Here is a 56,871-nt window from a genome sequence, read left to right as displayed (position 1 = left end):
GCAGAAATAACCACTTCAGGATCTCCTTCTATGCCTTCTTTAAAGGAAGCAGCACCGTCTTTTACTTCAATGGTATATTGTTCGTCTTTCAGATCAAAGTGAATAACTGTAGCGATATCTTTAATGTCGTCCGGGTTTATTTTTGAAGGTAGTGCCGATAAATAATCCTTTGCTGTCATGAGAAAAAATTTTAAGTTTGAAAAAAATATTATGCAAGCATACTATTTTTTTTTTATTTTTGCAAATTGATTTATATCAATTACAAACTTATTGTCATAGATTAACAAAAAACTTTTATTTTTGTACTGAAAATATCTGAAACGCATCTTTAAGTTACTTTTATCCTGTAAAACAATTAAAAATTGAGAAACTCTAAATTCAAACATTTTAAAGATGAGGAGCTGGTGTGTTTGTTTATTGAGACCCAGCGAAATATTTATTTTGAAGAGCTCTACGAAAGGTATGTCAACAAGGTGTATCGGAAGTGCTATTCGTTTGTCTACGATCAATCCCTTGCTGAAGACTTCACGCATGATATCTTCCTGAAACTGGTGCTCAAAATCAGTTCCTACAAAGAAAATTCCAGATTTTCCACGTGGCTTTTCTCCATTACATACAACTACTGTATGGATCAGGTAAGAATTGGTAAAAAACAGGGCGAAGTTGCTATTGAGGAAGGATTCGACAAAGAAGAAGAAGTCGAAGATCATGAATTAATCAACATGCAGGGTCAGGAGCTCAAGAAGAGCCTTGATCAGATTTCTCCCGACGAGAAAGCCCTCCTGTTGATGAAGTACCAGGATGACTTCAGCATTAAAGACATTGCCAACACTTTTAAAATTTCTGAGAGTGCCGTCAAAATGAGATTGATGAGGACCAAGGAAAAGATTAAAAGGTTGTATTTTGAGAATATTGCGGTGGTTGCCTTATTAATTTTAAAAATCATTCTCTTTTGGAAAAAGTAAATGCACCAACCGGATTTAGTGAAATTGAAGATGAAAGTATAATTATCCCGGAAGGATTAAAAGAAATCATCATGAATGAAATTGATTCCATCAGAAACGCACTAACGGTGGCAGGTCTTTATATTGGTGAGCCCATACCTGTCTTATTAAAACTCTTGCAAGAACTTGACTCTGACTGGCATAAATAATCTCAATGCTTTTATCCGGCATATATTTTAAATGTCAGACAGGCTGCGGGCTTGACTGTAGCATCATTCACATCTGTCCCCCTGATCAGCTAGAAACACCAAATATTGATTCAAAAATTGAACAACTCATACAATCAATCTCCGGCTAAGGAAGCCGCAAAACTCAGGGTTATCTCTGAGATCAACACCATCAGAGATTCTTTATCTGTCGCTAACCTGTTTTTAGGGGAGTCGGTATCTGCCGTGATGGGTTTCCTGAAAGAAATAGAAAATAAAAAGAAAGAAATATGAATAAACTACCTAACCTCAAAGAAATACTCCTTGAAACTTTTCAGAAGCTCATCGAGCAGTTCAGTACTTTTACTTCCAACCTGATTGGTTCCCTGGTTATCGTACTGATAGGTTTTCTGATGGCTAAGCTGGCCTCTCTTATCCTGAGAAACGTCATCTCGAAAATCGGCCTCGACAAAATCGGGGAAAGGCTTAACCGCATTGATGCCGTTAAAAAGTTTAATGTGGAAATCAAGCTGAGTGCTATTGCCGGAAATATCATTTACATATTCATAGTGCTTTTCTTCCTGGTGACGGCGGCCGACAAACTGGGTGTGCCGGCCATCTCCAATATGTTCCTGATGCTGGTCAACTTTATTCCAAAGCTCATTTCGGCATCGATCATGATCCTGGCGGGGGTGTTCCTGGCTGATTATATCAGGAGTTTTATTGTAAGTGTCTGCAAGTCGTTTAATGTAGCTTCAGGCAAACTTATCGGCACTGGCGTGTTCTTCTTTTTGTTGCTTATTACCGTCATCGCGGCTCTTGGACAGGCCGGCATTAACACGACACTGCTTGAATCGAGTTTCAATATTCTGGTCGCCGGGGTTGTTCTGGCGTTTTCAATAGGCTATGGTTTTGCGTCAAAAGAGATCCTGCTGAACATCCTTTCGTCGTTTTATTCGAAGAATAAATTCCATGAAGGTCAGATTATAGAAGTGGCAGGTGTTAAAGGAGAAATCATGAAAATCGACAATACCACCCTGATTATCAAAACTGAAAATGCCCAGACTATTTTTCCGCTTAAGATTCTTCAATCTGAAAAAGTTATTATATTTGATAAATAAACAGCTTTCACGATCATCTAAAAACAATTTGCTTCACATGAAAAAAACAGTACTTGCAATACTTGTCAACTTACTGATCTGTTCTTCTGCCTTTGCACAAAAACCTGAATTAAAGACTCTTGCCGATTCACTTGAATATGGATGGTGGGACAGAAATACGCAACTCGGAATCAATTTTGCCCAGGCTTCATTTAACGACAGCTGGCAAGGCGGTGGAGTGAACAATGTGGCCCTGGGGCTTTTGCTTAACCACAAGGCAGACTACCACAAACGCAAGGGCGTGTGGTCAAACGACCTTCAGTTTCAATACGGATTTATTAATAATAAAGGACAGGGTACCAGGAAAAGCGTTGACCGGATCTTTATGGATACCAAATACTCAAGAAAAGTAAATGATAAAGTGAGCTGGTTTACGGGTATTAACTTCCTGTCACAGTTTGCCGGCGGATTTGAATATGCCGATAACGAAAAGACTAAAATTATTTCAAAGTTCTTCTCACCAGCCTTTTTGTCTGAGGGGATAGGTATCGAGTATCAGCCTGTCAAGTATTTCGTTCTGTCTTTTGGAGGAGCTACCCTGAGGGAAACATTCGTCCTTGATCAGAAGGTATTTGACAACACGGCTATTCTGGTAGATGGTGTAAGACACTCCTACGGTGTGAGAGAGGGCAAGAAAATGTTACTTGAAATGGGTTTCCAGGGAGTGGCCTCTTTTGATAAGGATATTGCTAAAAATGTGAATCTTAAATTCAGGTACCAGGCCTTCTACGCCTATGCTCCGAAATCGAAGCCGGTTGATCATTTGATTAACCTTATTGCTACCGCCAAGGTTAACAAATACCTGAATGTAAACTTCAGCCTGATCGGGATATATGATAAAGACCAGGTCGACAAATTTCAGTTGAGCCAGGGTCTTGCTGCTGGATTTTCTGTCAAATTGTAAATTTTAACCCAAAACAGAGTAGCTATGTTAAAAGAATTCAAAACATTTATCGCCCAGGGCAATGTCCTTGATCTGGCTGTCGGTGTGATCATCGGAGGGGCATTCGGTAAAATCACCACTTCATTGGTGGACGATATCATCATGCCGTTTCTTGGTCTGGTATTGCCGGGCGGAGTCAAAGGTAAAATCTTGCTCAAACAAGCGGTTCTGGATACTGCCGGACAGGTCGCTGAACCGGAAATTGCCTTGAATTACGGTAATTTACTGAACAATATTATCAATTTCCTGATCATTGCTTTTGTTATTTTCCTGATCGTAAAAGCGGCCAATAAGTTACGTGGCCCGGCTGCAGAAGAAAAATAAACAGGCATCTTCTTAAAAATGGTGTTTTGGGAGAGATTCAACCTCTTTTGTTTCGGTTGGATTTCTTTTGACTGTTTTTACTTTTGAATATAGAAAAGTTCTTATAATTTTGTTAAGGTGATGTTGTGTACAAACGTCACCTTTTACGTGCTTTACAATTAATTGAATCTAAAATGCTACGCTTTAAGCTCAAAGACCATCTCCGGGGTGACCGGCAGATCTGGTTGATTTTATTGCTATTGTCTCTAATCAGCATTATTGTTGTTTATAGTTCTGTTAGTGCCCTGGCATACCGTAAGACAGACGGCAACACGGAATATTACCTCATCAAACATACTTTTCTTCTGTTGGTAGGGCTGGGTTTTACCTTTGTCGTACACAAGATCAATATACTTGAATATGCCGGTATAGCTAAGATTCTTCTTTGGATTACCCCGCTTTTATTGCTCTATACGCTCTTCAGGGGGATTAATGTCGGGGGAGCCAGCCGGTGGGTTTCTATCATGGGTCTTTCTTTTCAAACCTCTGACCTTGTCAGGCTGGTGCTGATCACCAACCTTGCAGCCATGCTGGCCAGAAGGCAGAACATTGAATATAAAATCAGCGACTTGTGGAGCATGATCATCTGGTGCGGTGTGATTTGCGGTTTACTTTCTGTTTCCAGTTTTTCCACTTCGGTCATCCTGGGCATCACCTGTTTTATGCTGATGTGGATCGGACGTGTACCTACCAATTACCTGGTTAAAATGGTGATTTCACTGGGTCTTGGGGTTTTCCTGGCCCTGTCTGCCGGGTTGGTACTGAAAAAGTTTGACATCAAATTTGGCCGTGTACAAACCGTTATAGACCGTTCTGAAAGTTTCCTTCACCTGGACCTGGACGGAGATGGTTTTATGGGAGGAGAAGGTAACGACGATACCCAGAAAGACATGGCCCTGGTGGCCATCGCCAAAGGCGGTCTTTTGGGCGTAGGCCCGGGAAACAGTTCACAGAAAAATGTGCTTCCGGACGTTTTCTCGGATTTTGTATATTCCATTATTATAGAAGAATACGGGATAGTGGGGGGCCTTGTGGTGATGGCTCTTTACTTGTGGCTGCTCTTCAGAGGGCACTGGAATATTGACAAAACGGAAAGGGCTTTCGGAGGGCTTTTGTCTATCGGACTGACCCTCAGTATTGTTTTCCAGGCATTCGCCCATATGTTTATCAATGTCGGGCTGGGTCCGGTTACCGGGCAGACGTTGCCGTTGATCAGTATGGGGGGAACCTCCATGATATTTACATCAGTAGCCATAGGTATTGTTTTAAGCGTTACCCAAACTAAAAAAGAAGCAGTTAAAGCATGAGTAAATCACTAAAAATCATCATTTCCGGAGGCGGTACCGGAGGCCACATTTATCCTGCCGTAGCTATAGCCAACCAGATAAAAGCACAGGAACCTGACGCTGAGATTCTGTTTGTAGGAGCGGAGGGCAAAATGGAAATGGAAAAAGTACCCAAAGCCGGATATAAGATCATCGGATTACCCATCGCCGGAATTAACCGGTCTAATCTTCTTTCCAATATCGGGTTTCCTTTTAAGCTGGTCAACAGCCTTTTGAAAGCCTATAAACTGATAAAGAACTTTAAACCGGACATTGCTATCGGAGTAGGGGGTTACGCAAGTGGTCCGACTTTGATGGTTTCCAATTTCCTCGGGATCAAGACACTTATCCAGGAGCAGAATTCCTATGCCGGTCTGACCAATAAAAACCTGGCGAAAAAAGCCCAGAAAATCTGTGTGGCCTATCCGGATATGGATGCGTTTTTCCCGGCAGAAAAGATAGTATTTACCGGTAACCCTGTGAGAGGGGACATCAGTGAAATTGCGGTTTCTAAAGAAGAAGCCAGACAGTTTTTCAACCTGGACCCTGACCGCAAAACCTTGCTGATCATAGGGGGAAGCCAGGGGGCATTGAGTGTGAACAAAGCCATCAGCAGCGGACTGAATGACCTCATCAGTGAAGATATTCAGATCATCTGGCAAACGGGTAAGACGTTTATCGAAAATGCCAGGACCAAGGTCTATTCACTGCAGACCAGCCGGGTGTATGTGGCTGACTTTATCTATGAAATGGACAAAGCCTATGCTGCTGCAGATCTTGTGATTTCGAGAGCCGGGGCCTTGTCTGTATCCGAACTTTGCCTGGTGGGCAAACCTTCCATCCTGGTGCCTTTTCCGGCTGCGGCAGAGGACCATCAGACCAAAAACGCTGAAAGTCTGTCTAAATCCGGGGCGGCGATGCTGATAAAGGACAATGAACTGCAGGAAAAACTTATTCCCGCGGCCATAGAATTAGCAAATGATGGGGCCCTGATGAAGAAGTTTTCGGAAAATATTCTCAAATTTGCGAAACCTTTTGCCGCAAGAGAAATTGTGAACGAGGTGCTCAAAATTGTCCATAGAAAATAATGAAGATATTCTACTCCGAAAACAACGTTGACTACAAAACCTACACTTTTAATTACGCAATATATGCCAAAAAAGAGTCGCAGGAAGAGTTAAGTCAGCTTTACAATACCGGCTTTTTGCCTTATACCGGAAACACGAAAATCGGGAGTGAGATTTTTTACCTGGCCAGGAGCCTCAGGGCCAATCTGGCGGTGTTTGACGACACGTCAGAAAACAGGAGGGTAAACCGTTTGGTGGAACCTTTGAATATCCGGGTTGACGTGATCCCAAAGAGTGAATTTGATATCAAAGACACGGCTTTTGTGGCGTTTTGTGAGTCATACATCAACGAGAGAATCGGTGAGGATAACATGAGCCTGGAACGCTGGGATTATATTCTGAGCCAGGAAACGGGAACGCATTTCTTTAAATTCAGTAATGAAGACCATATTTTCGGATATGTGCTGGCGGCTATTAATGACGAACTGGTACACTACTGGTTTGCTTTTTTTGATACGGAGTACATGAGGTCGCACTCGCTTGGAAAATGGATGATGTGGCGGGTGATTAAGTGGGGTAAAGATAATGGTAAAGAAGCGGTCTACCTGGGCACGGCCTACAAACCCGCGGCTCTGTATAAAATCAGGGACCACAAAGGACTGGAATTCTGGGATGGATTCAAATGGAATCCGGACGTTAAAATATTAAAAGACTGGTGTCAGAACGATCTTGAACCTAAAGATTCTGATCGCTTTAAAATGATGGAAGACCCTAACGGGTTTCTTGAAAATCTGTAAAATAAGGACATGGCAAAATTTGATTTTAAGAAATACGGAGGTTATATGTTACTGGCAACGGTAATTGTGACCGCTTTATTTATCATCATTTCTGCCACCCGCTCAGGCTCTTCTAGAAGATGTAAGGGACTGGTTGTTAAAATAAGCAATAATACCGACCAGTTTCTTGTTTCTAAAGAAGAAATTGAAAAAAGTGTCACGCAGTTCGGGAATGACCCCGTTGACGGTAAAATCCTGGAAAACATCGACCTGAAAAAACTGGAAAAAAGGGTTTTGAGAAATAAGCAGATCAAGTCTTGTGAGGCATTTACAGATCTTAACGGTCAGCTGATCATTGAGGCAGAACCTTATATTCCTGTTGCGAGGGTGTTGGGAGAGGGTGTGAGAGAGGATCGCTATATGGATGAAGAGGGTACTTTTTTCCCTGTGTCCAAAGTACATTCCTCCAAGGTGCCCCTGTTAAGCGGCGTTTTTTTTACTAATCTGAAAGGCTTGAAGGCAGAGAAAAACCAAGATGTAATGGCCCTTGTGAACCGCCTGATCAAAGACCCGTTCTGGAGTGCCCAGATCACCCAGATCAACGTTGAAAGGGATAAGGAAGTCTATCTGGTGCCTTTGCTCGGGGAGCATAAAATCGAATTTGGCAAGCCCGAAAAAATTGAATCGAAATTAAAAAAACTGATGGTATTCTATCAGCAGATATTGCCTAACAAGGAATGGGAGGGTTTTGAACATATAAGTTTAAAATATGAAAATCAAATTGTTTGTAATTGAGTGATTTTCAATATGTTTGTGTATTATTTGGTAACTGTGGCGTGAAAACCGGATTTTAGTATCCCGTATTTTAAATCTATTATGACAGAAGAAAATTTGGTTGTTGGTGTTGATATCGGTACTTCGAAAATTTGTGCCGCTGCAGGGGTCATGCAGAAAAATGACGTCTTTAAAATCAAAGGTTTTGTAGAGAGGAACATTACGCCTGAAGATGAGGCTTTGTTTGAAGGAGAAATTGTCAATGCATCTAAAACCATTGAAATTATCGATGAAGTACTGGATGAACTGGCGGAGAATCTTGAGCTTGACCTGGAATCTATCAATATCAATATTTCCAATCTTGATATACAGGGACATTATCATAAAGGAAAAGTAACAAAAATAGGAGACAATAAGCAGATTCATCAGCACGATGTGGAGAAGCTTATTGAAGATGTGCGGTTAACTTTCAAACCTCAGCCGGGGCGTGTTATGCTGCACTGTCTTCCGCAGGATTTTACGGTAAATGATATTAAAGTCAACGAGAAAATCGTTGGCCGTTTTGGTGTTCAGGTGGGTGGAGATTTTTACTTTATCAGTGCCAGAAACGAGAGCCTTGAGAATCTTTATTACACCATCAAGAATGTGAAGGCGAAAGTGGAGGGACAAAAGTCCAATCCGCCGCTGGGCATTGAAAGTGTGTTGCTTTCACCCATTGCTGATTCTTTCCTCCTTCTTGACCATACCATCGAAGATAAAAGGGCCGGTGTGGCTTTGGTGAATATCGGGGCGGATCTGACAGAAGTTATCATATTCCATAAAAACGGGATGAGGCATTTTGTGTCTTTCCCTATCGCCGGAAACGCCATTTCAAGAGATTTGATGGAAGCGTTCAACATTCAGTTTCATGAGGCCGAAAGGCTTAAAAAACTGTGTGGCAATATCCCTTCAAGCAGCATTAATCCGAACGAAGTGTTGGTCATAGACCGAAAAGAAGGGCTGGCTCCTGTGGAGATTTTATTGAAGAACGCCTCCCTGGTAACCGAGTGGAGACTGAAAGAAATTGCGGCCATTGTTAAAAGCGAGATTGTGAGATCAGGATACGACGGGGTGCTGACCAACGGCATCATCCTGACCGGAGGGACATCATCCATGGCCATCATCAAAGACATCTTCTCTGATGTCTGTAAAATCAAGAGCATACGCAAAGGCCGCATCAACCGGAATATTGACTTTACAGATTTTGAGAACCTGAAGAAACCCAAGTATTCGACCGTCCTGGGTCTGATGCTGTCTGCCTATGTTGATTTTGATAACCGGGTAGACAATACCATTTTTAAGCATGCTCCGATCGCTGAGCCTGTTCCTGACCATGACAAGCTCTCAGCCGTGAAAAAAACGGTAAGAGATGAGAGGAAGATCAGGGAACAGAAAAGCAAGAGTCTCTTTGACCGGGTCAAGGACTTTATGAAAGATGAGGACATGAACGATCGCTACGAAAAATAAAGCTTACTAATAATCTGACAAACTTATGATTTACGACCACGATTACGACCTTGAATTTAAATCCGATCTGCCTAATATCATCAAAGTGATCGGTGTGGGTGGCGGTGGCGGAAACGCCATTCTGAACATGCACAGCCGCGGGGTTTACAGTGTGGATTTTGTTGTTTGTAATACCGACGCACAGGCCCTGAAACAATTTCCGGAAGATGTGCTTAAGATACAGCTCGGAGCAGAGCTGACGAAAGGACTGGGAGCCGGTACCGACTGGAGGGTAGGAGAGCAGGCTGCCGTAGAAAGTGAAAAATCACTGAGAGACATGCTTTCTGATCCTACAGAAATGGTGTTTATCACCGCCGGTATGGGTGGGGGAACCGGGACGGGGGCGGCTCCGGTGATTGCCCGAATAGCGAAAGAAATGGGCAGACTGACGGTGGGTATTGTTACCGACCCGTTCAGACATGAAGGGATAGATAAATTTGAACAGGCGGCTAAGGGTATTGCCGAACTGAAGAAATATTGTGATACAGTACTGGTGATCAAAAACGACCGTCTGGCTGAAATGTACGGTGACCTGGACCTGGATGAGGCTTATCTGAATGCTGACGAAGTCCTGGCCAATGCCGTTAAAAGTATTGCCGAGCTGATCACCAGACCGGGTAAGGTCAACCTTGACTTTGCCGATGTCAAAACCGTGTTGGGAGACGCCGGACATGCGGTGATGGGCTCTGCTGAAGCTTCGGGCACCGACCGTGCTTCGCTGGCTATCGAGAAAGCCCTGAGTTCACCTTTGCTGGAAAACAACGAGATCAAAGGAGCGAAAAGGATCCTGGTTTCGATTGCTTATTCAGACGAGCTTCCTGAATACAAAATTAAGATGTCTGACCAGAGCAAAGTCACCGATTTTGTGGAAAGCCAGATCAAGTCAAGGGCCAAGATATTCAAACACGGGTTTGCTATTGACCGCTCACTGAAAGATAAAGTGAGGGTGACGATCGTAGCCGCACGTTTTGACGATATTGATACGATAAAAGAAGATGAGATCGTCATAGACACCGAATCGAAAGTGGGCCTGGGCATAGACAGTCTTTTGCCTCAGAAACCGGTGTTTAAAACCAAAACCCCGCTTCAGCCGATCAACAAGCAGCAGATGGGGCTTTTTGAACAGGAAGACAAGTTTCTTCAGGCGTATAAAGAGATGATCAAGAGCGGCTATAACGCCCAGGGGCTTACGGAGCAGCCGGCTTATAAGAGATACGGTGTAAACCTGACTTCACTGGACGACATGGACAGCAAAAACCTGGACAGGATCAACCTGCGGCAGTTTTACCACGAACTCGAAAAACAAAATCTGATAGAATGATCCGGGGAAACCCGGATTTTTTGTTTTATGATGGCCTTCATGGCATTAATAGGGTCAAAACGTAGTATGCTTAATATAAGCGTAAGCCGCGATGAACATGATAAAAACGGCCTATAATGTCCTGGTCAAACAAAGCTCCATAATTGATCTGAGGCCTTTCATCGTCATGCCATTTGAGTTAAACAAATAACGAAAAATGCTGGTGTGTGGTTTCTTGATTAAACTTACGTGAGGATAATCAAAACGCTCTTAATTTCTTTCAAAATGTTTGAATAAAAAACCCGCGATAATTATCCCCAGAATTACCATATGATCCGTTTGGCTTAACCTTTCTTTCACAGCCACCCAGACCACGGCCAGGGTGCCTATTATAATTTTCAACCATTTAATTACAATCAGTTTTGTGTTCATTGGACATACTTTTTTAGTTGTTCAATTAACAGATTCAGACTTTGGACATGTGCTTTATATTTTTTCTTTACCTCCTCCTTCGTATCTTCTTTCTCTGACAATTCTTTTGAAATGCCCTTGGCAAAGGTTATAAAGGGTATCAGAGTCTCTAAATCATAATTGCTTTTGATAAGAAGGTGTATGCTTTCATTTTCACGATTTCTTAAGGGCGAGTCATTTAAGGAATCTGTCATATTTTTTATTACCCGAAAATGATGAATACAGTGTTCCTGAAAACGGAATGTTTCTGTGAATGCTTTCTTTCGAAGAATAGCGTCTATTCCTGTATTTTGACTCTGTAATTCAAGTTGCAGTATGTGTTCTAGGTTCTGAAGTCTGAAGGCTTGTCTGTGGTTAAAAAGGAATTGTGTATAATAGAAATATCTCTCAGTTCTGTTGTGTCTTTCATCAAAAATACCTGAAATCAAATTGTAAACGAGGGCTATCAGTGAAACAATCAGGGCTAGATTTGAGATTTTCATCACTACTTTTTCGACATTACTTTGATCCGACGAAGAAGGATTGATGCTAAGAATAATAACGATAAAAAAAACAAAAGCGAAGCCCATCACATATTCTCTATTATGGTGGTCAATTTTGGATTTCTTTTGATTCATTTTATTGTTTGTAAAGTTCAACATACTGATTCTTCTTTTATATCATTTAAAACCTCCCCCTTCTGCAAAACATACGTTTTATCCGAATACTTCGAAAGCGTATCCCTGTGAGACACCATCAGTATGATCTTATCGGGTTTTATGGATTCCAGCAGGGTCATTACAAAAGCCTCTGTTTTTTTGTCCATCGCGGAGGTGGGTTCGTCAAGGAGCAATACTTCCGGATTATGATATAATGCCCTGGCCAATGCCAGCAATTGTTTTTGCCCTCCTGATAGTTTTACACCATCCTCTCCTAAGATCGTAAGATAGCCCTGGGGCAGGACCTCAAAGAAATATGAAAACCCATACTTCCGGCAATATTCTATCGCCTTTTCAGCTTCTGCCGCGACATCCCCCAGGATGATGTTATCAAGTAACGTTCCGTTGAATATCTTTGTGTCCTGATGCAGTACGCCTATGCTGTTACGCCATGTCTCTACCGGAATCGTATTAAAGCCGGTTTCTGAATTGATGACGATCAGGCCCGCATCGTGTTTTTGAAACTTTTGTAAAATCTGAAGAACCAGGCTTTTACCCGAGCCCACCTCTCCCGTAAGGGTGGTGAGTTGTCCTTTTCTTAATGTAAGCGAGACGTTTTTTAGCAACGGGCTTTTGCCCGGAAAACGGAAGCTGACATTTCTAAATTCTATCTGATCAATTTTGCCCGGAGCTTCGGACCTGATGGTTTTTATTTCCGGCTCTGTTTCCGCGAATTCGTACATGCGGTCGAAGGCCACCTTAGCTTCCTGTATCTGTATGTTAGTGGTGGCCAGTTTTGATAATGATGACAGCATCCCTACTGCGATAGACAGAACGGCCATCATTTCACCTGTTTTCAGGTCTTTTTGCAAAATCTGGTAAGATGCAAAAGCCAGAATCAACGAAATCATCAAAGCGTTTATGATTTCGTTGTATAATGCATACTGTGTTCCCAACCGGCCCAAGCGATAGATTTTTTCCTGAAAAAAGGAGTAGACTTTTTTCCCGATAGTCTGGAAAAAGGACTCTTTATTGCCGGATTTGATAACATTGATACCTCCAACCGTGTCTACAAAAAAACTCTCTGTTGCCGCATATTGACTCATTACCATTTTTTGAGCAGCGATTATTCTGTCATGATAGGCCCACACTAAACCACCAAACAGCGGAATACCCAGCAATGACAACAAGGCAATGGACCATGAGTAATAAAACAAGAACCCGGCAGACACCAGGGAAATCAGGATGTCTATGATCACATTTCCTGCTAGAAAGCTGATAACGGTTTGTATCCGGCGGGTATCACTCAGCCGGGCGATGATCTCCCCGGTTTTGCGGGTATCAAAGAAAGTTTTGGGTAACTGTAAAAGCTTTTCATAAAAATCATCCATTATGCGGTTGTTAAAATCTTTGGATTGGCGTATGAGGAAATAACTTCTCAGGTAATTGAATCCTGCACGGGCCATTAACAGAATAAACAAGAGGGCCAGCCCCATCCACAGTTTGGTGGTTTGCTGTTTAGGGAGTATTTCATCAATCAACTTCTGGGAAAATACAGCGGTAATCATTCCCAAAACGGCTATCAATATACCTAAGGCTACGGCAATCCCGAGGAGCGGCTGGTCATCTTTGATCAGGGCTTTTATCCAGAGGATTTTCTTTGACCGCGTTTGTTCTGTTTTTTCAAAACCTTCTCCGGGGTTTAAAATCAGCACTGCTCTTGATTGCCACCGCTGCAATAGCTCTGTTTCGCTCCATGTCTCTATGCCTTGAGCCGGGTCGATTATTTCAAAGCCATTGTTATTAATTCCGTTGCAAATGACATAGTGCTCAAGTTTCTGATCTATGACCACGTGCAGGATACAGGGAAACGTGGCTTCTTTTTTAAAAACCTCCGGTTCGTCCACTTCGAAGGCTTCAGCGTGAAGGTGATAGATGCTTGCGGCTTGCTGAAGGCCCAGTAAAGTAGTACCCTGCAGGCTTGTGCCGCTTTGTATCCTGAGGGTTTCCAGACTGGCATCACCGCCATGCATCCTGATGACCGACAGCAGGCAGGTTACCCCGCAATCTGTCTGGTCACGTTGAGGTATAAAGAGGGGTTTCAGGTTCATAAGTGCTTTTTAATAGTGTGAGAAAAAAAATCTAAATCATAAGTATTTCGTGATAGCTTCTATTTTTACCTCTCCGGTATATTTCTTTAATAATTTACCATCTTCAGAATAGATAAAAGCCATGGGAAAGGTGTTGACCCCGAATTTTTCAAAGACTTCCTTGCCATCAATCTGCCCTAAAGTAACATTAGAAGTAACTAGTAAATCATAGGTTTTTCCAAAAGCCCTAATCGTTTCAATGGATTCTGTGGAGATAAAGTAAATGTTGGTTTTTTTTAACTGACGGAGTTCTCTACGGATAAGCTTCGCTTCAGCCTGGCAGTGATCACACTCAGTATTAAAAAAGAAAAAAATCATTTTCCGACCAGAAGCAAAGTCTAGTAATTGCCTGTCGCCGTGTACATTAAGTATTTTAAAAGGCTGAAGTGTTTGTGTGAATTGCAGAGTCTCTTTTTTTTGTTGAAGCTGTTCTACGATCTGATAAATCAAGTAGCCGACGATAAAAATAAAGCAACTGAGAATTGATAACTTAATAATTCGCTTCATTGCAATTAAGAAAGATTAAGGGTAAGAAAAGCAACAAAAACAATCCATATCATAAAACAGCTTCCATAAGACAAAGCGACTGTTTGAAATGACCTTGTGAAGTCCTCTTTAAAAGATGGTTTCAATTCATAAGCGACCCAGAGCCAAAAGCCTAATTCGAAAACATTCAAGGCTTGCAATGGGTATAGTAGCCATTTTTCGACCAGGGTTGGCTCAAAGAAATTAAGCAAAGAGCCTGGCATAAAGTACTGAACGTCTTCAAGGGTATAGTTGGTCTGAAAAGTAAACCATCCGATTTTTAATACGGCAGGAGTTAGCAAAATCAGATCAGCCTTAGCTACAATTGAGAAGACTTCTGAAAAACGAGGTTTGCTGATTTGGCTAAAAAATAAACCGCTTAGCAAAGTCAGGGAAATGATACTGATTTTCAGCAAATAAATAACAGGAATAAAAACGTATCCCAGCCAGACCCACTTGTTTTGCTGATTTAGAAGACTTTCTATTTGTTCGTAGGATAGTTGTGTTGAATAGAAATTATAGATTTCATTTTCTGTTACAATGTAAGATTGGGTGTAGTACGCTAGCAATAAAGAAATAAAGATAGCGAATAGGGCGAATTTCATAATCTTGGGATGGATTTGTTTAAAGCGGATTAATTACTCCCATTTTTTGCGAGCATTTTATCTATTTATAAGACCGGAGTGTTATTTGTTTTTTTAAGTAAAACAACCACAAGTGCCAGGATTAAGCCAATGGTTATTTTTATTCTCTTAGTATTCTCTAAGTCGTTACTTAGCCAGACGAAAAAAAGTGCGAGTGTAATTAATACACCTACAATTATTCTATATATTTTCATGTGAAATCTCTTTGTCTATTAAAAATGTTCGAATGGCATATGTATAAAATACAAATAGCAGATTTGTGAATTATCACTATCATGCTATTTGTATTTTCAGTGGATTAAGCCATACAACTGGCAACTAATGATGCAGCACCTACAGCTAAACCTAGTGGCCCGGTACCTGCCAAAAATGCGATACCTAAAATTGCCAGACCACATCCAACGTCTGATTGATCAAAACCTCCGATAACGTTTTCCTGATTAGCCAATTCCATTTTTTTCATTGTAAAATAAATTTAATAACTCCTTGTAATATCACAAGGTGAGGCAAACTTAAATCAAGCCTCTGTAATTAAAATTCAGTTAAATTTTTTTATGTAGTTTCCGAAAAAGCTTTAGGGTTTAATCATAATTCAGCAAACTTCTAACAAATGCTGAATTTAAGGATGGTTAGATTGTTGTTTTATTCTTCTCTTTTTTTTGCCTTTTTTTCGATTATCAAATCCAAAGAGGATGAAATAAATTGAAGAGAACAAAAAAATATGAAGTTTGAAGCTGCAGATACTCTGTCAGAAATTTCTTTTATTCCAAGAAAATTAACAGGATAGAAGCTATAAATACAAAAGCGTCTTAACCCATTACTTGTGCATGACTTAATAGAATAGTCGGAAAATAAAGAGAGATAAATTAATTACTATGGTTTTCGGAGGGTGCTTTATTGCATAAATAACAGAGGCAGTTAAGAAGCTTATTGTGCTAATCCAATTTGACATTTTTAGAATATAACAAAAAAAAGCATTAATAATCGCGAGTATTAAAAAGGGATAATTTGAAAAAAAGTTTTCATATTTTTGTACTCATTTTAATGATTAGAGGACTCTAATTTTGAAAGGACTCTAATGGGAGAATTTACTTACCATTTACCAATTAAGCTGCTGCACCCGGCGAGAACCATAACTGCACCAACTGCCATAAATGGCGTGAATAAAGTTGCAAGTTCATAACCACAAGTGACACCGCCTACAAAGTCTTGACCTAAACCTCCACCTGATAGATTTTCATAAGAATTGTCCGTTATCAGTAGAAAGTTAAAAAAATGTCCGATGAGGCGGGTGAAAATGGATATCTTATCGATAAACTAATAGCTTCACCGAACATTAATAACTTTGGGCATTTATAGAATTACAAGGTTAGACAAACTTAAATCAGCTGACTGATAAAAAATTTCAGCGGATAAAATTTTATTAATTACTAAGGCGATCGTAAAACTTCCGTGGAACTACCGACTTTATTTTTTTTGAAATAATGAAATAAGAAAAGATACTGATTTGGCTGCAAAAGAAAAGAGAATGAAAACAGCTAAAAGCAGGGGAAGGGGTTTATTGTTTAAAAATTTATAATAAGCATAAACTATAATAGAAATGCTTGCAAGTATGTTGATTACGACCCTGAGTTTATTTGTCATTTTTTGTCAGCAGTTTGGAAATTAAATTCGTTGAAGCTATGCCAAACAAAACAAATCCCAGCTTAAAGTAAACCTGAGAATCCTGATAATGATAAGCTTTCGCAATCAGTCCGTAAACAAAGAAAAAAACAGAAAGTACTGTTCCAATATAATCGCCGAAGTTTAATTTTCGTATCATTTGATAATATTAAGTAATAGTATTTCAAAGGGTAATGCCCGATGAAGCGAAAAAAGAACGATCAATAAACTATTGTCTCATCAGGCATTAAAACAACCGGGAGTAGATCCCGAAGAAAAATGCAGGGCAAACTTAAAACAGGAGGCTGAAATAGTCATTCAGTTGCTGCTACGGAAGCATTAAAAACGGATCCTCTTCTTTCGTAATTTGCTGATCGATTTTTGTAAGAAACATCTCAAGATATACATTCAATCCGTCTTTACCTTTTCAGGAGCAATATTCTTTTTGAATCCAAATTCGAAACTTCCGGATTCTGTATAGTAATACGACCGCTGTTTCGGGCAGTAAGCAATGGGCAGCTGGAGATCATTGATCAGCTGGTCTCTGAATTTGTACCAGGCCCTTTCGGTTATCCTCAGCTTGGTAGCGAGTTCTCTTGGTGTACCAGTAGCTTTGTTTTTTAAAAGGTAGTTAAGGTACTCCATCCGTTGTTGTAGTTTTATCATTGTCGTAATTGTTGTTGGTTTTCAAGTCGGTGTAAAATAATTTTAAATTTTTTACAATTCCTAGAATCTTCAGATTTTTAAATTTTTCAGGAATCCAAGGAATTATAAACGTATAAAAGAAAAATGAATATTTAGTTCACTGAGAAGAAATGCTAAGCAATTTACCTGTGATCAAAGCAAAAAGCAGTCCTGTTTTACAAGACTGCTTCTGCCAAAAAAATCTGAAGCCGTATCAGGGCTTAAAGAAAGAAACAGAAAGTCTGGGTTGCATCTTAAACATCAGGGTTTCTGCTCCGGTGTTGACCGGGTCGGCGTTTTCGTCAAGACTGACCAGGTAATGCCCCTCCCAGATATCGACCAGGGTGAGCAGCGGTGAAGTAAAGGTGATCCCGATTTCATGGGATTGTTTATCATAGATATTCGAGTCAATAATATCAAACCTGTACTGCTCAAAGGGCAGGAAATTATTCCCCAGGTTATCTGCCAGAAAGTAGATCAGGCCCTTCCATTGCATAACATACGGGTGGGCGGCGGTGCTGACCAGGAAATGCAGCTGGCTGGCTTTCTCATTCTGACTCAGCAGCTGTTTGAAGCTCTGGGCGGGGTTTTCCCTGTCGCTGAAGAGCTGCGACTGCATCAGGAATTCCTTATAGGTGCTTTCCCAGATGAGTTTTTCCCATTTGGTGACCGAGTTTTTGCTGATCACTATCCTGAACGACAGTTTGATTTTTCCCTGTGGCATGCCTACTTACGCTTTTACGAAAATGGTATGAGTCAATACAAAACCGTTGGTGACGTCACCGGTAACCACCGACATTTCATTGGTGACGCCGTCGCCGAAAACATTGTCACGGGCATTGGTGGTGTCGGCCTGTCCGTGGCTTTTATATACGCCCTGGGCATAAACCAGCTTGCTGATGTCTTCCGGAAAGGCAATCTGGGTGACCAGCAAGGAAGTCCCTTTGGCATTGTAAATGTGCACGTGGATGTGAGGGGCCCTGCCCGAATACCAGCCCGGGTAGATGCTTGTCCAGGTGGCCAGGCCGGTGGAACCGGTGGTCTGTCTGCCTCTCAGGAAGTGGACGGAGGTATAATTGGTCGACTGCATGCCTGTTCCACCATATTCTGAGTAATTGCCGGCGGCGTCACAATGCCAGATGTCCACAATGGCATCAGGGAGCACTTCACAGCTGTTGTTGACATTCCTGATGATGACATTGACCGTCAGTTTATCTCCCTGCCTGTCCGAAACGATATTGTTGGTAACCAGCGATGAAGGCGTTTTGGTAGGAAAAGGGCCTTCTGTTTCTGAGTTGGTCACAGAGCAGGTCGACGGCGTGGTGGTCGTGGTAGTGCCTGTGGTTCCTGTGGTGGCCCCTGTGGTTTCCGGATCAATGACGTCGGTCTGTTTGCAGGCAGACAGCAGAGGTATCGCAGCAAAAAGGCCCAATGAACCAAATCCTCTCTTTAAAAAATCTTCCCTTTTCATATGTATAAGTTTTAGTAATGATGTTTTGCCCGGCTGAATCCGGGCTTCTGTTATGTATTACGCTTCGCGACCCGGATTCGTGTGTGCGGGATATTCATTAGAGGTAAACGCCGGAATTATTGAGGTAAACGGTCCTGGTTTCGGGGTACTTCGATCAGCAGAAGGATGGCGTCATTGGAGAGGGCTTCAAACTCAATGGCCGCTAGTCCCCATAAAGCAAGGCCGTCTTTGGGCTGAAGCAGCCTTTCCTGCACCTCGAAAGCACCCTGTATGACAAAAGCAAAAACACCATGCTCTTTGTTTTTCAGTTCATAAATGCCATCCTCGCGGCCGGTATATTTACCGATACTTGCCAAAGCGTCTTCCGTTTCATAAAAAACAGAAAGCTGGTTTTTGAGATCCGGATCAAAAGTAAACTGGCTGGTTTTCGGCTCTCCCGATCTGTTATGCCCTTTCCGAAGAATGATCTGCAGGAAATGGATGCTTTCAACGCCATAAGGATTCAGGAGCTGATACGGCCCCCGGTGGTCTGTTCTTAATACCTGAGCATGGCCGGGTGTCAGGTAATCTACAAAGCCTTCCGGGTTTTTAAATTCAATGCCTCCGGCTACGGGCAGGATGATGATTTCGGTATTTTCTTCCGGAGTCATTTCTATGCTTTTTCCGGCAGCCAGGGTGTCTTCGTTGAAAGCCAGCAGGGTGCCGAAAGCGGTTTTCTCTTCTTTGAAATAAGAGCCGTAATTAAATGTATGAAAGCTCCTGTACCAGGAAAGGTCCGTGCAGCCACGTTGTTCCTGAAGGTAGATCTGTCCTTCGGTTTGAGTGATCATGGGGCTATTTTCAGTTAAAGTATTATTATATCAGCGGAAAGTGGCCAGAAACGGTTTCTCATAGCTTAACCCTATCGGAATCTCTTCTCCGGCCAGGGTGATGACGCGGTTTCTGACACTTTCAATTCTTTTAAACGGGATGATGTACGATCTGTGTACCCGCATGAAGGCCTTGACCGGAAGTTTTTCTTCCATGGCTTTCATGGTCATTCTGGCCACAACCGGTTTGATGCCCTCCAGGTGTATTTTCAGGTAGTCGTCCAGGCCTTCGATATACAGAATATCCTGAAAGTTGATTTTATACAGGCGGTAATCGGCCCTGATAAACATATGTGACTCAGAACTTCCGTTCCGGTCTTCTTTTTCGAGCAGTTTCTGCATCTTGAAAAACTCGGCCGCCTTGCTCACACTTTGCTCAAACCTTTCATAGGTAAAAGGCTTCAGCAGATAATCGATGGCATTCAGGTTAAAGCCTTCCACGGCATATTCGCTGTAGGCGGTGGTGAAAATAACCATGATTTTCTGACTGAATGATTCTTTGGAGATCTCCCTGAACAGTTCCACACCGGTGATGGAAGGCATGTTGATATCCAGGAACAACAGGTCAACGGGGTAGTTGCGAAGGTACTTTATACCGTCAAGCGGCTTGTTGAAGATCTTTTCAAGTACGACGTGGTCGCTTTTACCGCAAAAGTTTTCGATGACTTTCAGGGCAGGTAACTCGTCGTCTATGGCAATGGCTCTGATCATGACAATTCTATTTTCAGGTTTACCAGGTAATCTTCCGGCTCATCCCTGATTTCGAGATGGTGCCGTCTGGGGTAGAGCAGCTGCAGCCTGTTTTTGGTGTTTTCCACACCTATGCCGCTGCGGTTTTCTTCTGATATGAAAACGATCACTTTTTTGTTAAAAACGGACAAATCCAGGATATGGTCTTTTACACTGATCTCTATTTTAATTTCAGATTCCTCTTCTGCATTGACGCCGTGCTTGAAAGCATTCTCAATAAAAGGGATCAGGATCAGCGGGGCGATTCTTTTATTGGCCAGTGAACCACTGACCGAAAAGCTGACCGGTAGGCTTTCACCAAAACGGATTTTCTGCAAGTCGATGTAATTCTGAATGTAATTGATTTCTTTGTCAAGGACTACGAAATCATTCGCAGATTCGCTCAGGACATACCGCATCATGCCCGAGAGCCTGACTACCGCCAAGGGAGTTTCATCCGACTTCTGAATGGCCAGGGAATAAATGCTGTTGAGGGTATTGAACAGAAAATGAGGGTTGATCTGGGCTTTGAGGTAAGACAATTCAGAGTTGACCTTTTCTTTCTCTGTCTGTTGCCAGCGATTGCTGATCCGCAGCATCAGTGAAAAAAAGACGACCACCAGGAAAGGGAATGCCCGGGCGTTGATCTCTATAAAAAAATCATATTCGGATTTTTGAGGACCTTCTCCTTTGGGTGGGGGTGGCGGCTCAGGCCTTGCTTCAGACATGGGTGGCGGCTTTCTGAAAGGACGTGGGCCTTTGGGCTGGAACAGGTTGGTGGTGGTCCTGAAAACCATAAAAAGTACCGCAACCGAAAGAAAGTAGAACAGGTATCTTTTGGTAAAATAAAGCTTTGGAACGATCAGAAAATAGTTGAGATAAAAAATGCCGATCAGAAGGGCATAGCTCACAAAATCACGCAGCGACATCGGGTTAAACAAACTGTCAGATTTTCCCTGGAAACTCGGGATAAAAGCAAGAGCCAGGAAGCTCACACATCCGAGCAGGTGAATCAGTATTTGTCTTCTTTTGTCTTTCATCATGGCAAATTTCGACTTAAATTATAAAATTGCTTCAGCATTTTTATAAAAAGAGGTAAAAAAGACAAATGTGCAGGTGATTGTAAAAACAAAAGGCCCCGGAGTCCGGAGCCTTTAAAATTATGTATTCGAAAAGATCATCAGATCGTGTCAAAACCACAGAAAGGAACAAGTACTGAAGGTACTTTGATGCCCTCGGGTGTCTGGTTGTTTTCCAGAATAGCTGCGAGGATACGGGGCAAAGCCAGGGCTGAACCATTAAGGGTATGCAATAACTGGGTCTTGCCATCTACTTTATATCTCAGTTTCAGACGGTTGGCCTGATAAGCTTCAAAGTTAGAGACAGAACTGCACTCGAGCCAACGCTCCTGGGCGGCAGAGTAGACTTCAAAGTCAAACGTCAGGGCAGACGTAAAGCCCATATCACCACCACACAGGCGTAGTATCCTGAAAGGCAGGCCTAGCTTGGTCAGGAGTCCTTTCACATGCTCTACCATCTCTTCCAGGGCCTGGTAAGATTCCTCCGGCTTACGGATCTGCACGATCTCGATTTTATCAAACTGGTGCAGTCTGTTCAGCCCTCTGACGTGTGCTCCCCAGCTTCCGGCTTCTCTTCTGAAACACGGTGTGTACCCGGCGTGTTTTACAGGGAGGTCGTTTTCAGAAAGGATCACATCCCTGTAAATGTTGGTAATAGGTACCTCTGCCGTCGGGATCAGGTAGAGATCGTCCGCTGTAGCATGGTACATCTGACCTTCTTTGTCGGGCAGCTGGCCTGTGCCGTATCCTGAAGCGGCATTGACCAGTATCGGCACCTGCACTTCTTTGTATCCGGCTGCTTCGGCTTCGTTCAGGAAGAAGTTGATCAGGGCCCGCTGGATTTTCGCCCCTTTGCCTTTATAGACCGGGAATCCTGCTCCTGAAATCTTATTGCCTAAGTCGAAGTCGATGATGTCATATTGTTTGATCAGCTCCCAGTGGGGCTTGGCAGCTTCATGAAGCACAGGAAACTCTCCCTGTTCAAAAATGTTGATGTTTTCTTCAGGTGTTCTGCCTTCAGGCACACTCTCATGCGGCAGGTTGGGGATGGTCAGCAGGAGGTCATGAAGAGACGATTCAAAGGTCTTGAGTGATTCTTCCAGGTCTTTGGACAAAGCTTTCAGGTCTGCAGTCTGGCCTTTGATGGCTTCTGCTTCTGCCTTTTTGCCTTCTTTCATCAATCCGCCGATCTCTTTGGCCAGCAGATTGGATTTGGCAAGTGTAGCATCGAGTTCAGCCTGGGTATCCCTTCTTTTCCGGTCAATTTCCAGAACTTCGTTGACGGTTTCTTCGGCGGTTTTGAAATACTTTCTCTTCAGACCTTCAATGGTGGCCTGTTTGTTATCCCTGATGTATGCTAACTGTAACATGAAATTTATATTTTATCTGTTTGACGAAGTCCGTCTTATTTATTGCCAAAATCGAACAAGCCCTCGTTTAATGCTTCAAGAGCTTCATTTTTGTGCCTGGAATCTACCAGGATGGAAATGTTATGCTCCGAGGCACCATAAGAAATCATCCTGATCGGAATATTTCTCAAGGCTTCGAGGATCCTGATGGCAATGCCTGATTTGTCTGCCAGGAAATTACCCACAATACAGATGATGGTCTGGTTGCGGTCGTGCTCTTCCAGGTCGGCAAACTGGCTCAGCATTTTGGTGATGCTTTCCAGGTGTTCGGAATTATCGATCGTTACCGCTACAGAAACTTCTGAAGTGGTGATCATATCGACCGGTGTCTTGAATTTTTCAAAAACATCAAACACCTTACGCAGGAAGCCATAGGCATTCAGCATACGGGTCGAATGGATATAAATGGCCGTGATGTTATCTTTGGCCGCAATGGCTTTTATTTCAGCGTTGGTTGACTGGCTGGCAGTGATAACCGTGCCGGGAGCCGACGGCTCCATCGTGTTTTTAAGTCTTACAGGTACGCCTCTCATTTTGGCAGGGGTGATAGTACTTGGATGAAGAATTTTTGCTCCGAAATAAGCCAGCTCCGCGGCTTCTTCAAAGGTCATTTCACGAACCGGGAACGTACGTTTTACGATCCTCGGGTCATTGTTATGCATCCCGTCTATGTCTGTCCAGATCTGAATTTCTTCGGCTGAGATCGCTCCGCCGATCAGGGAGGCGGTATAATCAGATCCTCCGCGTTTAAGGTTATCAACCTCACCACGCGGGTTTCTGCAGATAAACCCTTGTGTCACCACGATCAGTTTGTCTTCCTGTGGAATGAGCTGCTGTTTCAGTTTTTCTTCAATGGCCGCAAATTCAGGCTCATTGTCCGCATCAATGCTCATAAAATCAAGGGCAGGAATCAGCACGACGCTGTCACCTTCTTCTTCAAGATAGGCTGAAAACATCTGTGTCGACAAGATCTCACCTTCTGCCACGAGCTCTTTTTCCTGTTTCAGGGTGAAAGGACTGATCCCAGACAGTGAACGGATGAATCCGAACTCTTTGTCGATGATCTCCTGGCCTTGTGCAAGCCCTGCGGAGGTTTTATAAAGGGCCTTGATAAATACCTGGTAATGATCATACAAGGTATCGATCTGCTGGCTGGCTCCATCGATGTCATTGGCTTTTAGAGACTCCCCTATGGCTAATAAGCTATTGGTGGTGCCTGATAGAGCCGAAAGAACTACGATTTTCCTGCTTTTATCAGCAGTAACCAGGTTTCTTATTGATTGCATACGATCGGGCTTCCCGACAGAAGTCCCTCCAAATTTCCAAACTTGCATCTTAAAGGTTTACTTTTGAATCTGAAATATATTTCCTTTTTTAAACATTATATACTGATCTGAATATCAGACCGCCAGCATTTTGATGGCTGTGATGGCGGCTTCATCCCCTTTATTTCCGTGGATTCCGCCCGCCCGGTCTACCGCCTGCTGATGGTCGTTCGGGGTCAAGACCCCGAAAATTACCGGTTTATTATACTTAAGAGCTACCTGTGTCAGCCCCGCCGCTACGGCATGATTGATATAGTCATTGTGTTTGGTTTCTCCCTGGATCACGCATCCCAGGGCAATCACCGCATCGATATCATGTTTCTGGGCATAGACCTGCGAGCCGTAGCTCAGCTCAAAGCTGCCCGGAACATTGGCACGGATGATGTTTTCTTCCTTTACGCCGTTGTCTATCAGGGTAGTATAAGCCCCTTCAAACAAGGCTTCTGTGATTTCAGAATTCCACTCAGCTACCACGATGGCGAATCTTTTGAAACTTACATCAGGTAAATTTTCAGTTGAAAAACTACTCAGGTTTTTATTAGCAGATGACATATGTTGATTTGTAAATTGATTAAAAAAAAGGGATAAACCATTGATGGCTTATCCCTTTGATTATGTTTTAAAATATAATCTCAGTTACCCGCCAATTTCGGCCTCGAGTTTCGATTTTATTTTCTTAGCCAGGATGGACTCGCTAGACGTCGGATATTTTTCAATCAGGTCAGCGTAGGCATCGATAGCCGATTTATTATCTTTATTAGCCTGATAAGCAGCACCCAGCTTGATGATGTACGCCGGAGTAGCAAACTTGTTCGGGTTATAATCAACAGCTTTTTTATAGTAGGTGATGGCTTCAGCATAGTTTTTCTTTTCAGAAAACGCGTCTCCGATCAATAAATAAGCTTTACCCTGTACTACGTAATCATCAGAACTGAAATTCTGAAGTCTTTCGATAGCCTCATCATATTTAGCCTGTTTCATCAAAGCGATACCTGCATAAAGGTTCGCCAGTTTACCCGCTTTGGTAGAACCGTACTCATCTGCCACAGCAAGTAAGCCTTCGTTACCACCTGTACCTTTCAGTGCCTGGTTAAGAGAATCTGCTTCAAAAGAGAATACCGAGTCGAACATGGCTATCTGAGCCTCTTCGCTTTTGGTATTATTCCAGTAATTATACCCGATTACGCCCAATACAACCAATAAAATGGCTCCACCTGCATAAGAAAGTAAATTCTGGTTTTTCTTGAAAAAACCTTCCGCTTTAACAATCTCTTTCTGAAGTGCTTCTGCACTTTCTATAAACTCTAATCCTGATTGATTCTTTTTCGCCATTTGAACTATTCAAAAAATTTGGAGTGCAAAGTTATGAAATTGATTCATAAGATTTATACACAATTGATTAAAAATTGCATTTAATTATGCCCGAAAATAAAAAAAGGCCCCTTTTGAGGGCCTGATCTCTATATCTCTTTAAAAATTACTCCATTACAAACGGATAATCAGCCTGTACGTAGATGTCTTCGAAGGCCTCTTCCGGTTTTGGCCACGGCGATTCTTCGGCAAATTGTACCGATTCATCCACCGCCACTTTGATTTTGGCATCAATCGCAGCAAGCTCTTCTTCCGTCACGACATTGTTTGTAAGCATCCTGTCTTTGATCAGTTCGATCGGGTCTCTCTGCTTCCATTCAGCTACTTCTTCTTTCGTACGGTATTTCTGAGGGTCAGACATCGAGTGTCCTCTGTAACGGTAAGTTTTGAATTCAAGGAAGGTCGGTCCGTCGCCTTTTCTTGCTCTTTCGGCAGCACGGCTCACAGCTTCGTGAACAGACTCCACATCCATCGCATCAACAGGCTCAGACGGCATGTCGTAAGCTTCAGCAAGGGTGTATAGTTCTCTTACGTTGGAAGTTCTGCTTACAGAAGTACCCATGGCGTATCCGTTGTTTTCAACCACAAAAATCACAGGGATTTTCCAGGTCATGGCCATGTTGAAGGCTTCGTGCAAAGCACCTTGTCTTACAGCTCCGTCACCCATGTAACAGATACAAAGGTTATCGGTTCCTTTATATTTCTCGGCAAAACCGATGCCGGCTCCCATAGGGATCTGGGCACCCACGATACCGTGGCCACCAACAAAACCTACTTCCTTATCGAAAATGTGCATAGAGCCACCTTTTCCTTTGGTGGTTCCGGTTACTTTTCCGTACAATTCCGCCATAATTCTCTTAGGATCCGTTCCCAATGCCAGAGGATGGCCGTGGTCACGATAGGCCGTGATGTACTTATCACCTTTTTTCAAAGCAGAAACTGCTCCTGATGAACAAGCCTCCTGACCAATATAAAGATGGCAGAATCCACGGATTTTTTGCTGACCGTATAACTGACCCGCTTTTTCTTCAAACTTACGCTGAAGCTGCATGGAGTCATACCAATATAAGTATTGCTCTTTTGAATATTTGACCTTAGATGCTTCTTTCTTTTTTGTCGTTGCCATATTGCTTTGACTTTATTTAGATTGGCTTAGAATTTTTTGGAACGCAAAAATAATCATAAAAGCTTTAATGTCTAATACTTTTATCAATTTCGTGATTTGAAGGGATTTTATGGGTTGTTTGTAGATTATTATCGGCAGTATTTAGTTTTATACGTTAAACACCGCTCCCATTTCAAACTGAAAGAGCTGTTTGGAATAATAGTCCATCCGCCCGTTTTCATAGCTCACTTTTTCTTTGGTGCTGGTTTTGTCCGCAAAAGTGCTGTTGATTTCGGTTAGTCTGCCCTGTATGTTATAAGTATATTTAACCAGTTCAGTACCTGCTGCATTCTTCATTTCCAGTATTTTGCCACTGGTGTCCTGGCTGATCACATACGCCTTGCTGGTTTTGGCCGCACTGTCTGATATGGTATAGCCCTTCCATTTTTTCTTTTCGAGGTCATAGTCCAGCGTGTAAGTCAGGGTCTGCTCCAGACTTTTGACCTTGATCTGTTTCAACAGCCCGGTCAGACTGGGTGTTTCTTTGACACCGAGGTCGAGTTGTTCCTTGCAGGATTAGGATGCTTAAAATTATGCAAATAATTAATGTTGTACTTTTTATTTTCATTCTTTAAAATATCCGGATAAATTTTAATGATTCGAGAAAATATTAATAGTTTTTATCATGGTTTTGAGTAAAAAACGTACCGAGAACAGTTCTCTTCGATTTCTTCTGTTTAATTACTCTACTTAATGAATATGGTTATCCATTTTCATGTACTAAGTCTTTGGGGTAATATTGACAATTAATAAAACTGCTGTCGTCCAGTTGCATAATTTTTACGACTGCCGCTGTTTCAAAGCTCCAGTAACCAGAGTATAATTGAAATGATAATTTATGGCTATTATACCACCCACAATCCTTGTGCCCTTTGTACCAGTCCTTTGTTATGAATTCTTTCATCAAGTTTATCGCCGTTGCTTCTTCCGTTTCTTTTATGGCTAACCGTAATTTTTCAAATGCTTTTGGTATTGCAAGGTATTTTTGCCAGCTCTCTTCTTTTATTGGTTCTCTATCTTTAATCTTGGCATGGATAATAAACTCAATTAAAGAATCTTTTACTTTGTCTTCGTCTAAAATTTCAACTAATTTTCGGAAATGAGCATCGTCTATATTTAATAAGTAGCCCCATGATAACAGCCTTAACATAAGGACATATCCATCTATACTGTATTGATTTAAGAATCGAGAACCTAATGGTTTTCCAATTGGAATCTTCCAAAAGCCGGGCCAGCTCTCATATGCAAGATTTATTGCTCTTAGAAGATCTTCTAAGTTGTCATTTGGGTTATCTCCCGCAGAATATCTACATGAAATCTTAATTAGATAAAATTCAATTAGACCAATTTTTACTCTGTTTACATTCTCGAGAGGTACCTGGCCCATGGAAATACGCTTTAATCCTTTCTGAATAGCTTCATCGATATCTCTAATGAAGTTATTGAAATAATCTTTGTTTTTTACTTTATCTCTCATTTTTAAGGATTTAGGGGGTTAAAAGCTCCTGTATCAACGCCCAAATTATTTAGTTTCCGATAGACTACAGATCCATCAGGTGAAACTTTGGCTAGCAACCTTACATAATCTACTTCTATTTCTGCAGCCAATTGTGTCTTTCCCCCAACGGCTTTTAAAAGTCTTTCACCTCTTATCCAAAGATCACTCATTTGCAAAATACCACTTTCTAGAGTATTTAGCGGCGTATTTTTCCACTTTGCTTCGACAATATAATATTTGTTAACCCTGACGTGTTGATTTGTTTATGTCTTGTATTCTACTATGCAAAGGTTGAAATCCAAGGTCCTGTAAGTAGGCGTCACTAGCAATTTCGCCAAAATTGCCCTTTTGTATTGAAGTGGATTTTGTATCATCAATTTTGCCTTTCCATTCCCGTAGCAGATCTTTTTGCTTATGATAAAATCTATCTCCAATCCCCAATTTTTTTAATAATAGGTCAATTGTATCATCATCTAATCCTGCGTTCTTAAGCAATTTACGAACGGATGCCATTCCGTTTGTATTGGCCTTTGTCTGCAGGGTCTTAAAAAATGACTGTACTTTCGGGCTTTCTGAAACCCTTCTTGTAACAACCATCGTTATAACCTGAATCATGCCTTCTACTGCTGCGGGCTGAAGTGCAGGTCTAAATTGAATATTTTTAATGATTTGATCAATTGGATATTGATTCTTAAGTGTGTTGTATTGTGCAATCACGTTGTTCGTAAAGCCTAAGGCAGCACCTTCAGCAGCTCCGACGCCCACCAGTACGGCCGCTGCCTTGTTATTAGGTATGGGAATTAATGAAAACGCACACGACATTGTCGCTGATGCCAGCGTCTCGTCCCATTTCATTGCCGCAGATATTCCATTAAAATCAGTGAAATTTTTTGGTTTTCCATCGACAACTAGTTCGATCCATTTACATGTGTATTGTAAAAAAACATCGATCGCAGCAGAACCCAAACACTTAGCTAAAGCAGTCCAAGGATTGAATGTACAAATCCCTGGAAAGGCAGCTCTTCTTAAATTAAGACCTTGGTTATCATCTCCGGCACATTCAATATAGTCGTCAAGACCATCAACTTCTCCCTGGAAACCGGATTTGGTTTGAGCATCCAGATCACCGTTGTTTTGTATCAGACTATTTAGATCGTGAAATTTAGCTTTGTACTCATTGAGCTTAGCTACATCTTCAGGGCTTCCTGAAAAAATTTGTAAAAAATCATTCAACTCCGCCTGAAGGTCTACGTAATTATCCAGTATACTGAATACATCATCTACATCTAAAATATTACCCCAGGTCGGATCGTAATCTGTTACTACAGAGCCTGATGCAAGCTCATAACACTCATTGACTACTGCATTTTCAAAGTTGACAGATACCTGCTTTAAAACAATACCCGCCACCAATTTCATTTTGATATACCCCTTGCCTTTCCATCCAGCCGGGCTGCCGGAAATGATTTCGGTTACCACTACGGTATAATCACCGGCAGTAAATTCATCACCCGCAGCTAGTTGCACACCCGCGGCTACCGCATTGGGCAGGGTGATGTTATTCGGCACCTGGCAACTGAGATCCAGTTCGTAAATTTTACATGGAGCTCCTGCTAAATTGACGACGGCCTCATAAATGGTGGCAGCGTTGGATTTCAGGGTCAGCACGGCCCGGTATTCTCCCGGTTTGCTGGCGGATAGCGTTTTACTGGTTGCCCCTGCCATCGCATTGCTCTGGTTGACAGGCATAAGCCGGGCCGGTCGGTATCGGTACAATATCCGTAATCGGGCCGATCATGACCGTCACCCAGTCGTGGGTCACGGTTGGGTCGCCTACACAAATGGCCTGGTGGTTGTTGCTCAGGTGGTAGTTTCCCGGTGTTACCACGGCTACCACGGCCATCATCCCGCCACCGTTTTGCTCGTATTTCGCAACGAAGATTGTAAGGTTCTTGCGGGCCTTTGCTTTCAATTGAAGCTTTTTCTGGTAGCAGCTTTTTTCGAAAAATCGACTTTCTCCTGACGCTGCCACCTCTTCCTTACTCCTTTTTCCTCCCTCACGATTAAAATCCCTTTGCTTTTAGTTATTTCTTCGGCAATTTTGCATTCATTTATTTATTATATGAAGCGATTTGCGTCATTTCGCTTTAATCTCATTTCCCGTGCATTTAGAAAAGCTGCATTTGTCTAATTTCAGAAATTACGAGAACGTCACCTTCGAGTTTTCGGAGGAGGTCAATTGTATTGTGGGGGACAACGGCAGCGGGAAAACCAATTTGCTGGACGCTATTTATTTCCTGGCCCTGACTAAAAGTTCGATCCAGTCGCAGGATGTGCTGAGCATCAGGCATGAGGAAGACTTCATGATGATCGAAGGGCTTTTTGTCCATCTTAAAAGGGAACTGATCACCTGCTCGATGCAGAGAGGACAGCGAAAAAGTATCCTGCATGACAAGAAAGTGTATGAGCGGGTCAATGACCATATCGGGAAGTACCCGGTGGTGCTGATTGCCCCGGACGACACCGACCTGATCCGTGACAGCGGCGAAACCCGTCGCCGTCTTTTTGACGGGATGATCGCCCAGATCAATGCGGAATATCTGACAGATTACCAGTTATATAACCGTATCCTTGACCAGCGGAACGGCCTGCTGAAACAGTTTGCTGAACAGAATTATTTTGATGGTCCGTTGCTGGATGTCTATTCCGGGCAATTGCTCGAAAAGGCCGTTAAAATCAACCGATCCAGGAGTGAATTCCTGGAAGGATTCCTGCCGCTGTTTAAAAAACATTACGCTTATCTCAGCGAAGACCGTGAAGAAGTGGAAATCTCTTATGAATCGGAAGTTTCCGGTGAGAATTTCCCGGTTGTTTTCAGGAATACGCAAGCCACCGACATCGCCGCCCAAAGGACCACCAAGGGGGTTCACAAGGACGATTATGGCTTTCAGCTGAGCGGGTATCCTGTTAAGAAATTCGGCTCACAGGGGCAGAAAAAGTCATTTATCATGGCCATCAGGCTTGCCCAGTTTGAGATACTGGAACAGATCAAAGGAGTTAAGCCCTTGCTTTTGCTCGATGATATTTTTGATAAACTGGACGAAAACCGCATTGCCAAACTGCTGCAAAACATCGACGACAGCTCATTCGGACAGGTGTTTATCACCGACGCCCGACCTGAAAGGACCCGGAAACTGCTGGAAAACATCAAAAGGGAAGTGGTCTACTTCGTTCCACAGGGAAAATAAGCACTGTATTAATTAGGATTTAACAAAGAAATAACCCTGATCACTAGGTTATTATAAGATTTTTTGACGATATTTATATTGAGTTTTAAATTTTCAATTTAAATCATCGGGTGAATGAAAATCAGGATAAGTTTTGTCCTGGTTGCCAAAATGCAGGTTCAGAGTCTTGTTAAAAACCACCAGGTTTCCCCGGAGCTGGGTGGTGAAATCACAAGGATCTTAGAACATTGCGAAAACATGGCAACCGGAGACGATTACGCCAAGGCGACTTTGCGTAACGAGTACAATGAACTGGCCGGACACATCAATTACAACAAAGTCTTGTTCGAATCTTTGAGCGACACGCTCCAGGAATTCAGGGAAGAGCTTTATATGTAGTGTCTCTTTTAATCTTTGTCTGGGACGACCAAAAGTCGCCGTTGGAATAATTCCCCCTAAACTTTGCCGATCTTCGCCTTCGCTATGGAAAATTCCCCATTAAATCTTTCAGAAATACAATTCGGGGCGACCATCCTCTATTTCAGAAAAGAAAGGAAGATGAGTCTTGGGCAACTGGCAGATGCTGCAGGGTTGGCACAGGAAACTTTGAAGCAACTTGAATCAGACGAATTACATCCGGCAGAAGAACTACTATTACTCTTAAGCCAGGCTCTTGATATTCCTTACCAGGTTTTTATACTGGAAGCAACCCTCCGTACTGATTCAGAGAATAAAGAAGAAAACAAAACCAGGTCGGCCCTGCAGCCGGTGTTTAATTTTCTGACAAGAAAGTTAATTCTGGAGTGATTTTCAAGCCACTTCTTTCGACTGGAACACCCCCGACAAGACTTCCAGGGTTCTGTCGATTTCAGCCTCTGTGGTGTATTTGCTGAAAGAGAATCTCACATTGGCTTTTTCAGGATCGGTGCCGATGGCTCCCAAAACGTGTGAGCCGATATCTGTGCCGCTTGAGCAGGCACTTCCTCCTGAACATGAAATACCGTCAATGTCAAGATTAAACAATAACATTTCGTTGTTCGGGTGAGCCGGGAAGCTCACATTAAGAACGGTATAAAGACTGTTCTGAACATCTGAAGACAGACCGTTAAATGCCACTCCCGGTATTCTTTCCTGAAGACCCAGGATCATTCTCTGCTTAAGGGCCTTGATATGGTTTTCGTGCGATTCCATGCCTTCGTAAGCCAGCTGAAGGGCTTTTGCCAGGCCGACGATCCCGTAAATATTCTCGGTTCCGCCACGCATATTACGCTCCTGGGCACCACCGTGGATGAAAGGACTGATTTTGGATGCAGCGTTGATATACAGGAATCCTACGCCTTTCGGGCCATGGAATTTATGGGCAGAGCCTACAATAAAATCGACCGGAAGGCTTTGCAGATCATGCACATAGTGGCCCATGGTCTGAACGGTATCGGAATGGAAAATGGCGTCGTATTTTTTACAGATTTCACCTGCTTCTTTAAGGTTCAGCAGGTTGGCGATTTCATTGTTGCCGTGCATCAGCGAAACCAGCGACCTTGGCTTGGATTCAAGAATAGCTATCAGGGAATCGAGGCTGATTTTACCGTCGGTATCAATATCGACAAATGAAAGTTCAATTTTACCTGTTTTTTGTAAGTGTTCAAGGGTATGCAGCACCGCGTGGTGTTCCAGCTTGCTGGTTACGGCATGCTTCAGTCCGAAAGTGTCGATGCTCGAACAAATGGCGGTGTTATCCGCTTCTGTTCCTCCCGAGGTAAAGAAGATCTCGGCCGGAGAGGTATTCAACAGTCCCGCAATGGTTTTCCTGGCAGTTTCAAGGGCAGACTTCACCTTTCTTCCATGGGCATGAATAGAGGATGGATTACCGTAAAATTCGGTAAAATAAGGAAGCATAGCCTCCATTACCAAAGGGTCAATGGGAGTGGTTGCTGCGTTGTCAAGAAATATTCTGCTGGCCATTTTATTGATGAAATGTTGAAATAAAGTACAAATTTACCCTTTTTCTGCGACCTGCAAAAATTATTCTATCGGAACGTTCCTTTTGAAGGCAGTTCCGAAATCAATCAGTGACTCTGTTTTAAGGACGCCGGAAATGTGGTCGATTTCATCGTACAGGATGCTCCGCATGTGTTCGCTGTTTTTAGCGACGATCCTGATGTACAAGGTGTATTGTCCAGTGATATAATAACACTCTACCACTTCAGGTATTTTTTTCAGTTCTTCTATGATCAGCTCTGAGTTGGAGTCTTCTTTGAGGATGATCCCTGTGAAGGCACTCCACTCATATCCCATCTTCCGTTCATCGAGCACCAAGGCCATTTTTTTGATGAGCCCGCCTTCCCGCATGCGGTTGATCCGCTGGTGAACCATGGTATTTGAAATGTCCATTTTGCGGGCAATTTCCGAATAAGGTTTCCGGCCGTCCTTTTCTAACTCCGTCAGAATCAGCTTGTCAAACTCGTCCAGTTCCATATTTTTCAATCAGGTTTATAAGTCATATTTTCTAAATATCATTCAAAAATAAGAAAATTTGTAATTACAGAAACAATATTAAAAAATATGACTCATAAATAGCCATAAATAAGTCAAGTTTATATTTTTGATACATAAACCAAAGAAATCATGACAGATACACAGACACTATCCCAGCAATTAATGGACCTGGAGAACCAATACGGTGCCCATAATTACCATCCTCTGCCCGTGGTACTGGACTCAGGCAAAGGCGTGTTTGTGTGGGACGTGGAGGGTAATCGCTACTATGACTTTTTATCTGCCTATTCCGCTGTCAACCAGGGACATTGCCATCCCAGAATCATTGACGCCCTGACCAGCCAGGCACAAAAGCTGACGCTGACTTCGAGGGCATTTTACAATTCTACCCTCGGGCCGTTTGAAGAATTTATCACCAGACTGTTCGGCTATGATAAAGTACTGATGATGAACACCGGTGTGGAGGCGGTTGAAACGGCTCTCAAATTGTGTCGTAAATGGGCTTATGAGAAAAAAGGAATTCCTGCAGAAAAAGCCAGGATCATTTTTGCCGGGCACAATTTTCACGGTCGCACGCTGGCTGTTATTTCGGCTTCTACCGACAACTCCAGCAGAAAAGGATTCGGGCCGTACATGCCTGGTTTTGACGTAATTGAATATAACAATATTGAAGCTCTTGAGAACTCACTCATCAGCGATCCTTATATAGCAGGATTTATCGTGGAACCTATCCAGGGCGAAGCCGGGGTGGTGGTTCCGGACAACGATTACCTGAAAAAAGCCGCCAAACTCTGCAAGGCCGCCAATGTGCTGTTTATTGCCGATGAAATTCAGACGGGAATTGCCCGAACCGGCAAAATGCTGTGTGTAGACCATGCGGAGGTTCGTCCTGATATCGTAATTTTAGGGAAGGCCCTCTCCGGAGGCGTATTGCCGGTGTCTGCAGTTCTGGCCGATGACGAAATCATGCTTTGTATCAAACCAGGAGAGCATGGTTCCACTTATGGTGGAAACCCGCTGGCCTGTGCCGTGGCATTGGAGGCTCTGAAAGTAGTACTGGATGAAGACCTGGCCGAAAGGGCAGAATACCTGGGCGGCCTGTTCAGACGTGAAATACAGTCGCTGATCTATAAAGGTTCTGTCATCAGGCTGGTAAGAGGCAAAGGCCTTTTGAATGCCATCGAAGTAAACACTGACGAATCATCTGACCTGGCCTGGAACATCTGTCTGCGTCTGCGGGATAACGGCCTGCTGGCCAAACCTACGCATGGCAATAAAATCAGGTTTGCTCCTCCTTTGGTCATCACCGAAGACCAGCTGATGGATTGTATAGAAATTATTAAGAATACGATACAGGAATTTGAGGTTTAAGCATTGCTCAAACCTCATTCCCTGATTTGTAACAGCCTTTTCATAAGTGCAGTAAGTGTTCCGGAAGCGGAATATCCTGACTCCACTGGTCCGGTATAGGGCTCAGTCTTCTGGAGGGTATCGGGATCAGACCCGACCAGATCGGTAAGCCCTGATCCGCCTCCTCATCGTTCGGCATACCTGTCCGGGTCTTGGCCGATGCTTCATTGATTTCGAAGGATAACAGCATCGTTTTATTGACTTCATTAGTCTTCATCGGACGCAGGTAATCCCATGAGCCGGGCACAATTTTCTCTGTCAGTTCTTTAAAGAACAGGGCTTTTGAGTCAAAGTCATCTATTTTCTCGGCATTGGAAAAAATGATGACCGAGCGGAAGTTGACCGAGTGACTGAAAGCAGATTTAGCCACCACCAGGTCGTCAGTCAGCATCACCGATATACATACAGGGATACCCGACTCAATGCCCCTCAGAAAATGAGAGCCTACTGAGCCGTGGATATACAGCTTGTTTTCCTTCCGGACAAAAGCCGTCGGGATTGAATAAGGCTGGTTGTCCAGGCTGTAAGAAATGGTGCAGAACAAGGCTTCATCCAGGATCGGATAAACGGTTTCTTCGTCGTAAAACATCCTTTTGTTGCCATATCTGCTTGGCGTTGTACGTTCTGTTTTCTGTATCATAATGCTATTCTGAAATGGTGATAAACGATATTCATTTTTTTATTGAGGTATAGCCTGTGGGCATCATGGCGGGCATGGCCTGAGTCGAGGTGCACTGCGGTGATGCTTTCCTTTCGGGCTTTCTCAAACACAAAATCAAGCAGGCTTCCTGCATAACCTTTTCCCCTGGCCTCAGGGTGGGTAGACAGGTCGTCGATGTAAATGATCTCCCCGTCATACAAAGTGGTCAGGTGCCGGAACCCGCAGGCGGAAAGGGCCCTGCCTTCTTTTTCGGCATAGATCAGCGAATAGCTTCCCGCCCTCATTTTTTCAATAAGACCCAGGTAAGACTCAATAGTCAGCTGAGGCCTCAGAAATTGGACTACCTCAAAACACTTCAGAAAATCCTCCCTGGTTTCGGCTACTTTAATTGTCATTGGTTTTTTTATTTAATGGAAAAAGGATGACGGGACAGGAAAATGGAGGGGACAGGTTTTGTTGACCACATTGAACGACATTTCCCCAAACGTTATACACCACTGGTTCAAAAGCCTGTACAGAATCCTTTCCTCCATTTTCCGTTTTCCTTTATGAAACAAAATTATATCTTTACCGGATGAATTAAATGGTCCGGTTTTAACAAAACAGATAGTCCGGTTATGTTGCCCTATAAGTCTTTACTTGAAATTGATAAAAATGAGAAAACGCCTGTTTATCAGCAGCTGACCAATCAACTGACAGACCTGATCAGGAAAGGTGTTCTGAAGCCGGGGCAGAAAATTCCCGGCACCCGCCAGATCAGCGAACTCCTGGACCTGCACCGTAAAACGGTGACCAGGGTTTATTTTGAACTGATGGTCCAGGGTTGGATAGAAACCATTCCGGGGAGCGGCACTTTTGTAGCCAAAAACCTGCCGGAAGTAAAACCCGCCAGGCTTAAGGAAGGCGGAATAATCTCTTCTACCCGAGCGGGGTTTCCTTTCGAAAACAAGCCGTTTTTGAAACGTGAACTGGTAAGGTCTTCCGACCAGCTGCACCTGGACGACGGATTTCCCGATCCCCGTCTGGCTCCATTGGCTGAGCTGGCGAGGGCTTACCGAAGCAACCTGATCAGGGGTAATTCTTATCAGAAACTGGGCTATGGTGAAACAAAGGGCACTTTATGGCTCAGACAGCAGCTGGCATTGTATCTTTCCGAAACCAGGGGCTTAAAAATAAATGCTGATAATGTGATGATTGTCAGGGGGACGGTGATGGGGCTTTATCTTACAAACCTGGCCTTTCTGAGGCCCGGAGATACGGTCGTAACAGGAACTTCCTGCTGGTCGTCGGCCATTGCCGGTTTTCAGCAGGCAGAGGCAGAAGTACTGACGATACCTGTGGATGAAAACGGGCTGGTGGTGGAGGCCCTGGAAGAGATTTGCCGGCGTCGGCCTGTGCGGATGGTTTATGTCACACCACATCATCATTATCCTACGACGGTCACCCTCAAAGCCGACCGGAGAATCCAGCTGCTGAACCTTGCGAGGCAGTACCAGTTTATTGTGTTTGAAGATGATTACGACTATGACTTTCATTACCTGAGCAGGCCCCTGCTGCCATTGGCCAGTGCCGACGATGCCGGGGTGGTTTTGTATTCGGGCTCATTTACCAAGAGCATTTCCCCGGCCTTCCGCGTTGGCTACCTGGTGGCCCCTGAAGAGGTCGTTGAACACCTTTCCCATTACCGGAGGATCATCGACAGGCAAGGGGATAATATGCTGGAGAATGCCATAGCGGAATTGCTCCAGGAAGGAGTTATTCAGAAGCACCTGAGAAAAGCTTTGAAAGAATACCGTCAGCGACGGGATGTGTTCTGTGAATTGCTGAGCCGGAGACTCGGGGATGAAATAGAATTCCAGGTGCCCGAAGGCGGAATGTCGGTCTGGGCAAAATTTGATAAAAGCATAGACCCGGGGAAAACCGCTGCGGCGGCCCTTAGAAACGGGCTGTATTTTTCCCATGGCCTGCAGCACAACCAGCAGGGTATTGAGCTGAATTCAACGAGGCTGGGATTTGCTTCCTCAACCCCGGAAGAGCTTGAAAGATGTATTGACGTGCTGGAGAAAAATCTTTGTCTGAAAGGGTTTATTTCTTAAAAAGGGAATCTACAAAGGCCGTTTTGTTAAATACCTGCAAGTCTTCCATTTTTTCACCGACTCCAATGTATTTGACAGGGATCTTGAATTCATCTGAAATACCGATCACCACACCGCCTTTGGCTGTACCGTCCAGTTTGGTAATGGCCAGTGAGTTAACGTCCGTCACTTTGGTAAATTCCCTGGCCTGGATCACGGCGTTCTGCCCGGTGCTTCCGTCCAGTACCAGCATCACCTCATTGGGAGCTTCCGGAAGGATTTTCTGCATGACCCTTTTGATTTTGCCCAGCTCATTCATCAGGTTTACTTTGGTATGAAGACGGCCCGCTGTATCAATGATGATCACATCGGCATCCTGTTCTATACCTGCTTTGATGGCATCATAAGCCACTGAAGACGGGTCTGTGTTCATGCCGTGGTCAATGACCGTAACACCGACACGCTCTCCCCAGAGCTTCAGCTGATCTACAGCAGCTGCCCTGAAAGTATCTGCAGCACCTAAAACCACTTTTTTGCCGTTTTTCTGGAAATTGTAGGCCAGTTTGCCGATAGTGGTCGTTTTACCGACACCATTGACACCCACTACCATCAGGACATAGGGTTTGGGCAGGTTTTTGGTTTCGAAGCTGTTATGTACATCCTGGGAATTGTTTTCTGCCAGCAAGGCCGCAATTTCTTCCCTGAGGATCAGGTCAAGTTCTTCAACAGAGGCATATTTATCAGAAGCCACCCTGTTTTCAATTCTCTTGATGATTTTTATGGTGGTATCAACGCCTACATCCGAGCTGATAAGGATTTCTTCCAGTTCGTCGAGAACGTCCTCGTCTACTTTTGATTTACCCGAAATAGCCCTGGTGATCTTATCAAAAATACTCGATTTTGATTTTTCTAATCCCTTATCAAGCGTCTCTTTCTTTTCTTTACTAAAAAAATCAAATAAGCCCATGTCTGAATATTGTTAATTGTATGCTCTTAATGAGTGGTTTGTTCAGACTTATAACCAAATCCTTTAAAATATAGTTTTAAGCCCTTGGGTGCAAAGTTAGAATATTATACGACTCTGCGGGGTAATTATCTCTAAATCAGCTTTAATTATTCAAAAAATGGTACAGAAACCTCTTCCGGCAACCTTTTCGGCCTCATGGTAACTGCATCAAGGGCCACCCAGACTGTACGGGCAGTGACGATCAGGTCAGTTCCCCGGCGGATTTCATAGAAGCGGTTGCTGGTAACACCCGTAAAATCATTGACCCAGGTGGTGATGATCAGTTCATCATGTTCAAAAGCAGCCTTATGATATTCAATTTCGTGTCTTTTGACCACCCACCGGATGGCTTCAGCCAGTTGAGGATCGGCTGTGGAATACCAGTGGGCAATGGCTGCCTCCTGCAGATAGGTGAAGTAAACCACGTTGTTAACATGGTTAAGCTCGTCGAGGTCAGAAGACTTGACCAGAACCGGGTGATGGTATTTTACAGGTGTTTTCATATTGACTGAGTCAGGCCCAAAACAAAAAGCCCTACCATCGTTATGGTAAGGCCACAATAATTTTATCCCGGAAGGCTTATTTTAAAGCTTCCTGAATCTGATCAACAGCTACCATTTCCTCTTTGAAGGTGTAAGCACCTGTAACAGGAGATTTAACAGCTTTGATTACTTTCGCAAAACTCTTAAGTGCTGATTTATCACGAAGCGTTGCAACTACTTTCTTTGCCATGATGATTAATGTTTATATACAAACAGGATGTCCTGTCTGACAATTACTGAATTATTTTATCTCTTTGTGAACCGTAGCCTTTTTCAGGATAGGGTTATACTTTTTCAACTCCAGACGGGTTGTTGTATTTTTACGGTTTTTAGTCGTAATGTATCTCGACATTCCCGGTAGACCCGAACTTTTGTGTTCTGTACATTCTAATATCACTTGAACACGATTACCTTTCTTAGCCATTGCAAATATTTATTATAAGATCGTATAATTTCTTAAACAGGGCTGCAAAGGTAGCCAATAAAAATTTATTAACAAACACCTTTTGAAAAATTTTTGCAGATATTATCAACTTGTGTATGAAATTGTTACCCTTCCCGCCGGCAAAGATAATTCATCTATCTTATGGCGTAATCTTTATATCTTGTTAAATTGCAGAAAACCTTAAAATCAATGCAAAATAAAAAAATAAAACTCAGGTCCAGGCCCTTCGGAGAGCCTACCCCCGATAACTGGGAATTGCTGACTGAAGAAGTAGCAGAACTCAATGACGGAGAAGTATTAATCAAAGTGGATTACCTGTCGATCGACCCGGCCATGAGGGGCTGGATGAATGAAGGCAAAAGCTATATCAAGCCCGTGGAATTGGGCGAAATCATGAGGGCCCTGGGCGTAGGTGAGGTCATAGATTCTAAAAATGAGAAGTTTGCCAAAGGCGACTTTGTGAGCGGAGGCACGGGGGTGCAGGAATATTGTATTTCCAATGCGAAAGACCTGGTGAAAATAGATCCCAAATTTGTGCCGTTGCCGGTCTATCTCGGCACCCTGGGGATGTCGGGAATGACGGCTTATTTCGGTCTGCTGGATACGGGCCAGCCGAAAGAAGGGGAGACCATTGTGGTATCCGGAGCGGCTGGAGCGGTAGGCAGCGTGGTGGGTCAGATCGGGAAGATCAAAGGCTGCCGTGTGGTCGGAATAGCCGGTGGTGAGGAAAAATGCAGATATGCGGTGGAAGAGCTCGGTTTTGATGCCTGTGTGGATTATCAGAAAGACGGGCTCAGAAAACAACTGAGAGAAGCTTGTCCTGACGGCGTGGATGTGTTTTTTGACAATGTGGGCGGAGAAATCCTGGATACGGTGCTGACGCTGATCAACAGGAAAGCCCGGATCGTGATTTGCGGGGCGATCTCACAATATAATAATACGCGGCCGGCCGGACCTAAAAACTACATGTCGCTGCTGGTCAACAGGGCCAGGATGGAAGGTATCGTTGTTTTTGACAACGCGGCTAATTACGGATCTGCTGCCAAAGAAATGGCCGGATGGATTGCCCAGGGAAAACTGAACGCCAATTATCACGTGGAAACGGGGGGAATTGAGGCTTTCCATGATACACTGATGAAACTGTTTAAAGGAGCTAATACGGGGAAGATGGTGTTGAAGATTGCCTGAAGAGGGAGAATGGAAGAACGGAAAAAGCAGAACGGATGAGGGGAGAATGGAAAAAAGGAGGTTTAATGCTTTTGAATATTGAAAATCAGAACCTCAGGACGGAAGGCCTCTGAAGAGGTGTTCCGTCCTGGCGGTAAAAATATCTTATTAAAACGGCAGGTCGTCTTCTCCTTCCAATGAGGCCGGAATTGCCGAAGGGGCTGCGGGAGAGCTGCTTTGAGCATATGAAGGCGAACTGTCACCACCAGCCGACTGTCCGTCGATTCTCCAGGCTCTCAGGTCTGTATACCATCTGCCATTATATTCACGGCTCTCCACGTCAAATGATACATTGATCATGTTGCCTACTTTCAGGAGGCTTGTATCGATTTTATCTCCCCAGACAGAGATGCATACTTTTTTCGGATAGGTGCCATCTGTTTCGATTACGAAATCCTGTTTTTTCCACTGTCCGTTTTTACCCTCTCCGGTCTGAAGAGCTAAAAGTTGTATTACTTTTCCGTTGATATCCATTGTTAATTTTGAATTACATTTGTATTAATTAGCTCACAAAGATAAAAAATCATTTTATTTAAGTCAAAGTGATCCCCCAGGTTATTTCCAAAATAGTATCCATGCAAACCGGCCCGGCCTCAGGCCAGGGGGAAGGGCTGTTTTTGTCGGTAAGGGAAAACAAAAACTGGTTTTACAAAAGAGCGGATGATAGTGTTTTCGGGACGGCTTCCGTCGTTTTTTTATTGAATGAGATCCGGGAACTTTTGCCTGTAAATCAGCAGAATATAATCTCTTCCGTTGCTGAAAAAGCAAAGCAGGTTTATGTCAGATACAGGAATAAAGACGGACTGGAGACCTATAATTTCTGGAAAACAAAGCCCTCGGGACATTTCCCTTACGGTTATATTTTCAGACACATGGATCATTTCCGGCTTCCGGATGATATTGACGATACGGCCCTGATTTACATGAACCTGGGGCACTCGGAGGAGCAAAACCTGTGGCTGAAAGAAAAGCTGGAAAAGCATACCGGACCGGACCGGATTTATTCTACCTGGTTTGGCAAAAACATGCCACATGAGCAGGACATCTGTGCTTTGTGTCACCTGATGTACTGGATTTTCAGAAACGGCATTCCCTTGAACCAGACAGATGAAAACACCCTGCAGTGGATGAAAAATAGGATCGTCAGCAATGAGATCATTACTCATCCGTTTAAAACCGCCCGGCATTATGCTACCCCGCCACTGATCATTTATCACCTGGCCAGGCTGATGTTCAAATTTCATATCCCAGTTTTGGCAGAAACCAGGACTTATTTGATTGCCGCGGCAAAGGAATTGTTTGAAAAGGAAAAGCTGCTGATGAATAAAGTGCTGATATCAACCGCATTATGGAAGTTCGGTGTCAGGGATAAAAAATACGATATAAGTTATGAATATCTGATTGACGCGGAATGGAACCTCAAGGGCCAGTCGAAGTTTTATTCGTTTATCGGGGCTCTGCTGGGTCCTTATGATCACCTGCTGTTGAAGAGCATGGCCGGGTCGCCGCTGACGAGGATCAACTGGAAGTGTGAAGCCCACGAACTGGCCCTGTGCCTGGAGAACATGGTTTTGACAAAGTCGTGATTTAAGCTAAATTTCGTAGCAATATTGGAAAATACCGGGCTTAAAGCCTAATTTTCAAATAATAGGCTTATGGCTTCTCTAAAAATTGTTAATTTTGAATCTGGAAAAAATAAATTCTGATATATAATTCTTGTGGCAGAAAATAAGCTTAACGATATAGAACTCACCGGGCATGAACAAATTGAGGTTTACGGTGCCAGAGAACACAATTTAAAAGACATAGATGTAACGATTCCCAGGAACAAACTGGTCGTGGTTACCGGCATCAGCGGCAGCGGGAAATCTTCCCTGGCCTTTGACACCATTTATGCTGAAGGGCAGAGGCGTTATATGGAGAGTTTTTCGGCCTATGCCAGAAGTTTCATAGGCGACATGGAGCGTCCGGATGTTGACAAGATCAACGGGCTTTCTCCGGTCATCAGCATTGAACAGAAAACGACGTCAAAAAACCCGCGGTCTACCGTAGGGACTACCACCGAAATATATGACTTCCTGAGGCTTTTGTATGCCCGTGCGGGAATTGCCTACAGCTACATGACAGGCAAGCCGATGATCAAGCAAACGCACGATCAGATCATCGACATGATATTTGAGCAGTATGAGGGGCAGAAAATAACCTTGCTGGCACCATTGGTTAAAGGCCGTAAAGGGCATTACCGTGAGCTTTTTGTTCAGATCGCCAAAATGGGCTACGCCAAAGTGAGGGTAGACGGCGAAATACTGGATGTTACGTCCAAAATGCAGGTTGACAGGTATAAGATACATGACATTGAAATTGTTGTTGACCGGATCGTCGCTAAAAAAGACGACAGGTACAGGGTCAGCCAGTCTGTAGGAACGGCTCTGAAACTGGGTAAAGGTTCCATGCTTTTGCTGGATGAAAAGAACAATGTCCAGTACCTGTCACAAAACCTCACCGATCCTGAATCAGGAATCAGTTATGAAGAGCCTTCACCTAACTCGTTTTCTTTTAACTCACCTTACGGGGCCTGCCCTACCTGCAATGGCCTGGGTGTGATCGAAGAAGTGACCGAAGAATCGATCATTCCTGATAAATCACTGAGTATCAGTCGCGGCGGAATCGCTCCGCTGGGAGAATACCGGGACCTGTGGATTTTCAAACAGATTGAGGTGATTCTTAAGGCAGAGAAAATGTCGATCAGCACGCCTATTGAAAAACTGCCGGAAGAAGCTTTGAAGACTATTCTGTATGGCAGTGAAGAACCGATTGCCGTACCCTCCAAAAAATATCCCGGAACGGACTGGAACACCAGTTTTGAAGGGGTGATTACCTTTTTAAAGAGACAGCAGGATTCTGACAACGAGAAGATCCAGGACTGGCTGAAAGACTTTATGACCATCAGGACCTGCCCGGATTGTAACGGGGCAAGACTGAGAAAAGAATCACTTCATTTTAAAATAGCAGAAAGAAACATCTCCGATCTGGCTGAAATGGATGTGAGCGAACTGGCCGACTGGTTTGATAACATTGAAGAACGCATTACAGACAGGCAAAATCTCATTGCCAAAGAAATATTAAAGGAAATCAGGAAAAGAATCGGATTCCTGGTGGGCATAGGACTGAATTACCTGACCCTGAACAGGGCTTTGAAAACACTTTCGGGCGGAGAAGCACAGAGGATTCGTCTGGCCACACAGATCGGTACCCAACTGGTAGGGGTCTTGTACATCATGGATGAGCCGAGTATCGGGTTGCACCAGAGAGACAACGTGAAACTGATCAAAGCCCTCAAGGACCTTCGTGATCTCGGAAACACTGTCCTGGTAGTGGAACACGACAAAGACATGATGCTGGAGTCGGACTATATCCTGGATATAGGCCCCGGGGCAGGCCGTCATGGTGGCCGGGTCGTGAGCCAGGGAACCCCCGCAGAATTTATTGAAAAAGGAGGCACAACCGCCAACTATCTGAGCGGCAGGATTAATATTGACGTTCCGAAAGAACGAAGAAAAGGCAGCGGAAACGTGTTGCAGATCAAGGGAGCTAACGGACACAACCTCAAAAATGTGACGTTGAAACTTCCGCTGGGCAAGATGATTTCGGTGACGGGTGTGAGCGGAAGCGGCAAGTCATCGCTGATTCATGAAACCTTGTTCCCGATCCTGAACCATCATTTTTTCAGGTCTAAGAAAGAGCCGCTGGAATACAAGAAAGTAGAAGGATTGGAATTTATCGATAAAGTCATAGAAGTAGACCAGTCACCTATCGGCCGTACGCCGAGAAGTAACCCTGCCACCTACACCGGTATGTTTACCGACATCAGGGCTTTGTTTGCAGAACTTCCTGAGGCCAAGATCAGGGGCTATAAGCCGGGCAGGTTTTCGTTCAATGTAAAAGGCGGAAGGTGCGAAACCTGTGAAGGAGCCGGGATGAAGAAAATCGAAATGGACTTCCTGCCGGATGTGCACGTGCTGTGTGAAACCTGTAAAGGCAAGCGATTCAACAGGGAAACACTGGAGGTGAGGTTCAAAGGCAAATCTATTTCGGACATACTGGACATGACGGTAGAAGAAGCCATCCCGTTCTTTGAACATCAGCCCCGGATCAATCGTAAAGTTCAGACTTTATTCGATGTGGGACTGGGTTATATTACACTGGGACAACATGCCACGACGCTCTCAGGAGGAGAAGCCCAGAGGGTAAAACTCTCTGAGGAATTGTCGAAGAAAGATACAGGGAAAACGCTCTATATTCTTGATGAACCTACCACCGGACTACACTTCCAGGACATCAGGAAACTGCTGGATGTGCTGCAGAAACTCGCAGATAAAGGCAACACCATCCTGATCATTGAACATAACCTGGACGTCATCAAAGTGTCGGACCACGTGATAGACCTGGGCCCTGAAGGGGGAAATAAAGGAGGAACGATCATCGGAGAGGGTACGCCTGAAGACGTCGCGAAGGTCAAAGGTAGCTATACAGGGTATTTCCTGAAAGCCGAACTGGCAGCAGCAAAAGCTTAAGAAATAGCCCTGAAACTATCCATCACCAGTGTCCTGGCCAGCAATGTAAATTTTACGCTGTCAGACACCCGGATCCTGGTACTTTGTATTTTATTGGCAGAGGTGTTTTGTATCTTTTTGAAAAGCTTCAGATAGTACAGATAGGCGAGGTGCACCCCCCTTTTGGCTCCGGCAGGCAAGCCGGTAATGCCCCTGTAAGCCAGGTTAAAGTCTTTCTGTATGTCTTCTTCAATGGCTTTTTTAGCATCTATGCTGAAGTCGTTAAAATTGATCCCCGGAAAATAAACCCTGCCCCTTTCCACAAAATCACTTTGTATGTCCCTCAGGAAATTGACTTTCTGAAATGCCGCCCCAAGGCTGCGGGCATCGGCCTGCAGTTGATCATATAGCTTTTCATCCCCTTCACAAAATACTTTAAGACACATCAGACCGACTACCTCGGCAGATCCGAAAATGTACTCGTTATATTCTTTAGGGTCATAAGCGGTGTTGTTCAGGTCCATTTCCATGCTGTAAAGGAAAGATTCAATCAGGGAAAGATCAATGCCATATTGTCTGACCACCTTCTGAAATGAATGCAACACCGGGTTAAGGCTGATACCCTCTTCTATGGCCTGGTAGGTATCGTGCTTAAATCTTTCAAGCAGTTTCTTCTTGTCGAAATCGTGGAAAGTATCTACTATTTCATCAGCAAATCTGACAAAACCATAAATGGCAAAAACCGGATCGTGAAACTTCCTGTCCAGGGTTTTGATGCCCAGGGTAAAAGAAGTGCTGTATTGCTCAGTGATGAGTTTACTGCATCCGAAAGTTGTTTTTTCATATAGTGAGAACATAGTTTTTAGTCAGTTTTGATTGAAAAATCCTTAGTTTGTGACTTGAAGTACCTCTTTTTGATCCGGAATAAGTGAGCCCCCGCCCCATTCTCTCACGATTACCTCTGCCACCACAAGACCCGAGATCAGGGAAGGCGGTACGCCCGGGCCGGGTACTGTGAGCTGTCCCGTATAAAACAAATTGGAGACCTTATTGTTTTTAAGCGACGGTTTCAGGATGGCCGTCTGGCGGAGTGTATTGGCCAGTCCGTAAGCATTTCCTTTAAATGAATTGTATTCTTTTTTGAAGTCGCTCACCGCAAAACTCCGTTTGAACACCATATGAGAGCGGATTTCATGCCCCACAAACTTCTCCAGCCTGTTCATGACAATTTCGAAATACTTTTCCCTTGTTGCTTCCTCATCGTCCAGATCAGGAGCCACCGGGATCAGGATGAATAAATTTTCAGAACCTTCCGGAGCCACAGAGGCATCCGTCACCGAAGGAGCAGACACATAAAAGAGCGGTTTCGTCGGCCATTTCGGATGCGTATAAATTTCATCCGCATGCAGGTCAAAATCTTCATCAAAGAAAAGATTGTGATGGGTCAGCTTATCTATTTTCCTGCCGACACCCACATAAAACAGCAGAGATGAAGGGGCCATGACCCGCTTATCCCAGTATTTGTCTGAATAATTCCTGTATTCCTCTGTGAGAAGGTGTTTTTCAATATGGTGGTAATCGGCCCCGCCCACCACAATGTCAGCGTCATAAGTAGCCGTCACGGTGTGTACTTTACGGGCTTTGCCTTTGTCTACCTCGATGCCGGTGACGGCCTGGTTGCAAATGATTTTCACCCCTTTTTCATGGGCCAGTGCCACCATGCCTTCTATGATTTTGTGCATGCCGCCCATAGGATACCAGGTGCCCAGGGCTATTTCTGCATAGTTCATCAGGCTGTATAAGGCGGGCGTATTCTGAGGAGTGGCCCCCAGGAAAAGAATCGGAAACTCCATGATTTTCAGGATGTCTTCATGGCTGAAAAACTTCCGGATGTGTTTTCCGAATGAAGCGAACAAGTCAAGACTCAGGGCTTTGGAAAGCAGTCTGAAATCAAAGAACTCATGGATGGAAAGCGAGGGTTTCCAGACAAACTCACCGATACCCACTTTGTATTTATACTCCGATTCGGTCAGAAACCGGTCAAATTTTTCACTGCAACCCGGCTCCATTTCTTCAAACAGTGCCCTTAATGAAGCGATGCCGGCAGGAAGGTCGATTTCTTTATGTTCTGCCAGGATGACCTTATAAGAAGGGTCGAGTCTGACCAACTGGTAATAATCAGAAGGTTTTTTGCCGAATTCTGCAAAATAACGCTCAAAAACGTCGGGCATCCAGTACCAGCTCGGCCCCATATCAAACCTGAAGCCTTCAGCCTCAAAAATCCGGGCTCTGCCCCCGGGACTTTCATTTTTTTCAAGAATGGTAACGGCATAGCCCTGATCTGCAAGTTTTGTGGCGGCGGCCAGACCTGCAAATCCTGATCCTATAACGATTACTTTCTTTTTCATAAAAATTGATTATTTGATATTGACAAGATAAAAAAAGTTGTCTGATTAAACAGGCAACCTTTTCGATTTGTCACTCTTTACACCTCAAAACTACTTAACAAATAGATTTTCATGGTTATAATTTCTGTTCAGCCCAATGCATTTTCGTAAATCTTCAGTTGGTCTTTCAGCTCTTTCCTCGCTATATGAATCCTGTTTTTAACGGTTCCGATCGGGATCTCCAGCTTATCCGAAATTTCGTGGTATTTGTAGCCGTTGAAATACATCATAAAAGGGTCACTGTAAACCGTATCGAGTGAGTTTAAGGCCTTGTGAATATCCTCCAAGGCAAATTTTGAATAGGCTCCGTTCTCAATCATCGCTGCAGAGCTGTTGAGGTAATGAAGGTTTTCAGAATTATCAATGAAGGTATTTTTACGGATCATCCGCTGATAATTAGTAATGAAGGTATTCTTCATGATGGTATATAGCCATGCTTTGAGATTGGTACCGTCAAGGTACTTTTCCCTGTTCAGAAAAGCTTTTACCAGCGTATCCTGCAATAAGTCGTTGGCATCATCAACATCTTTCGTAAGTCTTATGGCAAAAGACCTGAGGGTTCTTGATGTATTACAAATGGCATAATTAAATTCTATTGCTGTCATAGATTTTTATTTTGTTGAATCAAAAGTATAAAAGATTAAACAAAATAAAAAGAGTTTTCTTTTATTTTTGTTTACATGATGGCAATTAGGTAGTTAAATTTAATGATTTATGGTTAAATCAATTGATTTGGTGGTCTTAAAGAGGGTTCTTTTGTTCATTATTTGTTTAATTAACTGTAAATATATTTAAACAAAATACCTCATTTCTTTTACAATTCCGGTACGTTTAATACGCTGACCGGAGAACAGGGATTTATAAATCGATGAATATCGTTCTATTATTTACGATCAGATCTCTGTTTTGGATTTTCAAGGCTGTTGATCATTATATTTGCCGTGGTTTAAACTTATCAAACAGATGGATTCGGAGCAGGTACTTTTTGAAGAGGAAATAACGTGTTTTGTAGATGCGGTTTTACCTGTGCCTATTCCACAGCTGTTTACTTACAGGGTTCCGCGGGAATTGTCTGATCTGGTGAGGGTTGGGTCGAGGATCGTCGTGGAATTCGGAAAGTCAAGGGTAGTGACGGCCGTTATAGCTAAAGTGCACCAGTCACCCCCGGCCAAATATAAAGCCAAATACATCCTGGAATTATTAGACCTCGAACCGGTGGTTACTTCAGGGCAGCTGTGGCTGTTTAACTGGATTGCCGAGTACTATATGTGTAATGTGGGCGAGGTTATGAATGTTGCTTTGCCTTCGGGACTGAAGATATCGAGCCAGTCAAAAATCCAGTATAATCCTGACTTTGCCAATCCCGAATTACTGGACGACGATGAAAAAAGGCTCGTAGCCTTGCTGCAGGACCAGGACTCGCTCAATTATGAGGAGGTAGCCCGGCTGGTCAGCAGTAAAAATATCAATAAAACGATCAAGGACCTCACTGCCAAACATGCCATCATCCTGTTTGAGGAGGTTAAGGAAAAATACAAACCGAAGATTGTTAAGAAAGTCAGGCTGAAAAGAGTCTATGAAGGCTCTGAGGAAATTCTGAACCTGATAGAACGCCTGGAAAAAACGAGCAAGCAACAGGAGGTGATCCTGGAATATCTGAATCATGTTCCGCTCAATGACCTTCTGACAAAAAATGCCCACGGTGTTGACAAATCCTTATTGAAAAAAGGGGAGATTTCTGACTCGTCATTGAAAACCCTGCTTGAAAAAGGCATCCTGGAAGAATTTGAAGTCGTCATCAGCCGGCTGGAAGAGGGCGGGGATTTTGAGGCCCAGGACATTCAACTGACAGAACACCAGGACAAGGCCGTCAACGGCATCATAGACCAGTTTAAAAGCAAAGACGTCGTCTTGTTTCACGGGATCACAGGTAGCGGTAAGACGGAAGTTTATATTGACCTGGTCCAGAAAGTCATGGAAGGCGGCTCGCAGATACTGCTTCTGCTGCCCGAAATCGCCTTGACCACTCAGATTGTCGGAAGGCTCCGTAAGGTTTTCGGGGATAAAATGGGCGTATATCATTCCAGATTTTCAGATAACGAACGCGTTGAAGTATGGAAAGGTATCCTGGAAGGCCGTTTCCAGTTTGTTGTCGGAGTAAGGTCCGCTATCTTTTTACCTTTTGTAAACCTCGGACTGATCATTGTGGATGAGGAACATGAGTCGTCCTATAAACAATTTGACCCTGCCCCGAGATACCATGCCAGAGACGTGTCCATCATGCTGGGTATCAAGCAAAATGCGAAAGTTTTACTGGGTTCTGCCACACCATCCCTTGAGTCTTATTATCAGGCTAAGCAGGGGAAATATGGCCTGGTAGAATTGCTTCGCAGATTTGGCGATGCACAATTGCCTGACATTCAGCTGATAGACCTGAAGGCTGAAAAAAAGAACAAAACCATGAAGCTGGAGTTTTCAAGCCGGCTGTACCAGGCCATCAGCGACAATCTCAGCAAAAAAGAACAAACCATTATATTTCAGAACCGTCGCGGGTATGCTCCGTACATGAATTGTGAGGAGTGTAACTGGATTGGTTCCTGCGACCAGTGTGCCGTCAGTCTGACCTATCACCTCAACAGCGGTCAGCTGGTTTGCCACTATTGCGGACATAAAGAATCGGCTCCCAAAACCTGCCCGGATTGCGGCTCAACAAGACTGAAGACCGTAGGCGTAGGGACCGAAAAAATAGAAGATGACCTCAAGGAGATTTTCCCTGAGGCCATCATCAGGAGAATGGACCTTGATACCACGCGGACCAAGAATGCTTACCAGCAGATCATCGGGGAGTTTGAAGAAGGGCAGACCGATATTCTCGTGGGTACCCAGATGGTTTCCAAAGGACTTGACTTTGACAATGTGAGCCTCGTCGGGATTTTCAATGCAGATAAGATGATCCATTTTCCCGACTTCAGAGCGGGTGAAAAAGCATTCCAGATGATTACCCAGGTGAGCGGCAGGGCCGGACGAAGAGATAAACACGGCGAAGTGCTCATACAAACCGGAAGCCCGCAGAACCCGATTCTTCAGTTTATCCTGAACAATGATTACGTGGGTTTTTATGACACGGAGATACAGGAAAGAGAAGCTTTCAATTATCCGCCTTTCTCAAGAATTATCGAAATCACGATAAAAGACGTAGACCAGGTGCTGGCCCACCAGGCAGCAGGAAGGCTGGCGAATCAGCTGGCGGCAAGGTTGGGAAAAGACAGGGTTTTAGGCCCGGAAAAATCGCTGGTAGAGCGGATCCGCAACAAATTTTTGTTTGAAGTCTGGCTCAAACTGGAGAAGGATAAATTAAATATCAAAGCCACAAAGCAATTGCTAAAAGAAGAATTAGTAAATTTAGCCGCTGAAAAGCAATTTAAATCTGTACAGTTTGTCGTCAATGTAGACGCTGTTTAACAACATAAGATCATGGGAATAAAAAGTAAGATTTCGGAATACTTCAATTTCGGAGAGTTAAAAGACAACCTGGTGAGGCTGGTAGAAGCCAAATTTGAGCTGAAGAAAATTGAAATCCAGGAAAAGCTCGAAGGCCTGGCCGCTCAGTTTTTAATTAAATTGTTCACTTTTCTTGTACTTTTTGCCATTATCATTTTTGCCAGCATACTCATTGCCGTTTTACTTAACCAGTGGATCGGAAGTTCGTGGGCAGGCTACGCCATCATGCTGGGCGTCTACATCCTGGTTTTTGCGATACTATCCATCAAAGAGGATAAAGTGGAGGAGGTTATCGTGAATGTCATCCGTAAAGAAATAGAAAAAAGAGAGCTTTGAAACCACAACAGCTTCATCACCCATTATTCCCATTTATGAATTGGCAGACACTTTTTTCAAATAAACGCTTCGGGTCAAGTAACAGACAGCAGAGAGACGAAATCCGGGGAGATTACATGCGTGATTATGACCGCCTGATTTTTTCTTCGCAATTCAGAAGACTGCAAAACAAAACACAGGTATTCCCTTTGCCGGGTGCTGTTTTTGTGCATAACCGGCTCACTCACAGCCTCGAGGTAGCCTCAGTGGGCCGCTCACTCGGCAGGGCCGTCGGCGAAAAACTAAGCGAAAAATACAAAGAAGAATTTTCAGAAAACACCCATAATTTTTACCGGTTTGAGCTTTCTGATGTGATCCAGACGGCCTGTATTGCCCATGACATCGGCAACCCGCCTTTCGGGCATTCGGGAGAAGAGGCCATCAGGACTTTCTTTAATGAGCTGGATCCTGAACAGGCGGCAGTCATTGAAAAAGAACTGACTGAAAACCAGTTGAACGACTTCCGGTGGTTTGAAGGCAATGCCAATGCTTTCAGGATTTTAACCAGGATTTTCCTGAAACTGGGCCTGAAACTGACCTACACTACACTGGCTTCCATCATCAAATACCCTGTAGATTCTACCCATGGTTTTAAGAAAGAAACAGGACTCATCTCCACGAAAAAATCCGGTTTTTTTGACTCTGAAATAACGTATTATAAAGAGATTGTAGAAGAACTGGGGATCAACATCATCGACGAAGCCAAAAACACCTATGCCCGTCATCCCTTTGTTTTTCTCGTAGAGGCCGCAGATGATATCTGTTACCGGATCATAGACCTGGAGGATGCCTTCAGGCTGAATATTATCAGCATAGAGCAAACGAAGGACTTGTTGCTGCCGTTTTTTGAAGGGGAGCAGGAAAATGACTACCTGCACAAAAAAATAGCTGAAATTGAGGATGAAAAACAGCAGCTTTCCTTGTTAAGAGCCATGCTGATCAATTTTCTGACCAAAAAATGCACGGAGGTTTTTATAGAAAACGAGGAAGCCTTGCTCAACGGCAAACTTAATAAGTCCCTGATTGACCTCGTGGATGAACGTTCGATCGCTCTTTTGAAGAAGATTGATGAAGTCTCTGTTCGTAAAATCTATAACCACAAATCGGTCATAGAGATCGAGATCGCCGGTTACCATGTTATTGGGGGTTTGCTTAAGGAGTTTGTCAGGGCCGTTCTGAACCCTAAACTGGCCAAATCAAAGAAAATACTGCTGGTGGTGCCCGCTCAGTTTGGTATTCATCCAGATGAGCCTCTTTACCATAACCTCCAGGCTGTCGTAGATTTTATTTCCGGAATGACAGATTTATATGCCATTGATCTCTACCGGAAAATCACCGGTATCCAGATTCCCGAGTTGCGTTAAAAGGACTTATTTCAATATTTTAATGGCCACAGGAAGGATTCTGTCTATCCACAACCCGTACATTTTTCCGGAAGGGTGTAAGTCATCCCTGGCCACCAGCTCAGGGTCAGAAAGACCCATTCTTGAGATATCCGTAATGTTGACATAGTTGACCAGCAATTCTTCAGAAATGGTCTTGTTGATGGCATTATAGGCATCGATTTCTTTGCCGATGGCAGCAGCACTTCCCGCTCCGTAAGGCGTGGCCCCATAGTCAGGGATAGACACCACGATCACATTTTGCGGATTGTTTCCTGCCAGGCTGACGGCTTTTTGCAGCAATGCTTTGAATCTGGCCGGATAATCTTTGATATTATATCCCCTGTACTGGTCATTTACCCCAATAAGCAGCGTCACCAGCTGATATTGATCACCGGCTTTAACCTGGGCATTGATGGATGACATAAGGTCATCACAGGTCCAGCCAGTCCGGGCAATAATAAACGGTTCTCCCACGGGCCTGTCGTTCATTTGCAGTTTTTTTTGCAGCTGATACGGGAAAGACTGATCCGCCGGCACACTCTGGCCGATGGTATAACTGTCACCCAGGGCCAGGTAGCTGTATTTAGCCTGGGGGCCCGGACTGACAGGTGTGGTTTGAATCATCTCCTGGTTTTCTTTTGCTTCGCAGGAAACAAGACCCGTTATTAAAAGAAAAAAGCTTAGTTTTATCATATCGGTAAGTGTCTGAATGACTATATAAACGCATTGCGGAGCAGGAAGGATTGAAAATTAACGGCAGATCCCGAAACTTTAACATAATATTCTTACTTTTAATATTTTCCACAAAGAATTAAATATGAACTTCTGGCAGGTTATTCAACGTCTCAGACCTTATGTAAAGCCCAATAACAAACTGGTGGCTCTTACTTTGCTTTTAACGCTCATCGGCTCACTGGCAGCCCAGGTCAACCCGGTTGTTCTTCGTTATACTGTAGATTCGGTGCAGACAATGCTCAACGAGGGCAAGGGTCTGAAAGATGGTATTTCATTGCTTTTCATGATATCCGCCATTTTGTTCGGCAAAGAAATCATCAACTCCCTGATTCAGTTCGGGCAGAAGTTTTACGGAGAAAAAATCCGCATCAATGTTTCCAGCGAGCTGGCCCAGAACGCGATTCAAAGGATACTGTCTTACCGCCTGGCATTTTTTACGGACAATGAAAACCAGACCGGGAAACTTCAGACCAGGATCGACAGAGGGGTTGAAAGCCTCACCAAACTGATCCAGAACATCTTTATAGATATTTTCCCTTTGTTTGCCAATGCCATCGTAGCCCTGATCTTCATGTTCTCGGCCAATGTCTATGTCGGTTTGGTAGCCGTTACGATTTTGCCGGTCTATTTCTGGATCAGCATTGTGCAGGCCAATAAACTGAAAGGGGTAAGAATAAACCTGAGAAGACAGAGGGAACAAAAGAACAGCGGCCTGGTCAACATCATTGATGCCATCGTGGTCATCAAGTCATTTGTGAGGGAACAATATGAGGAGATCAAGCAATATGGGCTGCAACAGTCCCTCGTGAGGCTGCAATTAAAGACCAGGCAGAGCAATTTCCTCTTTGACGGGCTCAAAAGTTTTGTGGAGCAGATAGGTGTGGTTCTGATCATTATCCTGACCATCTACCTGGTTCTGGATCAGAAAATGTCCATCGGAGCTATTATGTTCCATATCATGTTGTTCAGTAACGTGTCAGCCCCGATCAAACAACTCCACAGGATTTACGACGAATTTAACGAAGCCCTCGTTTACTCGGAGGGTTTTTTCCAGGTGCTGGATGCCGAGGATGAAAAGGAGCTGAGCGGCCATTATCATCCTGAAAACATAGCAGGGGATTTCGTGGTCAGGAATGTGAATTTCACTTATCCGAATGGCATGAAGGCCCTGCATGACATCAGTATGGTCATCCGGAAAAACAAGACCACCGCCCTGGTGGGTGTGTCGGGAGCGGGCAAGTCGACCCTCGTGCAATTGCTGACCAAATTCTATTTACCTGATTCCGGAGAGATCCTGCTGGATGGTGTCAATATCCAGGATTATGACACCGATGTGCTCAGAAGTGACATCGGGATGGTGCTGCAGAAGAATCATATTTTTAAAGGTACTATCGAAGAGAACATCAGGTATGGAGAAATGAAGGCCACTTTTGAAGAGGTGGAGGAGGCCGCCAAAAAAGCGTACCTGCACGATCAGATCATGGAGTTGCCCAAAAAATATGAGTCCGATGCCCACACCTTGTCCGGAGGACAGCAACAACGCATTGCGATAGCCCGTCTGTTTTTGAAAAACCCGCCGATCATTATCCTGGACGAGCCCACCGCCAGCCTGGATGTCATCGCCACGGAACAGATCAGGATCAGTCTGGATGCCATAAAAGCCAACAGGACCGTGATTGTCATTTCACACAGCCTGTCACAAATCATTGATTCCGATGAGATCTACGTGCTGCAGAAAGGCCGTCTGGCAGAGCACGGCACGCATGAAACGCTGTATGCTGATGAGGGGGTGTACCGTGAGATTTTTGATGCCTCTGCAAGAAGCATGAACCTCGAAAAAATTGTGAGGACAATGGAATCCCAGCAAACTCCGGTAAAAGAAAAATCCTCACCTGAACAGATTTCAGATGAGGACTTTTAATGAAGTTTTATGCTCAGGCTTCTTCTTTCAAGGCTTCCTGTGCATTTTCAATGGCTTTCTTTTCTTTCCATTTTTTCCAGTTTTCACCCATCAGGAAATTCATCCCTTTGTCGATAACGGTATGACGAACCAGGTTATAACCGCCTCTCACCTGTGTAAATACAGAGTCATTGGCTCTTAAGGCTACACTGAAACCACCGTCCACATATTTGATATAATGCCACCAGAGTGAAGGCATGAATATCGTTTCTCCGTGACCGATAATGGCTTCATACCCCTTTACATTTTTAAGTGCCGGAAACTTCTCATAATCCGGTTTAAGCGGATCAATGTGGCTCTGCACAGTGTACGGGTGGTGGTAGATTTTCTCACTGTCTTCCGGAGAAAACAGGATGATTTGTTTCCTGGTCTGGAACTGTGTCAGAAAAACATGGGAGCAATCCATGTCGTAATGCAGGTTCACAACGGAGTTCTGACCTCCGAAAAACATAAACTTGTAACTTTTCAGAAAGCCGTCCATGATGGTCGGGAAGCGGATATCGCTTTTGAGCTCAGGGGCTTTTTTGAAAATGTCGAATAAGAATATTCTGAGATCGCTGGGACCTTTTTCGATTAAGCTGAGATAATCACCGAAACGCATGGTTTTTGCGGCCTGGTAATAACTTTTTGAGTTATGAACATTGTTGTCGAAAAGAGGAACCTCCAAATCTCCGTGGTTATCTCTGAGCCATTCAAAAGTCCACTTACTGAGAGCCGGCCAGTCTTTTGCCAG

The 56,871-nt window shown here is 43.7% G+C and carries 60 protein-coding genes (2 of these 60 only partly in view); 24 read left to right on the top strand and 36 right to left on the bottom strand.

The genetic code is table 11. From position 1 onward, the window contains the following. Window positions 1-179, bottom strand: partial view of an SCP2 sterol-binding domain-containing protein gene (locus tag GVN16_RS16120; protein WP_166564944.1) — the 5' portion only. 130 nt of this gene lie to the left of the window's left edge; 179 of the gene's 309 nt are visible here — the first part of the coding sequence; the start codon lies at window positions 177-179; the stop codon falls past the left edge of the window. Between the two features lie 183 nt (window positions 180-362). Here GVN16_RS16120 and GVN16_RS16115 point away from each other — a divergent pair, with 183 nt between their 5' ends. The 12 genes from GVN16_RS16115 to ftsZ all read left to right on the top strand — a co-directional run bounded on the left by GVN16_RS16115 (window position 363) and on the right by ftsZ (window position 10,424). After that, window positions 363-965 carry an RNA polymerase sigma factor gene (locus tag GVN16_RS16115; protein WP_166564943.1) on the top strand — a complete coding sequence of 201 codons (603 nt, stop codon included), beginning with the start codon at window positions 363-365 and terminating at the stop codon, window positions 963-965. Then, window positions 953-1,153 (top strand): hypothetical protein, encoded by a 201-nt coding sequence (locus GVN16_RS16110; protein ID WP_166564942.1) that lies wholly within the window; start codon window positions 953-955, stop codon window positions 1,151-1,153. Before GVN16_RS16115 ends, GVN16_RS16110 begins: the two co-directional genes overlap by 13 nt. Window positions 1,154-1,270: 117 nt before the next feature. Then, complete coding sequence (locus GVN16_RS16105; protein ID WP_166564941.1) at window positions 1,271-1,444, top strand: hypothetical protein; 174 nt, start codon at window positions 1,271-1,273, stop codon at window positions 1,442-1,444. Beyond that, entirely contained in the window at window positions 1,441-2,271 is an 831-nt protein-coding gene (locus tag GVN16_RS16100) for a mechanosensitive ion channel family protein (protein WP_166564940.1), read from the top strand. Before GVN16_RS16105 ends, GVN16_RS16100 begins: the two co-directional genes overlap by 4 nt. Window positions 2,272-2,308: 37 nt before the next feature. Beyond that, window positions 2,309-3,214, top strand: coding sequence for a DUF3078 domain-containing protein (locus tag GVN16_RS16095; protein ID WP_166564939.1), 906 nt, complete (start codon window positions 2,309-2,311; stop codon window positions 3,212-3,214). 24 nt (window positions 3,215-3,238) lie between these two features. After that, window positions 3,239-3,577, top strand: a complete 339-nt coding sequence (gene mscL, locus GVN16_RS16090) for a large conductance mechanosensitive channel protein MscL (RefSeq protein ID WP_166564938.1) — start codon at window positions 3,239-3,241, stop codon at window positions 3,575-3,577. Between the two features lie 173 nt (window positions 3,578-3,750). Continuing rightward, on the top strand, window positions 3,751-4,923 hold the full coding sequence (locus tag GVN16_RS16085) for an FtsW/RodA/SpoVE family cell cycle protein (protein WP_166564937.1): 1,173 nt from the start codon (window positions 3,751-3,753) through the stop codon (window positions 4,921-4,923). Continuing rightward, entirely contained in the window at window positions 4,920-6,029 is a 1,110-nt protein-coding gene (gene murG, locus GVN16_RS16080; protein WP_166564936.1) for an undecaprenyldiphospho-muramoylpentapeptide beta-N-acetylglucosaminyltransferase, read from the top strand. The genes GVN16_RS16085 and murG overlap by 4 nt, the downstream gene beginning before the upstream one ends. Then, window positions 6,029-6,805, top strand: coding sequence for a GNAT family N-acetyltransferase (locus GVN16_RS16075; RefSeq protein WP_166564935.1), 777 nt, complete (start codon window positions 6,029-6,031; stop codon window positions 6,803-6,805). Before murG ends, GVN16_RS16075 begins: the two co-directional genes overlap by 1 nt. Before the next feature lie 9 nt (window positions 6,806-6,814). Next, window positions 6,815-7,579: a cell division protein FtsQ/DivIB gene (locus GVN16_RS16070; protein ID WP_166564934.1), complete on the top strand. Its 765-nt coding sequence runs from the start codon at window positions 6,815-6,817 to the stop codon at window positions 7,577-7,579. Between the two features lie 81 nt (window positions 7,580-7,660). Next, a complete protein-coding gene (gene ftsA / locus GVN16_RS16065) occupies window positions 7,661-9,064 on the top strand; it encodes a cell division protein FtsA (protein ID WP_166564933.1) in 1,404 nt (467 codons plus the stop codon). 25 nt (window positions 9,065-9,089) lie between these two features. Then, window positions 9,090-10,424: a cell division protein FtsZ gene (gene ftsZ, locus GVN16_RS16060; protein WP_166564932.1), complete on the top strand. Its 1,335-nt coding sequence runs from the start codon at window positions 9,090-9,092 to the stop codon at window positions 10,422-10,424. A gap of 407 nt (window positions 10,425-10,831) precedes the next feature. Here ftsZ and GVN16_RS16055 read toward each other — a convergent pair whose 3' ends face one another. The 21 genes from GVN16_RS16055 to GVN16_RS15955 form a co-directional block, all read right to left on the bottom strand. Next, entirely contained in the window at window positions 10,832-11,515 is a 684-nt protein-coding gene (locus tag GVN16_RS16055; protein ID WP_166564931.1) for a hypothetical protein, read from the bottom strand. Then, window positions 11,509-13,623: a peptidase domain-containing ABC transporter gene (locus GVN16_RS16050; RefSeq protein ID WP_166564930.1), complete on the bottom strand. Its 2,115-nt coding sequence runs from the start codon at window positions 13,621-13,623 to the stop codon at window positions 11,509-11,511. The genes GVN16_RS16055 and GVN16_RS16050 overlap by 7 nt, the downstream gene beginning before the upstream one ends. A gap of 36 nt (window positions 13,624-13,659) precedes the next feature. After that, a complete protein-coding gene (locus tag GVN16_RS16045) occupies window positions 13,660-14,169 on the bottom strand; it encodes a peroxiredoxin (RefSeq protein WP_166564929.1) in 510 nt (169 codons plus the stop codon). 5 nt (window positions 14,170-14,174) lie between these two features. Further along, window positions 14,175-14,792: a hypothetical protein gene (locus GVN16_RS16040; protein ID WP_166564928.1), complete on the bottom strand. Its 618-nt coding sequence runs from the start codon at window positions 14,790-14,792 to the stop codon at window positions 14,175-14,177. A 337-nt stretch (window positions 14,793-15,129) separates the two neighbouring features. Further along, entirely contained in the window at window positions 15,130-15,294 is a 165-nt protein-coding gene (locus GVN16_RS16035) for a hypothetical protein (RefSeq protein ID WP_166564927.1), read from the bottom strand. Window positions 15,295-16,464: 1,170 nt separating this feature from the next. Further along, window positions 16,465-16,653 (bottom strand): hypothetical protein, encoded by a 189-nt coding sequence (locus GVN16_RS16030; protein ID WP_166564926.1) that lies wholly within the window; start codon window positions 16,651-16,653, stop codon window positions 16,465-16,467. Window positions 16,654-16,901: 248 nt separating this feature from the next. Continuing rightward, window positions 16,902-17,159, bottom strand: a complete 258-nt coding sequence (locus GVN16_RS16025) for a hypothetical protein (protein WP_166564925.1) — start codon at window positions 17,157-17,159, stop codon at window positions 16,902-16,904. A gap of 232 nt (window positions 17,160-17,391) precedes the next feature. Continuing rightward, the gene (locus GVN16_RS16020) at window positions 17,392-17,901 is read right to left on the bottom strand and encodes a hypothetical protein (protein WP_166564924.1); all 510 of its coding nucleotides are present in this window, start codon (window positions 17,899-17,901) and stop codon (window positions 17,392-17,394) included. A 6-nt stretch (window positions 17,902-17,907) separates the two neighbouring features. Beyond that, a complete protein-coding gene (locus GVN16_RS16015) occupies window positions 17,908-18,648 on the bottom strand; it encodes an intradiol ring-cleavage dioxygenase (RefSeq protein ID WP_166564923.1) in 741 nt (246 codons plus the stop codon). A 116-nt stretch (window positions 18,649-18,764) separates the two neighbouring features. Continuing rightward, complete coding sequence (locus tag GVN16_RS16010) at window positions 18,765-19,478, bottom strand: pirin family protein (protein WP_166564922.1); 714 nt, start codon at window positions 19,476-19,478, stop codon at window positions 18,765-18,767. 30 nt (window positions 19,479-19,508) lie between these two features. Further along, window positions 19,509-20,228, bottom strand: a complete 720-nt coding sequence (locus GVN16_RS16005; protein ID WP_166564921.1) for a LytTR family DNA-binding domain-containing protein — start codon at window positions 20,226-20,228, stop codon at window positions 19,509-19,511. Beyond that, the gene (locus GVN16_RS16000; RefSeq protein ID WP_166564920.1) at window positions 20,225-21,289 is read right to left on the bottom strand and encodes a sensor histidine kinase; all 1,065 of its coding nucleotides are present in this window, start codon (window positions 21,287-21,289) and stop codon (window positions 20,225-20,227) included. Before GVN16_RS16000 ends, GVN16_RS16005 begins: the two co-directional genes overlap by 4 nt. A gap of 137 nt (window positions 21,290-21,426) precedes the next feature. After that, window positions 21,427-22,695 (bottom strand): serine--tRNA ligase, encoded by a 1,269-nt coding sequence (gene serS / locus GVN16_RS15995; protein WP_166564919.1) that lies wholly within the window; start codon window positions 22,693-22,695, stop codon window positions 21,427-21,429. A gap of 35 nt (window positions 22,696-22,730) precedes the next feature. Beyond that, window positions 22,731-24,068 carry an aspartate kinase gene (locus GVN16_RS15990; protein ID WP_166564918.1) on the bottom strand — a complete coding sequence of 446 codons (1,338 nt, stop codon included), beginning with the start codon at window positions 24,066-24,068 and terminating at the stop codon, window positions 22,731-22,733. A 66-nt stretch (window positions 24,069-24,134) separates the two neighbouring features. Next, window positions 24,135-24,611, bottom strand: a complete 477-nt coding sequence (gene ribH / locus GVN16_RS15985) for a 6,7-dimethyl-8-ribityllumazine synthase (protein WP_166564917.1) — start codon at window positions 24,609-24,611, stop codon at window positions 24,135-24,137. Between the two features lie 84 nt (window positions 24,612-24,695). After that, window positions 24,696-25,391 (bottom strand): tetratricopeptide repeat protein, encoded by a 696-nt coding sequence (locus GVN16_RS15980; RefSeq protein WP_166564916.1) that lies wholly within the window; start codon window positions 25,389-25,391, stop codon window positions 24,696-24,698. A 145-nt stretch (window positions 25,392-25,536) separates the two neighbouring features. Beyond that, the gene (gene pdhA / locus GVN16_RS15975; RefSeq protein ID WP_166564915.1) at window positions 25,537-26,556 is read right to left on the bottom strand and encodes a pyruvate dehydrogenase (acetyl-transferring) E1 component subunit alpha; all 1,020 of its coding nucleotides are present in this window, start codon (window positions 26,554-26,556) and stop codon (window positions 25,537-25,539) included. A gap of 147 nt (window positions 26,557-26,703) precedes the next feature. Beyond that, window positions 26,704-27,054 carry a hypothetical protein gene (locus GVN16_RS15970; protein WP_166564914.1) on the bottom strand — a complete coding sequence of 117 codons (351 nt, stop codon included), beginning with the start codon at window positions 27,052-27,054 and terminating at the stop codon, window positions 26,704-26,706. Window positions 27,055-27,298: 244 nt separating this feature from the next. Then, entirely contained in the window at window positions 27,299-28,072 is a 774-nt protein-coding gene (locus GVN16_RS15965) for a PoNe immunity protein domain-containing protein (RefSeq protein WP_166564913.1), read from the bottom strand. A gap of 261 nt (window positions 28,073-28,333) precedes the next feature. Next, on the bottom strand, window positions 28,334-29,818 hold the full coding sequence (locus tag GVN16_RS15960; protein WP_166564912.1) for a hypothetical protein: 1,485 nt from the start codon (window positions 29,816-29,818) through the stop codon (window positions 28,334-28,336). Beyond that, on the bottom strand, window positions 29,799-30,125 hold the full coding sequence (locus GVN16_RS15955; protein ID WP_166564911.1) for a hypothetical protein: 327 nt from the start codon (window positions 30,123-30,125) through the stop codon (window positions 29,799-29,801). Before GVN16_RS15955 ends, GVN16_RS15960 begins: the two co-directional genes overlap by 20 nt. 130 nt (window positions 30,126-30,255) lie before the next feature. Between GVN16_RS15955 and recF the strand changes: the two genes are divergently transcribed. The 3 genes from recF (at window position 30,256) to GVN16_RS15940 (ending at window position 32,127) form a co-directional block, all read left to right on the top strand. Further along, entirely contained in the window at window positions 30,256-31,341 is a 1,086-nt protein-coding gene (gene recF / locus GVN16_RS15950; RefSeq protein WP_166564910.1) for a DNA replication/repair protein RecF, read from the top strand. Window positions 31,342-31,455: 114 nt separating this feature from the next. Further along, window positions 31,456-31,719: a hypothetical protein gene (locus GVN16_RS15945; RefSeq protein WP_166564909.1), complete on the top strand. Its 264-nt coding sequence runs from the start codon at window positions 31,456-31,458 to the stop codon at window positions 31,717-31,719. Window positions 31,720-31,803: 84 nt separating this feature from the next. After that, a complete protein-coding gene (locus tag GVN16_RS15940; RefSeq protein ID WP_166564908.1) occupies window positions 31,804-32,127 on the top strand; it encodes a helix-turn-helix domain-containing protein in 324 nt (107 codons plus the stop codon). A 3-nt stretch (window positions 32,128-32,130) separates the two neighbouring features. Here the strand turns inward: GVN16_RS15940 and GVN16_RS15935 are convergent, their stop codons facing one another. Next, window positions 32,131-33,282, bottom strand: a complete 1,152-nt coding sequence (locus GVN16_RS15935) for a cysteine desulfurase family protein (protein WP_166564907.1) — start codon at window positions 33,280-33,282, stop codon at window positions 32,131-32,133. A gap of 60 nt (window positions 33,283-33,342) precedes the next feature. Continuing rightward, window positions 33,343-33,795: an Lrp/AsnC family transcriptional regulator gene (locus GVN16_RS15930; protein ID WP_166564906.1), complete on the bottom strand. Its 453-nt coding sequence runs from the start codon at window positions 33,793-33,795 to the stop codon at window positions 33,343-33,345. 150 nt (window positions 33,796-33,945) lie between these two features. On the opposite strand from GVN16_RS15930, the gene rocD reads away from it, so the two are divergent. Then, on the top strand, window positions 33,946-35,187 hold the full coding sequence (gene rocD, locus GVN16_RS15925; protein WP_166564905.1) for an ornithine--oxo-acid transaminase: 1,242 nt from the start codon (window positions 33,946-33,948) through the stop codon (window positions 35,185-35,187). A 40-nt stretch (window positions 35,188-35,227) separates the two neighbouring features. Here the strand turns inward: rocD and GVN16_RS15920 are convergent, their stop codons facing one another. Both GVN16_RS15920 and GVN16_RS15915 read right to left on the bottom strand, forming a co-directional pair. Next, complete coding sequence (locus GVN16_RS15920) at window positions 35,228-35,866, bottom strand: pyridoxamine 5'-phosphate oxidase family protein (RefSeq protein ID WP_166564904.1); 639 nt, start codon at window positions 35,864-35,866, stop codon at window positions 35,228-35,230. Beyond that, entirely contained in the window at window positions 35,863-36,282 is a 420-nt protein-coding gene (locus tag GVN16_RS15915) for a GNAT family N-acetyltransferase (RefSeq protein WP_166564903.1), read from the bottom strand. The genes GVN16_RS15920 and GVN16_RS15915 overlap by 4 nt, the downstream gene beginning before the upstream one ends. A 222-nt stretch (window positions 36,283-36,504) precedes the next feature. Between GVN16_RS15915 and GVN16_RS15910 the strand changes: the two genes are divergently transcribed. Further along, window positions 36,505-37,983, top strand: coding sequence for a PLP-dependent aminotransferase family protein (locus GVN16_RS15910; RefSeq protein ID WP_166564902.1), 1,479 nt, complete (start codon window positions 36,505-36,507; stop codon window positions 37,981-37,983). Here the strand turns inward: GVN16_RS15910 and ftsY are convergent. The 4 genes from ftsY to rpmG form a co-directional block, all read right to left on the bottom strand. Beyond that, complete coding sequence (gene ftsY / locus GVN16_RS15905) at window positions 37,973-38,929, bottom strand: signal recognition particle-docking protein FtsY (protein ID WP_166564901.1); 957 nt, start codon at window positions 38,927-38,929, stop codon at window positions 37,973-37,975. The genes GVN16_RS15910 and ftsY overlap by 11 nt on opposite strands. Window positions 38,930-39,075: 146 nt before the next feature. After that, the gene (locus GVN16_RS15900) at window positions 39,076-39,471 is read right to left on the bottom strand and encodes a thioesterase family protein (RefSeq protein WP_166564900.1); all 396 of its coding nucleotides are present in this window, start codon (window positions 39,469-39,471) and stop codon (window positions 39,076-39,078) included. A 76-nt stretch (window positions 39,472-39,547) separates the two neighbouring features. Continuing rightward, on the bottom strand, window positions 39,548-39,700 hold the full coding sequence (locus GVN16_RS15895) for a DUF4295 domain-containing protein (protein ID WP_166564899.1): 153 nt from the start codon (window positions 39,698-39,700) through the stop codon (window positions 39,548-39,550). 51 nt (window positions 39,701-39,751) lie between these two features. Beyond that, window positions 39,752-39,934, bottom strand: a complete 183-nt coding sequence (gene rpmG, locus GVN16_RS15890) for a 50S ribosomal protein L33 (protein ID WP_166564898.1) — start codon at window positions 39,932-39,934, stop codon at window positions 39,752-39,754. Between the two features lie 210 nt (window positions 39,935-40,144). Between rpmG and GVN16_RS15885 the strand changes: the two genes are divergently transcribed. Further along, window positions 40,145-41,143, top strand: coding sequence for an NADP-dependent oxidoreductase (locus GVN16_RS15885; protein ID WP_166564897.1), 999 nt, complete (start codon window positions 40,145-40,147; stop codon window positions 41,141-41,143). Between the two features lie 147 nt (window positions 41,144-41,290). On the opposite strand, the gene GVN16_RS15880 is transcribed toward GVN16_RS15885, so the two are convergent. Next, window positions 41,291-41,656 (bottom strand): DUF3127 domain-containing protein, encoded by a 366-nt coding sequence (locus GVN16_RS15880; protein ID WP_166564896.1) that lies wholly within the window; start codon window positions 41,654-41,656, stop codon window positions 41,291-41,293. A 101-nt stretch (window positions 41,657-41,757) separates the two neighbouring features. On the opposite strand from GVN16_RS15880, the gene GVN16_RS15875 reads away from it, so the two are divergent. Further along, complete coding sequence (locus GVN16_RS15875) at window positions 41,758-42,768, top strand: hypothetical protein (RefSeq protein WP_166564895.1); 1,011 nt, start codon at window positions 41,758-41,760, stop codon at window positions 42,766-42,768. 132 nt (window positions 42,769-42,900) lie between these two features. Then, window positions 42,901-45,756, top strand: a complete 2,856-nt coding sequence (gene uvrA, locus GVN16_RS15870; RefSeq protein ID WP_166564894.1) for an excinuclease ABC subunit UvrA — start codon at window positions 42,901-42,903, stop codon at window positions 45,754-45,756. Here the strand turns inward: uvrA and GVN16_RS15865 are convergent. The 3 genes from GVN16_RS15865 to GVN16_RS15855 form a co-directional block, all read right to left on the bottom strand. After that, window positions 45,753-46,592: a phytoene/squalene synthase family protein gene (locus tag GVN16_RS15865; RefSeq protein WP_166564893.1), complete on the bottom strand. Its 840-nt coding sequence runs from the start codon at window positions 46,590-46,592 to the stop codon at window positions 45,753-45,755. The two genes, uvrA and GVN16_RS15865, sit on opposite strands and share 4 nt — an antisense overlap. Window positions 46,593-46,622: 30 nt before the next feature. After that, complete coding sequence (locus GVN16_RS15860; protein ID WP_166564892.1) at window positions 46,623-48,143, bottom strand: NAD(P)/FAD-dependent oxidoreductase; 1,521 nt, start codon at window positions 48,141-48,143, stop codon at window positions 46,623-46,625. Window positions 48,144-48,271: 128 nt separating this feature from the next. Beyond that, window positions 48,272-48,787: an RNA polymerase sigma factor gene (locus GVN16_RS15855; RefSeq protein WP_166564891.1), complete on the bottom strand. Its 516-nt coding sequence runs from the start codon at window positions 48,785-48,787 to the stop codon at window positions 48,272-48,274. Between the two features lie 358 nt (window positions 48,788-49,145). Between GVN16_RS15855 and priA the strand changes: the two genes are divergently transcribed. From priA to GVN16_RS15840, 3 genes are read left to right on the top strand one after another with little or no spacing between them, the layout of a single operon-like run. Then, entirely contained in the window at window positions 49,146-51,644 is a 2,499-nt protein-coding gene (gene priA, locus GVN16_RS15850; protein ID WP_166564890.1) for a primosomal protein N', read from the top strand. A gap of 12 nt (window positions 51,645-51,656) precedes the next feature. Beyond that, window positions 51,657-52,019 carry a phage holin family protein gene (locus tag GVN16_RS15845; protein WP_166564889.1) on the top strand — a complete coding sequence of 121 codons (363 nt, stop codon included), beginning with the start codon at window positions 51,657-51,659 and terminating at the stop codon, window positions 52,017-52,019. Window positions 52,020-52,054: 35 nt separating this feature from the next. Next, a complete protein-coding gene (locus GVN16_RS15840; RefSeq protein ID WP_166564888.1) occupies window positions 52,055-53,422 on the top strand; it encodes a deoxyguanosinetriphosphate triphosphohydrolase in 1,368 nt (455 codons plus the stop codon). A 6-nt stretch (window positions 53,423-53,428) separates the two neighbouring features. On the opposite strand, the gene GVN16_RS15835 is transcribed toward GVN16_RS15840, so the two are convergent. Then, a complete protein-coding gene (locus GVN16_RS15835) occupies window positions 53,429-54,136 on the bottom strand; it encodes an SGNH/GDSL hydrolase family protein (RefSeq protein ID WP_166564887.1) in 708 nt (235 codons plus the stop codon). Between the two features lie 124 nt (window positions 54,137-54,260). On the opposite strand from GVN16_RS15835, the gene GVN16_RS15830 reads away from it, so the two are divergent. After that, the gene (locus tag GVN16_RS15830) at window positions 54,261-56,099 is read left to right on the top strand and encodes an ABC transporter ATP-binding protein (RefSeq protein ID WP_166564886.1); all 1,839 of its coding nucleotides are present in this window, start codon (window positions 54,261-54,263) and stop codon (window positions 56,097-56,099) included. Between the two features lie 13 nt (window positions 56,100-56,112). On the opposite strand, the gene GVN16_RS15825 is transcribed toward GVN16_RS15830, so the two are convergent. Then, window positions 56,113-56,871, bottom strand: partial view of a cupin-like domain-containing protein gene (locus GVN16_RS15825; RefSeq protein ID WP_166564885.1) — the 3' portion only. The gene runs 96 nt beyond the window's last position; the window shows 759 of its 855 coding nt (coding positions 97-855); its start codon lies off the right edge, out of view — the gene reads right to left on this strand; the stop codon is at window positions 56,113-56,115.

It is taken from the genome of Emticicia sp. CRIBPO, assembly GCF_009905725.1.
Lineage (GTDB): Bacteria > Bacteroidota > Bacteroidia > Cytophagales > Spirosomataceae > Leadbetterella.
The sequence above is the reverse complement of the archived record's forward strand: the minus strand, read 5'-3'. Positions and strand labels throughout refer to the sequence as shown.

Bases quoted from the DNA above. Each gene is read 5' to 3' on its own strand.
- GVN16_RS16100 (WP_166564940.1), top strand. From the start codon at position 1,441: ATGAATAAACTACCTAACCTCAAAGAAATACTCCTTGAAACTTTTCAG.
- GVN16_RS16095 (WP_166564939.1), top strand. From the start codon at position 2,309: ATGAAAAAAACAGTACTTGCAATACTTGTCAACTTACTGATCTGTTCT.
- mscL (WP_166564938.1), top strand. From the start codon at position 3,239: ATGTTAAAAGAATTCAAAACATTTATCGCCCAGGGCAATGTCCTTGAT.
- GVN16_RS16085 (WP_166564937.1), top strand. From the start codon at position 3,751: ATGCTACGCTTTAAGCTCAAAGACCATCTCCGGGGTGACCGGCAGATC.
- murG (WP_166564936.1), top strand. From the start codon at position 4,920: ATGAGTAAATCACTAAAAATCATCATTTCCGGAGGCGGTACCGGAGGC.
- GVN16_RS16075 (WP_166564935.1), top strand. From the start codon at position 6,029: ATGAAGATATTCTACTCCGAAAACAACGTTGACTACAAAACCTACACT.
- GVN16_RS16070 (WP_166564934.1), top strand. From the start codon at position 6,815: ATGGCAAAATTTGATTTTAAGAAATACGGAGGTTATATGTTACTGGCA.
- ftsA (WP_166564933.1), top strand. From the start codon at position 7,661: ATGACAGAAGAAAATTTGGTTGTTGGTGTTGATATCGGTACTTCGAAA.
- ftsZ (WP_166564932.1), top strand. From the start codon at position 9,090: ATGATTTACGACCACGATTACGACCTTGAATTTAAATCCGATCTGCCT.
- GVN16_RS16055 (WP_166564931.1), bottom strand. From the start codon at position 11,515: ATGTTGAACTTTACAAACAATAAAATGAATCAAAAGAAATCCAAAATT.
- GVN16_RS16050 (WP_166564930.1), bottom strand. From the start codon at position 13,623: ATGAACCTGAAACCCCTCTTTATACCTCAACGTGACCAGACAGATTGC.
- GVN16_RS16045 (WP_166564929.1), bottom strand. From the start codon at position 14,169: ATGAAGCGAATTATTAAGTTATCAATTCTCAGTTGCTTTATTTTTATC.
- GVN16_RS16040 (WP_166564928.1), bottom strand. From the start codon at position 14,792: ATGAAATTCGCCCTATTCGCTATCTTTATTTCTTTATTGCTAGCGTAC.
- GVN16_RS16035 (WP_166564927.1), bottom strand. From the start codon at position 15,294: ATGAAAAAAATGGAATTGGCTAATCAGGAAAACGTTATCGGAGGTTTT.
- GVN16_RS16030 (WP_166564926.1), bottom strand. From the start codon at position 16,653: ATGATACGAAAATTAAACTTCGGCGATTATATTGGAACAGTACTTTCT.
- GVN16_RS16025 (WP_166564925.1), bottom strand. From the start codon at position 17,159: ATGATAAAACTACAACAACGGATGGAGTACCTTAACTACCTTTTAAAA.
- GVN16_RS16020 (WP_166564924.1), bottom strand. From the start codon at position 17,901: ATGCCACAGGGAAAAATCAAACTGTCGTTCAGGATAGTGATCAGCAAA.
- GVN16_RS16015 (WP_166564923.1), bottom strand. From the start codon at position 18,648: ATGAAAAGGGAAGATTTTTTAAAGAGAGGATTTGGTTCATTGGGCCTT.
- GVN16_RS16010 (WP_166564922.1), bottom strand. From the start codon at position 19,478: ATGATCACTCAAACCGAAGGACAGATCTACCTTCAGGAACAACGTGGC.
- GVN16_RS16005 (WP_166564921.1), bottom strand. From the start codon at position 20,228: ATGATCAGAGCCATTGCCATAGACGACGAGTTACCTGCCCTGAAAGTC.
- GVN16_RS16000 (WP_166564920.1), bottom strand. From the start codon at position 21,289: ATGATGAAAGACAAAAGAAGACAAATACTGATTCACCTGCTCGGATGT.
- serS (WP_166564919.1), bottom strand. From the start codon at position 22,695: ATGTTACAGTTAGCATACATCAGGGATAACAAACAGGCCACCATTGAA.
- GVN16_RS15990 (WP_166564918.1), bottom strand. From the start codon at position 24,068: ATGCAAGTTTGGAAATTTGGAGGGACTTCTGTCGGGAAGCCCGATCGT.
- ribH (WP_166564917.1), bottom strand. From the start codon at position 24,611: ATGTCATCTGCTAATAAAAACCTGAGTAGTTTTTCAACTGAAAATTTA.
- GVN16_RS15980 (WP_166564916.1), bottom strand. From the start codon at position 25,391: ATGGCGAAAAAGAATCAATCAGGATTAGAGTTTATAGAAAGTGCAGAA.
- pdhA (WP_166564915.1), bottom strand. From the start codon at position 26,556: ATGGCAACGACAAAAAAGAAAGAAGCATCTAAGGTCAAATATTCAAAA.
- GVN16_RS15965 (WP_166564913.1), bottom strand. From the start codon at position 28,072: ATGAGAGATAAAGTAAAAAACAAAGATTATTTCAATAACTTCATTAGA.
- GVN16_RS15960 (WP_166564912.1), bottom strand. From the start codon at position 29,818: ATGGCAGGGGCAACCAGTAAAACGCTATCCGCCAGCAAACCGGGAGAA.
- GVN16_RS15945 (WP_166564909.1), top strand. From the start codon at position 31,456: ATGAAAATCAGGATAAGTTTTGTCCTGGTTGCCAAAATGCAGGTTCAG.
- GVN16_RS15940 (WP_166564908.1), top strand. From the start codon at position 31,804: ATGGAAAATTCCCCATTAAATCTTTCAGAAATACAATTCGGGGCGACC.
- GVN16_RS15935 (WP_166564907.1), bottom strand. From the start codon at position 33,282: ATGGCCAGCAGAATATTTCTTGACAACGCAGCAACCACTCCCATTGAC.
- GVN16_RS15930 (WP_166564906.1), bottom strand. From the start codon at position 33,795: ATGGAACTGGACGAGTTTGACAAGCTGATTCTGACGGAGTTAGAAAAG.
- rocD (WP_166564905.1), top strand. From the start codon at position 33,946: ATGACAGATACACAGACACTATCCCAGCAATTAATGGACCTGGAGAAC.
- GVN16_RS15920 (WP_166564904.1), bottom strand. From the start codon at position 35,866: ATGATACAGAAAACAGAACGTACAACGCCAAGCAGATATGGCAACAAA.
- GVN16_RS15915 (WP_166564903.1), bottom strand. From the start codon at position 36,282: ATGACAATTAAAGTAGCCGAAACCAGGGAGGATTTTCTGAAGTGTTTT.
- GVN16_RS15910 (WP_166564902.1), top strand. From the start codon at position 36,505: ATGTTGCCCTATAAGTCTTTACTTGAAATTGATAAAAATGAGAAAACG.
- ftsY (WP_166564901.1), bottom strand. From the start codon at position 38,929: ATGGGCTTATTTGATTTTTTTAGTAAAGAAAAGAAAGAGACGCTTGAT.
- GVN16_RS15900 (WP_166564900.1), bottom strand. From the start codon at position 39,471: ATGAAAACACCTGTAAAATACCATCACCCGGTTCTGGTCAAGTCTTCT.
- GVN16_RS15895 (WP_166564899.1), bottom strand. From the start codon at position 39,700: ATGGCAAAGAAAGTAGTTGCAACGCTTCGTGATAAATCAGCACTTAAG.
- rpmG (WP_166564898.1), bottom strand. From the start codon at position 39,934: ATGGCTAAGAAAGGTAATCGTGTTCAAGTGATATTAGAATGTACAGAA.
- GVN16_RS15885 (WP_166564897.1), top strand. From the start codon at position 40,145: ATGCAAAATAAAAAAATAAAACTCAGGTCCAGGCCCTTCGGAGAGCCT.
- GVN16_RS15880 (WP_166564896.1), bottom strand. From the start codon at position 41,656: ATGGATATCAACGGAAAAGTAATACAACTTTTAGCTCTTCAGACCGGA.
- GVN16_RS15875 (WP_166564895.1), top strand. From the start codon at position 41,758: ATGCAAACCGGCCCGGCCTCAGGCCAGGGGGAAGGGCTGTTTTTGTCG.
- GVN16_RS15865 (WP_166564893.1), bottom strand. From the start codon at position 46,592: ATGTTCTCACTATATGAAAAAACAACTTTCGGATGCAGTAAACTCATC.
- GVN16_RS15860 (WP_166564892.1), bottom strand. From the start codon at position 48,143: ATGAAAAAGAAAGTAATCGTTATAGGATCAGGATTTGCAGGTCTGGCC.
- GVN16_RS15855 (WP_166564891.1), bottom strand. From the start codon at position 48,787: ATGACAGCAATAGAATTTAATTATGCCATTTGTAATACATCAAGAACC.
- priA (WP_166564890.1), top strand. From the start codon at position 49,146: ATGGATTCGGAGCAGGTACTTTTTGAAGAGGAAATAACGTGTTTTGTA.
- GVN16_RS15845 (WP_166564889.1), top strand. From the start codon at position 51,657: ATGGGAATAAAAAGTAAGATTTCGGAATACTTCAATTTCGGAGAGTTA.
- GVN16_RS15840 (WP_166564888.1), top strand. From the start codon at position 52,055: ATGAATTGGCAGACACTTTTTTCAAATAAACGCTTCGGGTCAAGTAAC.
- GVN16_RS15835 (WP_166564887.1), bottom strand. From the start codon at position 54,136: ATGATAAAACTAAGCTTTTTTCTTTTAATAACGGGTCTTGTTTCCTGC.
- GVN16_RS15830 (WP_166564886.1), top strand. From the start codon at position 54,261: ATGAACTTCTGGCAGGTTATTCAACGTCTCAGACCTTATGTAAAGCCC.